The following is a 57,671-nucleotide window of genomic DNA, read 5'->3' as shown; positions in this document are numbered from 1 at the left end:
GCGGGGGTTCTCGTATCCGTTCCTCGTTCGTCTGCTGTGTACGAATCCGGCCCAGACGTTCGGACTTCCGAAAAAAGGGACGCTCGAACCAGGAACCGACGCGGATATCGTGTTATTCGATCCTGATGAGAAATACACGATCTCGGCTCGAGACAACGCTTCAGTCGCCGACTACACGATCTACGAAGGTCGTGAAGTGACTGGGAACGTAAAGCGCACGTATCTCAGGGGAGAGCTCGTCGCGAGTGAAGGCGAAATCGTCGGCAAGCCAGGCTGCGGGGAGTTCGTTCGCCGGAAGCGACCCACTTGGAACACTAGTTAGACGACCCCGATCAGCAGCTACATCTAGATTGGGGTCGCACCGTTCTTTCGATGCTGCATTTAGGGACCATCTAGCGATGTCACACCCGTTGACCGTTGCGGTTCGCGGTCGTGGATTCGAAAGAAATAATTGCGATGGTGTGACAGTATGAGACGGACACACAATCAACAACTATGAGTTCACTAGAATTTGAAATTGAAGAGCGAACGTTTACGGCGGAACTGCACGAGGACGAAGCACCTGAATCAGTTGCTGCGATGCGGGAATTCCTTCCCCTCGAGTCAGAGTTGATGCACGTCCGATGGAGCGGGCATGCGACGTGGATCAATATTGACGAGATCGAACTTCCGGAGATTCCACGAGAGAACCATACGGTGTATCCCTCCTACGGAGACATCCTACTGTACCCGGGATACAGGAACGAACAGGAAATCCTCGTCCCGTGCGGTTCGACTTGCTTCAAGAGTCCAGCAGGCGAACTCGCCGGCAACCATGTTGCGACGCTGGATGCAGAGCGCGAAGAACTCCGTGAAATGGAACGAGAAACACTCCGAACCGGGATGAAGGATGTCACAGTTCGTCTGGAGAAGTAGACCAACGAAGAGATCTCCACCGGTATTCGTGCGGCTTTGCCCTCTCAGTCTCATTCTGTAGCCAGCTCGTAGAGCGCTCCAGTAAGCAACCGCGTCGAAGTGGCACAGTCACTCCAGTCGGTCCATTCCGCTGCGCTGTGGGAATATCCGCCTTCCGAGGGGGCAAAAACGAGTCCTGCATCTGTTGCTTTCGCGATGTGCATCGTATCGTGGCCTGCACCGGAGTGCAGTTCTATGGTACTGATTCCTGCTCGTGTGGCTGCGCTGTGAAGTGTTGCAATACAGCGTTCGCTCATCGAGATGGGCTCGATATCGTACGGGCGGCTGAACGTCGTCTCGACGGCGCGTTCGTCCTCTAACCGGGCTAAGCAGTGACGAATGCTCGAGACGATCCGCTCCATCGATTCGTATTCGATATCACGAATGTCAACCCCGAGATGTACGGAACCGGGGATAACGTTGATCGAGCCTGGTTCAACGTCGAACTGACCGACAGTCCCAACAGCAGTCTCGCTGTGTGTCTCGACGATTTCGTTCGTTACCGACTCGATCTCGAGCGCCAGTTCGCTTGCTGCAGTCAACGCATCGACACGAGATTCCATCGAAGTAGCTCCGGCGTGATCCGCTTCGCCGAGAATATCGATATGACAGCGGATGGTACCGGTGATATGCGTTACTATGCCAGCAGAAACGGAAGCCTCCTCCAGTCGAGTGCCTTGTTCGACGTGGAGCTCGAGCCACGAATTCCACGCGGTTGCGTCCAGGCGCTCTTCGCCTTTAAAGTCAATTTCCTCTAGCGCTTCGCCCAACGTCACACCAGTCTCATCGGTCGTTGCGAGTGCGTCTGCGACGCTGGAGGCGCCAATTGCCACTGAAGAGCCGAGTACGCCATCAGAAAATCGACCACCCTCTTCTTCGGTGAACGCGACGACTTCGAGAGGGAGATCAGGAGAACGTGGAGCGTCCTGCATGGCACGAATCGCTTCGAGACCAGCGTACACACCTAGTACGCCGTCAAATTGCCCTCCGTCAATGACCGAATCGAGATGGCTGCCGGTTGCAACTGAACGAGCGGTTGGGTCGGCGTTCCCAGGGACCCACCGACCAGCGATGTTGCCAACGGCGTCAATGGAAACGTCGAGCCCTCGTTCATCGAGTTTCTTTACGAAATATTCTCGAGCCCGTTTGTTAGCTTCTGTTCCGGTTAAAACCGTTCGGCAGTTACCTTCTTCGACGGGAACGGACCCGAATTCGGCGGTCTGCATGATGTCTTCCCGAAGTCTGTCCTCGTCGACGTATTGGTAGAGGTGCTGATCCATCTGTCTCGCTATGGTATGGTAAAACACGACCTCTTTTGAAGGTATCGGGAGAACGGATCCTCCATGCTTTCAAAACCTTGGCTAATCGCTGTGTGGGGAGCAATCCGTATGTTCGAATCGAGTAGGATATGTCGGCACAGGGTGCCGGGACTGATACTGTTTTGAGGGTCGCTCGTAGAACGGAGAGCTACCTCCGTCGCTTTCGACGGATATTGTTCGAAGAAAGTTTTAAGTGAAGAGTAGTATATAATTGAGATGGGATGACGAGACTCACGGTTGAGGATCTCAACCAAGCTGACAAAGAGCGGTTCGTTGATATTCTCGGTGGCATATACGAGGAATCACCATGGGTAGCTGAGCGAACGTGGTCGGAACGACCGTTTTCTTCTCCCGAAGACGTACGCCAGACCATGGCGGATGCCGTCCGGAACGCGTCACAGAAGAAACAACTAGACCTCTTACGAGCCCATCCCGACCTCGGTAAAAATATTGAAATGACCGATGAGTCGGAGGAAGAACAAGCGTCTGCCGGACTCGATCAATTAAGCGCTGAACAGTACAAAACGTTCCAGCAACTGAATACGACGTACCGGGATACGTTTGGCTTCCCGTTTCTCATGTCGGTGCGAGAGGAGTCAGTTGAGACGATCCAAAACGCCATGGAAGAACGGATTGATCGTACTAAGTCCGAGGAATTCCAGACCGCCTTAGACGAAGTCGACGACATCGCGAAACTTCGACTCGAAGAGCTAGTAGCGACAGATGAGGACCAACGCACTCGAGAATAACTAACTCCCCGAACATGCTGACGAACGTCGAGATACTGAGATACCCAACTTACCACACATGAGCCACAGCAACGAAATCGATACCGACGTGCGGAGTACTGATCGACGAATAATGAACTACGGGAAAGAAAAGATCGCAGTCTACCGGACCTACGCCAATCCACTCGAAGGCGTTCGTACTATTCCGGAATCGTCTTTCGACGGGCGAGATAACATCCTCTTTGGACTGGAAGTCCGCGTACAGTTCGAGGGTGAGGAATTTTTACCGTCCTTTAGCGAGGGGGACAACACCAAGGTAGTGGCGACGGACTCGATGAAGAACTTCGTTCTTCATCAGGCGGGGGAGTACGAGGGGGCGACAGCGGAGGGATTTCTCCACTTCGTCGGGAACGAATTTCTGGAGACGTACTCGCACGTGGAGGCGGTGAAAATGTCGGCGACTGAGTATCCGTTCGACGAGCGGCCCGTTCCCGGAGATGATGGGTTTGAGCCAAGTGACCTCGTTTTCCGGGTCTCCGATGACGAATCGGCGTTCGGAGAAGTATACCTTGAACGGGACGATGGCTCCATTGAGTTCAAAGAGCAGACAAGCGGCGTTACGGGGATCGAACTCATCAAAGTGAAAGAAAACTCGTTCACGGGCTACGTCCAAGATGAGTATACGACGCTCCCAGAGCGGGAGGACCGCGCACTCTATATCTCTCTCGATATCTTCTGGACCTACGGCGAGTCAGCGGATGCACTGGGAGAAGAACCGCGACGATATGTTCCGGCTGAACAGGTCCGTGATATCGCCCAAGTAGTGTTCCACGAGGTCGATTCGAACTCAATCCAAGATCTACTCTATCAGATTGGTCTCCGAGTCTTGGAACGATATCCGGAGCTCAAGGACGTCAGCTTCGAAGCGAACAATCGAACGTGGATTGAGGTGCGTGATGACCTCGAAGGAGACGCGAAGGTATTCAGAGAACCGCCCCGGCCAACCGGCTATCAACAGTTTTCTATGGACCGCAGTGACTTGGAGGAACAATGACCTCAGAACTGACTACACACGTTCTTGATACCAGCCGTGAAGGTCCCGCATCCGGTGTCGACGTGGTGCTCCAGCGAATCGATGATTCGGGCGCTGCAGAAACGATTATCCAGGGAACAACAAACCACGATGGGCGGCTCGATGAGCCACTGTTGACTGAAGACGAGATGGAAACCGGTACGTACCAACTCCTGTTCGACGTCGGGGCCTACTATCGAAAAGCGCAGTCGGAATCGTCGTTCTTAGAGACGGTTCCTGTTCGGTTCGTCATTGATGACGTTGACGAACAGTACCACGTCCCCCTTCTCCTGTCGCCGGGGGGATACACAACCTATCGAGGAAGTTGATCGTCGGGCATCAGATAGCGTACGGAGCTGGTTTTACTAACCAACGAGGGTATTATACAATTCATCTCATACCACGACCTTCGTTCGGCCTGGATTTTCGCCCTGTTTGTAGTTCGTACTGCGACACCACTAGGAGACTCAAATCAAGAGCGATGTCTGCATTCCATCATTATCTACTGGTTTGGTGTCTACTGAGTGGCTTGTCGCCCCTGCCTATCGGATTCCACCCTGGGACGTTCTCCTATACCGCTCGGAAAATCGATATGTGCGAGCTGGGTGTGTTTTCATCGTGGAGCCGACAAGTAAAGTTCTCGAGCGAGACCATCTTTCTCACCCTTCAAATTCATCACAGGAAGGCTCGAGACGGGTCGCGTTGTTAGAAGACGTCGAACACCTCCGGATACACGTCGGGCATCACGTAGACGAAGAGCATCACCCAGAAGCCGACGAATACAGCGTAATAGACGAGCGGAATCAAGTTCAGACGCATGATACGCCCTTCTTCACCGACGAGGCCGACGGTTGCGAGTGCTGCGATGATGTTGTGGATTGCAACCAAGTTGCCGATCGCACCACCGACCGCCTGTGCACCGACGATGATCTGCGTCGGCAGCCCGAGTTCCGATGCTGCCTCGAATTGGAACGCGCCGAAGGTAATGTTCGACGTGGTGTTCGATCCCGTCATCGCCGCTGCGAGCGCACCGATCAATGGCGCGATCGCCGGATAGACCGGACCGAACAGGTTCGCGGTCGCAACGGCGAGCACTTCGATCATACTACCGACATCCGGAGCGTTAGGCGCTTCGCCCGAAAGGAGCATCACTTGAACCATCGCGATAACGAACACGAGTGCTATCAGTGGTGAAATGATCTTTTCTCCAGCTTCGTACCACGCGTCTTTCACTTCGCCACCGTTCATACTAAATAACGGTATGGCGATGATCGCACTCACGAGCAACCACATTCCCGGAGCAAAGCCCCATTCGATACCGGCCCCGTGTGGCGTCCCCAGGATGTTCGACCACTCGAGAACGAACAACGAACTGGTGAGGAACTCCGAAATCGGCTCGATAACGCGGGTGACCACGAGCAACAAGACGAGGAAAAGGTACGGTGACCACGCCTTGAACAGCGACATCGACTGTTCACCGTCGGTCGCTCCTGGGCCGTTGCCGCCGTTGGTCCCTGGCTCGATCGTTCCGACCCAGTGGTCGGGCCACTCTTCGCGCGGCGGGAAATCCCACGTGTCGTCGGGAAGGAAGTACCCTGCTTTGAGCGCCGGAACGACGATAGCGGAACCGACCATCGCGCCGATCAACGATGGGAACTCCGCGGTGAGAAACCACGCCGAAAGCCAGTACGGAATCGCAAACGAAATGCCGGCAAACAGACATAGCGGCCAGACCGCCAGGGCCGGCTTGATCGACCGCTCCCCCTTCGGGCTGAAGAAGTAGGCGACCATTGCCACCGCGAACAGCGGCATGACGAAACCGACCAACGCGTGGTAGGTTGCGGCCCAGGCAGCAACTTCAACGGAGTACTCGGAAACGCTCATTCCCTCGGATTGTATGGCCTCTTCCGTGAACGTGACGCTCGCGAGCGGATCCTGAATACCGACGATTATCGGCGTCCCGACCGCACCGTAGGTCACGGCGATGATGTGACCGATCAGTGCGGCGAGCACGGCTGCAAGCGCCGGGAATCCGAGGGCGAGCAACAGCGGAGCAACGACTGCTGCTGGTGTACCGAACCCTGCTGCACCTTCGATAAACGTCGCGAGCAGAAAGCCGAGGAGGACGATCTGTACGCGCCTATCGTCCGAAATGGTGGTAAACCCCCTGTTGATCCGATCGAAGGCACCCACTTGCATCAACGTATAGAGCAGGACGAGCGCCCCGAAGACGATCCAGAGGATCTCGAGAGCAGTCATCACTCCCACGATCGACGCCGCGGCGAGATACTCCGGCGGATTGTTCCACATGATGTACCCGATGATCAGTGCAGCTATCCAGGCGATCGGCATCGCTCGCGTCGCCGGCCACAAAAACCCGATAATCAGTACTGCAACGATTACGAGCGGTAAGGACGCGGCGATAACATCTACCACCATCCGCGATTCACCCGGTCACGATCTCTCGTTAATTCGGTTATGACAGCTACAGTACGCGAATCCGGCAAATTCGTTCTTTTCTTGGGTAGTGCGACCATCCCGCACCATCATACATTATAATACATAATAAAATCACGGTATTGTGATAATGCATTATATAATCATTCCGGTTACTGGATAGCTCCCGGAACGGATCAGTATAAATAGCCGAATCATTCGTCAGTACAACTCAAAATGTGACCCGTTTCCGAAGAATGTACTTCTCACGACATTGTCTCTATTATTGCCGTTCCGATCCCCGAATGTGTCGCTCGTCCGGGCCTCTGTGGCCTCCTCGAACGAGGGTGTTGGGTTAGAGTGTAACTCGGTCGTTCCAACCGAAAAGAGCGAGTCGAGTCGGCCAGGACTCGACCGTGATCGGCAGACGAAGCTAGCAAAAACACGAATTCGTCTCGATACCGTCTATTATCGCTGGCAGACCGGTTCACGGCGAGCGTGTTACCGATCTCCGTGAGAAAATAATTAACACACGATCGCAGTTGCTAAGTACTAGCTATATTACCGTAGCAGTCAAATCTCCGCTCAATGAAAACGGTTGAACTCTCTACCGAACTCGATGTTCCCCCCGAACGGGTCGAACGAGAGCTCTCGCCAAGGTCGATCGTCGAATACGCCAACACGTACACCATCCAATCGGTAGACGAATCGGATTCGAAGACAGTACTAACCCTCGCTGGGGACACCATTGAACTGACCCTAGCATTCACGAAACTCGAGGACGGCTATCGGTACACGCAGGTCGGAGAGAGTGGACCGTTCGAGGAAATGCGTACGGAAATCACGTTTCAGGGTCGAGACCGGACTCGAGTTACGGTTAGGTCGACGTTCACGTTTGGAGGCACGTTCTCGTTCGTAAAGAACTGGCTCGGCACTAGCAATCGTCGAAGTGAACTGGAACGGCTTCTCACGAATCTGACCGCCGATGTAGAACAACCGAATCCGGAGTCGAAGTAACCCGATCGTGCAAAAATGATTCGGAAAACAAAGACCACGCAGAGTTATCTATCTTGGTTTAAGGCTCTCCCAATATTGTTTATTAAATTATGTGTTCTCACTATTCGATATTGTATTGAATTATTGCACCAATACTCCATTCCCGATTGAAGGGTTTTGGACCGACGAATTACGGAACAGCTATCCCGAATCTCGCGTATAAACTATTCTGTCCGGATTGACCGCGCTGCCGAACTAATTTATTCATCAGGTTTGAAAACTTGGGGAATCAAATAGCGAAACCACAAAGAAATCTCTCAGAAGGGTCTTTTTTCACCAATATACCTGTGATAGTAGTAGTATCTAGTCACATATACTGTTTAAAACTGTTGATAGCAAAAATATACTTGACCCATTCGTATAGCAATATAGTTACAATATCACAATACGAAGGTGGTGGTAGTGGCATGATCGAGGGCGTCATAGAACAGTTCGCATGCCTTCTTCACGACTACGCGACGAACGACAAGTACAGGACAAGCAGTGTGCACTCACCGCGAGCGAACACAGTGAGCGAGCGGGCCGACGACCGACCCGTAGGGGAGGGAGGAGTGCTTTTCATCGAAGTTTTGCCGAGGGCGCGACGGAGTCGCGCCCGCAGAGCAAAAGTTCGGTCTGCATCCGTAGTGAACAGATAGTTCAGCTCAAATAGCTTGAAAGGAACGGCATGTGAATCGTTCTATGACACCCTCGTATGATCTGCTATGATCTCAACGGGGGATAAATAGACTGTGGTGAGCGGTATTCGAAGCAACGCGGGAAAACGTAGTAGAGGAAAAGAGCCGTCCAGAGGGAAACTGCGTCGATCCGTAGTGAATGTCTCACACTGGCGTCGGAGACGCTCCGACAGAGTTGACTCAGTTTCAAACGCGGTTCGGTTCGACTGCCAGCCGAATGGATCGATCGATTTCGCTGAAGAGAAACCGATCATACTCCCCCTCGTACGTCCCCATAAGCGGTTCTCCGCTGGTCGTATCGACCCCAATCGCGTGTGGATCGTCCAGTTCGGCGTGCTCGTCAGCGTCGTCGTTCGGATCGTACGCGGTGAACATTACGCTGTTCTCGCTCGCTTCGTAGTCGTAGAGGAGAACGTAATGACCGTCGAGGACCTCGCTTCCGCTCACCGTCACCCCCGCGGAACCGAACGCGTCGATCGCCGCGCGAATCTCGCGTGCCTGTGACCGGTAGTCGATTAACGCCGGTCGAAGGAGCACCCACCGTTCGCTCCAGGCTTCGGGGTGCAGAAACTGGCTTCGGTGGAAACGCTCGATGTCCGCTCTCACGGGCGAACTGGACTCGCCGAGTGGCTCGTTCACGTCGGTGATCTCGCTTATCGAGTCGTGCTCGACGGGGACGGCCGATGGCTCTTCGAAGTACCACTGCGACGCCATCGCAATCCCGAAGCAGTATCCTCGTGTTCCGAACAACCGGTTAGCGTTCGCGTAGAGTTCGTCGGCGATCGCTCGAGCCGGTTGCTCGAACCCGCGACCCGGCTCTACCGCCATGCGGTTTTGCACGACGGATCCCCCCAACGCGGTCAGGTATTCCTGAATGTCGCGCGCAGAGAGGAGTGTAGTCGGCTCTGGCGGCGCGGGCGGCGTCGAGTAATTGTCGAAGCCGAAGCCGTCGCCTGACGGATCGAACTCGCCCCCTCGAGCCGTAGAACTCGAGTTCGAGTCCGGGTCCGACGTCGAGAGGAGTCCCTCTCTCGCTGCGAAAGAAAGGGACCCTACTCCTGCCGAAAGCGAAAGTCCACAGAGGAACTTGCGACGAGTTATCTTCCTCATCAGTGATTTTTGGGTGCGGGTGATTCAGCGTAGGCGGCACCGAACACAATTATCCCACGGATCGTTCACCGTTCGGCCGACGGTCGCGATCGTTACGACCATCGAAACGAGGGGAACGGGATGGGCACATTTGGTCGAGATTGTCGGAACGGCTCGTCCGATTCGGCGGCTGCACAGTTCGATTACGACCGTTCTCTCACCAGTTAGCGATAAGTACTCGAACCCTGCAGTTGCTGGTCCGAACGGCGCGCGATTGAACTGTTCTACGGACCCAAATTTTCTTCTCCGTTGTAATCAACGTTGAAGAACCGGAGGCCGCTGTAACCCGTTGTCACGAGCAGGTGAACGCAGAGTTCCTCGAACGATCTCGGGCGACAGATTCGAGCGGTCAGTTTGCCGACGACGCAGTTGTGCTCGGTATCGAACTCGAGGTTTTCGAGTCGTCCAAGGAACTCTGCGAGGACATCACTGACAGTGTCGCCACTGACCAGACGACGCACCGCTAGGGTATATCGCTTGTTCCGAACGGTAGACGTGATCACAAGAGGGACGATGAACGCCAAAACAAGGACGGGAGTGCAGGATTGACCAGTGCAAGAGGATTACACAATCACATATGCAATTTGACAAATCACAACTGTCGATTATCGGTCGTACAAAGATGGTCCCTCCTTCTCGAGCCGGCAAACTCAGTCTTCCTAACTCCTCTCAAGCGGGTCTGGGAAAAGTCACGCCCACTCCGGGTCACGGTCTTCCCGAATAGCGGCCATCGCTTCCTCGAAATCGTCGTCATCCATCGCCTCCGCTTGGAGTTCCAAATAGCGATCGAGAAACCCCTCGAAGTTTCTATCGAACGACTCGACAGTCGCTTGTTTGGTTAATCTGGCACCCTTTGAATTAACCATCATGTAGTCTTCGATAATTTCTTCGAAGGCCTGCTGTTTCTCCTCTTCAGTAACCAAGTGATCGACGAGTCCGATCCGTTTCGCTTCTTCTCCGTCAACGTAATTTCCGAGGATGTTCATCTTCTTTGCACGCCCCATCCCCACATACTGTGGCAGTCGCCACGTTCCGAGACCGGGCAGAATGCTTTCTTCGATGGCTGTCAGGCCTAATTCTGCCGAACGGGTACAGACACGAATATCGGAGACTAAGGCAATCTGTAATCCGCCTCCGATGGCGTAGCCGTCGATGAGACAAATCACCAGTTTGTCCATCGTCTCGAACCGGCGGAGCGCTCTCTCCCAGGTTGGGAAGAACCGTTCGTCTATCTCACCCTTCGCAAGCTCCTTGAGATCGATGCCGGAACAAAATGCCCGTCCAGCACCCTGGATTGTAATTAATCGAACATCCCGGTCATCCTCGAGTAGCTGTGACACCGCATCTAAATCACGAGTGATTGGATGATGGACCGCGTTGAGTCGCTCCGGTCGATCAAGCATGATTCTGGCAATCTTTCCTTCTTTTTCGACGGAGAGGTGCTCGAATTCCACGTGCATAGCAATTTTACTGCCACCACAGGTATTTATAACCTTTTGGGTGGGAAAGGTACTGGATTGTATGACCTGTCTCTTCAGGACAGGCCTACTGTCGAAGTGAATTACCATCGATGTTGTTTACTCGCTAAATGGGTTTTCGCTCTTCAAGTTGCGGTAAGGGCTCTTTCGAAGGAAGTACTCGTTCGTCGCATAGGCTTCGGCGTCGAATAATTGGCTTAAAAAATGGTGGATATATTCCGGCACTGATGGGATGAAAGCCTGCTAAGTCCCCACGCATGGATGAACGAATGGGGGGCAACGGCTGACAACTAGACAGCGCATTCAGAAGCGCGTGGCACTGAGTAGGCAAGATGCCAAGGAAGCCATCATGAGGCCAAGCCCAACTGCCCGTAATGAGTATGAATACTTTTGCAAGTAGAGCTTGACTTGGGTAATGGGATCACGCCGAACGGAGATCAAGCGTCACCTACCTGAGGAAGAGATTGTTGAAATACTGCGAGAAGCCGAAGACAAGCACCATATTCGACGAATCGGGTTTGTCAAGAATCTCTATCAGGGTGATACGATTCCAGAGGCTGCCGATCGAGAGGGCCGATCGCCAGCCACCGGGACACGCTGGGCAGAAGACTGGAATGAGGGTGGCTTCGAAGAACTCATGCCGAGTTTCGGGGGCGGTAGATCCCCGAACTCGACGAAGACCAACAAGAAAAACTCGTTGAGATGCTTCGTGAAGACCAGCCCTGGGAGTCACAGGAGATTCAGCATCTCCTTCAGGAAGAATTCGGCGTCGAGTACAGTCCGAATTATCTCGGTACCTTCCTTCGGAATCTCGGGCTCTCGTACGCAAAACCACGGCCAAAGCGTCCACATCAGCCGGAAACCCAGACGAAATCCTTGAAGAGCGCGTCGACGACGCGCTCGACGAGGACGACCAGACACACAACAAACGCGAGGGTGAAACTGATGACGGCTGGGTCGTTGACGATGATGTCTGCACCGATGGCGGCACCGTCCTCGGCTTCTTTGATGCGTCGAAACCACAACCATACGATAATTCGCGTCGGGTTTGGTACGTTGACGATCCTCATGTCGAACGACCGCTAGTCAAGACAGAAGATTCCACTGTCGGGTTCTACGCACTCAGAGGTGAGAGTCTGGTCACGTTCAAAGAAACCGAGGAGAAAGAACGGATTCTGCTCGTCTTGGACAAGCATGGCTCTCGTGTTTGTAAGTACACGCGCAAGCGTACCCATCAACTCGGGATTGACCTGATCTTTCTTCCATCAAGCTCACCGCATCTCAATCCAATCGAGAAGGTTTGGGGCGATCTCAAGTGGACGATGTGTCCGATCATTGTTGACAATGAAGACGGATTTAAAGACCTCGTTCAGGATACGTTCGAACAAATCACAGAACGCATCACCTTCGCAAAGAAGTGGTGCCGGAAGTTCCTTGACTTTCAAAAGTTTTCTTAGTTATTATGGTCCCGCTCGCGGCCTTTTAGCCCTGCGGTGACGTAGACTTCGTCGATTTCGACCGGGGCAACGAGATCGAGAGAAGGCGCATCGAGCGTTCTGGCGAACTGCTCGACGCGCCGGTGAAGTGACCGGTAAGAGACGTCAAGTTCAGCGTCTAACTGGTGGATACTCGTGTTGAACCGGAGCAACGAGTAAAACGCGAACACCAGCTTATCGAGGCCGATCTTCGCGTGCGCGAAGGTCGTGCCGGTCGTGGCGTTGGACGTGCGTCCATAATCCTTACAGCGATACCGCTGATACTCTCGGTAGCTGCCGTACTTGATCACCGATTCAGACCGGTAGCGCGGACACTGGAGGCCATTGCGACACTCGCCTCCGAGCAAAACAGTTTGAATGGGAACATAGTCGGGTGACGCTCACGCGTCACCCTTTCCCGCTCCGCTTCTCAGTATCAGCTCTCTCCGACCAACAATTTGCTTCTGAAGAGCATAGTTCGTCAGTATGTGTAGTGTCGATATTTTGAATACTAACTTACGCTTTCCATTCGTAAAGTGAATAGAATCACTATCATGAGGAGCACCGCTAACATTCCGTATCCCTCGACCAAATATCCATTATCAGCAATTATGCCGAAAAGGACAGGCCCGCCGGCGGCGAAAGTTACCGTAAACGATTTTACTCCACCGAGTCCGGTCCCCTGTACTTCGTCCGCAAAGGAGTCGGTCAAGTACGTTTGCGTGATAACGCCCGACCCAAGCATTACGCTTATTAGAGCAGTGATTACGAATAGAATCCACACGGTATTGACTATTGGGAGGAAAAAGAATCCGACCGTCGGAGGGAGAAGAATGCAGATAAGCGAAATACGCACCCCGATGCGGTCGTACGCCATCCCTGCAATCGGCTTTACAAGCACACCGACGGCGAAAAAGAATCCGAATAAGACACTCGCGACCGATGGTGAAATTCCTTTTATCGATATTAAATACGTCGGGTAGAAAGCCGTGAACGATTGCCAGACGAAAAAATAAAGAAACATAACTAAAATCACGTTCCTCATCGCAGGGGAACGTAACTCCGTAAACACCTCCAGCGTATCACGTAACGATTGGGTGTCTAAGGAACCTCTCTTCTTTCCATTTGTAGGAACAGTAACGAGAATGATTATTCCCGATAAAATTAGAAGTGGTATCATGAAACCTATACCCGCTTGCCAGACGATTCCAACAGCAAGGATGGTTGCAACCGGTGGGATTATCGTTTGTCCGAGGTCTGCTGAAGCCATTGTCACACCGAGAGCACTTCCGAGTCGGTCAGGGTAGAGGTTCGAGAGATACGTTACCCTGGCGATAGAGTACAGCGACGTAGCCAACCCCCATATCGCCGTTCCGACGAACAAGATCAACGCGTTCGGTGCGCTAACGACGAGCGCTAGCGCCGCCGCGACGATTAGTATACTTACGGCCATGAGCGCCCGCTCGTCAAAGGTATCCGCAAGCAACCCACCCGGTAGCTGACCGAACGAATAAAAGAGCCAAAGAGTAGTCACTAGGAGACCGGCGATCGTGAGGCTCAGTCCGTGTGCGGTCTGTAGATACGGGATGATAACTGGATAAATCATCCGAGCTCCGATCAACAGCCCGTATCCGATAGTTACCGTAGTTAGGGGCGTGCCTTTCCCACCTCCCCACAGTGCCTTCACTTCCTGTCCGACGATTGTACGAACGTTCATCAAACACCAGATATTAAACGTCTCAGTATTGACATGGATATCTATGCTCGTTACTAGTATTTTTCTATCCAACCCAAGAATCCATCGATTATCAGAAATAGGACAACGCCTTCCCCGATGTTACCGTCGATTAGCCACCGCCGACATCGAACCGAGTTACAACATCAGTCGGATTGTCTGATCTCCTACCCTAGTTTCTCTGACAGTGTTTGCGAAGAGTAGTGACAATAGCGAATAATGGATTTCGATTATTGGCGATTGTCATCGCTATCAGCGGGAATAGTTTCCCGCTCTACAATTGCACGTCTATCAATGTCACCGATTTCAGGATACCCACTGAGACCCATGATACTCTCAACTTCTGCGAGGCAGTTGAGAACCGACTCCCTGACACCATCCTGGCCGGCAATAGCCAGTCCGAAAATATAGGGGCGTCCGAACAGCACCGCATCCGCACCGAGCGCGAGAGCTTTAAATACGTCCGAGCCACTTCGAACTCCACTATCTAGCAACACCGTCATCCGATCACCAATCGTATCAACGATGCCAGGGAGTTGGTCCAGCGCTCCCACTTCCCCATCGATCTGTCGACCCCCGTGATTCGAAACTACGATTCCCTCGGCCCCCCACTCGCAGGCTCTTTTTGCGTCATCCTGCGAAAGAATTCCCTTCAGAACTATCGGCAGGTCCGTCCATGTTCGAAGCCTGTCCAAATCGTCCCAAGTAATCGAGGGATCGTCATCAACCGCCGGATTCTCGCGAACGAATTCCCGCACCGACTGACCGGCCGCCTCTGCACGAGATTGAACCACCGGATCGCTTTCGTAGATGATATTCGGACAGTTACTGATCCCAGCGTAAGCATTCTGAAGATTTCGTGGTCTCCACTTCGATATTTTCGAATCAACGGTAAGAAATATCGCATCATAGCCTGCGGCTTCGGCCCGACGGATCAAGTTAGCCGCGATGTCCCAATCGTTCGGCCAATAGAGTTGGAAAAACCGTAGCCCGTCGCCGTTAGCCGCCGCTATGTCTTCGATCGAATGTGAGCAGAGATTGCTTACCGTCATGGGAACTCCCAGTTCTCGGGTCGCGCGGGCCGTCGCGAGTTCTCCCTCCTCGTGGTATGTTTTCTGTCCACCGATCGGCGCTAAGGCGATCGGAGCGGCGCTGTCGTGGCCGAATAAACTTGTCTCGAGAGAGCGATCAGACACGTCACGCAGTACGCGACTGACGATCTGATAGCGTCGAAACATGGCTCGGTTCTCTTGCATTGTCCCTTCAGAACCGGCACCACCCGCTAAATAGTCGTACGGACCCTTCGGGAGACATTCTTGAGCTTGCTCCTTCAACTCGTGGTGAGATGCCGGAACAGTATGCTCGTTAGTTAACAGTTCAGTCCGCCGACGTTCCAAAAACGAATTGGATACACCGGTCATACTGATTACCGTTTTCGATAGCATATAAAACTACGTTAGTGGATTCGGATTTTGGCATATAGTATATTCCAGATAGTATGGCGACATTTTCGAGATCAGACCCGCGACTGCTAGCTTAGACAGGGCCCTAACTATTCTATTTCGAGTGATATTCCTCCGATGGGGTTTTGATATAAAGCCGGTCGCTATAAAGGAGACCGATTGAAGAGAGTGCTAAAAAGCTGAAAAAGGCCAGAATGCCGAAACTATGACGGAGTCCAACTGTATCCGCGATATATCCAATGATCGTCGGAATGACCGCTCCCGTAAGGTGAGAGGCAGTCCAGAGGTAACCAAAACTCCGGCCCTCGCGCGCTGCTGGGGTTATTTCGCTAATGAGTAAGTCGCGTGCCGGGTTCAGACCCCATTGGCCAATTCCGATAAGAAGCAGGACGATCAGTAATGCATTCGGCGATAGTCCGAGATATGCCAGACAAAGTATTCCGATCGATGTTAATCCAGTAAACGTGATTATTACCGTACGTGGATCCACTCGCCCTAAGAAATAGCCGACCGCTATTTGCGTGAATCCTGCGATAATCAGCAACGTTGAAAAGTAAAAGTTTGCCACGGATTCGGCTTCGAAGCTCGTTCCGAATAGCTCCAATGAATAGCCGTATACACCAACAATGAACGCGGGAATGAACGTCCGCAGTCCTCTACCGGAGAACCCTCTCGTGATAAAAAATGCCAGAATAATACCCATTGGGTAGAGGTATTTCCGTCGGTCGCCGTCCCATATCGAACCATCCCCATTGTCATCACCGCTCGGATTGCTCTGACTTTCAGCAGGACTGGTGTCAAAGTCCCGTAATAGGAAGAATAACAGGATGGCGAAAAGTACCCCGAAAACACCAAGTAACGTAACGATCGATTCCCAGACGAAAACGAGGATAAGTAAGCCGATTACGATAGGGGCGAGCGAGTCTCCAAACTTTGCCGCGCTACCGAAGATACCCATGACCTTCCCCTTATTTTTCTCTCGGACGTTTGCGGTGATCATTGGATAAATCGTCGGGTGGACAACGCTATTTCCCAGTCCGCACATCAGCATCGAAAAACACATAATAATAAATGTACCGTCGAAGGGAATAACCGAGAGATTTGGAAGGATATATCCGATTTGAGGAGCGAGGGCAAAAAACAAATACGATGCGCCTGCGACAAATACGCCGGTCGGAAGAATATACTTCCGGTCGTACCTATCCGCAAGATGACCGACCGGCGCCTGACCCATTCCCGATCCAAGCGAGAACAGGGAAACCAACAGTCCCAATTGCCATAGTGGATACTCTAGTGCGACGGATAAAATCGGAATGAGGGGCGGAATAAGCGAAGAGAGGGCGTTTCGAGCAATGCGTGTCGTCCATATCAGGGCAGTAAACTTAATTTCGGACGTATTCATTAGTGATCGGTATTCGGGTGTTGGTTCGGCGGTGCCTTAACACTCAAGTCGAGACCACTTATGGATACTGAAGAAAGAAATAGAAACATCAATTCCAAAGAATTTCAAAGTATATTACTGTCGGGTCGCAGTGTCTTCTTTCCCCACCGGCTACGGGAAAACGGCGTCAATTATTGCTTCCGGAATTCGATTACCGAGCGTCGAATGGGGAAATGTGGTTACGAACGCTAATATTCGGTAAAGTATTCTTGTATTTCAGCTTCGTCACTCGTGTGCATCAAGCTAACACTGAGTAAGATTCGAGCTTTCTGCGGCGTCAGCGTATCTCCCCAAATATAAGACTCCTCCTTGTAGGGCCACCCGTCGAAACCCCTGTGGGACAAGGCTACGGGGATGGCCTGAGCTAAGGCATCCTCGAGGGCCCCCTCCTGCGTGCTTGAATCGACCGGTTTAGCCGGTGTCCCAGTTGGGAGTGCGCTGACGACCAATCCATCTGGATCGGTATCAATCGCGGCGTGAAGTAACGATCCATCCATCCCCGCCGCCGACGGGATTATTTGAACTCGAGGAAACTCTTTCGAAGATTTCCCCACTAAATCAAATCTCGTACTCGTCGTGTGCTGGCGGTCGGTCGAACGGTAGTATTCCAGGCCGCCTCTTTTATCTAACAGCCCCAAAACGCCGAGATTTCCAGAACTCCAGGCATCGGGTCTACTGCTAACCACTTTCGTTACGGCTCTTGCGCTGTGAATCTCATCGTTTACAACGACAAGCACGCCCCGACCTCGAGACTGAGGGGCGCCGGCGACCCGAACCGCATCCAACAAGTTTCGGTCACCATCGTTCCCGATAAGACGATGATTACGTTGGGCCGCCGTGAGCACGATAGGGATATCGACGTTCACTGTTAACTGTAAGAAATAGGCAGTTTCCTCAAGCGTATTCGATCCGTGCGTGATGACGATTCCGTCCGGTTTCGAAGCACCCTCAGCGAGTTCGGTGATCGATTCGTGAAGAGCCCACCATATCTTCGGTGAAATACCGCTACTGCCTGTGCTCGCGACATCCGTGACGGATACATTCGCGACTTCTCCCACTTCGGGCACTTCGTTCAGGAGTTCTTCGCCAGTTAGGTACCCCTCGATATCTCTCGGGTTTGCGATGGTTCCGCCGGTCGCGAGCACATGTATCTTAGGATGTCGTTCTGACATAGGTGTGTGATTGTGTTTTGTACGGCATAAACCCATCTATAAGAATCATTCTAATCGAGATAGTGTAAACCCGGCCTCGAAAACGAGAATCAGGGGTGCGGAATTCGCTCGCGGCACGCCGTAGCTGATTCGGCCCAACTCAAGCGGGAAATATTGGAGTTGGGAGAATTGAAAGACGACACTATTCCGAGTCTCGCTTGTTTGGAAAGTCGGTTGCGAATTGGAAACCGAAACATAGGCGTCCGTGACGTAACTCGCCCCATTTCTACGGCCACGAGGAGTTCCGATGCATCGCGAGGCCACGACGGTTACGCTCCACTTTGCTGGAACCAGTCCAACGGGAGTTTCATCCCCAAATTAGCATCAACCGCCTTCTCGTAGATCACATTACAGACCGCTGGGAATTGGATACTGACGGCTCTATTCTCGAAGAAAATTGCCTGGTCATCGTTCTCTCTTCCCACCTGCGATCCCGCGATAACCTCCGCCAGCGTCTCATACTCGGTTTCGGTTAAAGCGGTCATCCCGATCGTATTGTCAGTATCACCAACGAAATCTTCCCGGTACGGGTCGTTCGTGCTCGTTATAACGGTATCAGCAGATCGTCTAGCGCTGTCGGGAATTTCCTTTGCTTCGACGTTGGAGACGAACTGGCCTGGTTCCATCCACTCTGCTTTGTAGACCGGATTTTCCGAGTTAGTGCACGTGGAAACGATATCCGCTCCGGAAACCGCAGTTTCTGGGTTCGATACCGCATCGACGGCAATTCCGAGCGAAGAACTCATCTCTTCGGCGTACCGTTCTCGGTTCTCCATCGTCGGACTGTACACCTTCGCAGTTTCAATGTCGCGCACAGCCGCGTACGATTGCAAGTGTGTACGTGCGAGGTTTCCCGAACCAATTATTCCAATAGTGTTCGCGTTTTCTTTCGAGAGATAATCGCACGCCAAACCGGCGGTTGCGCCGACGCGTAATCGCTGTAACTCTCGATCGTTCATAATTGAGAGGAGTTCACCATCTTTTCCGTCGAAAAGCAACACGAATCTCATGTTCTTTCCTTGTTCCACATTGTACCTAATTTCTCTCTCTTCTAGTCGTTTTCGTAGATCGGATTTTATGCGAAGAGCGAGGCGCGGCGGCTCAAGGATCGCTCCCAGTTGGTCGCCGAACCGATACGACTCTGTGGCATCGTCGGACTCGAACCAAACGTTCGACATTTGACGGGAGGTCGCGTTACCTTCGCTGAGCTGGATAAACGCGTCTTCCAACGAATCTAACGTCTCTTCGACGGACAGAAGTCGGTCCGAAACGTCATTAGTAATGAATAGCACCATTGGGTCTGAATCCCCTTCTACTACAATAAGAATTTCTATGTTATTTTATTTAGTTATTATATTTATATAATTTATATTCTAAAAAAATCTTCACTAATATTATTGTATCACTTCCATCACTGATTCTCAGATATGGTTACTCAAGGTCAACTAAAATTGTAGTACAACGGGCTATTCTTTATTGCCTTTCACACAAACAGCCTACCGTTCAAGAACCGGGAACTGAACGACGGCACTGTCTAAATGAAAGTTTGAGGAATGAGCAGATGATGGCGAGAAGTGTCCATGCAACTTGCCAACCTGCTCAGAGAGACCTTAAATGTGGATTGTGATAAGGTTTGGGAGAATGAGCGCACCCCGACATCCGTCAGGGTATTCGGAGTGGGCTACATTTGATGGGTTTGTCGGTTCGGGAGGTCGTTGCAGTCCTCGAATTACTCGGCTTTGACAGTTCTCACGGCGCAATTTGGAACTGGACGAACAAACTTTCAGAGGCACAGAGCGGTCCGCAGACGTCCACGAGTACGGAGTTCTTGTACGGCCCATCAGAACGCAAAGCGTCCTGAGGACGGCGACGCCGTCGCGCGTCGAGGTCGACGGTGAAAAAAGTGGTTGTACGCTGCGATCCACACGAAATCGAAGTTGTTGCTCGAAATCGACGTATTCAGCTACCGTGGGACTGAACCCGCAGCGGCGTTCTTACACCGTATTACTGAGAAACACAATATCGACGATACGAAGTTTTTCGTGGATGCTGAGGGCTATCTGACTGCCCTCGTTCGCTACGAATTGAGCGGTCAGCTCAACCATAGCGACCGAAACCACGTCGCAAAGTTGTTTCAGACCGTCTCAATGTGGATCGACCGCTTTCACTCGTTCTGGCGGGGCAGTCCAGCCAGCGCACGCCGCTGGCTCAGACGCTTCAGACACCACTACAACCACGATCGACCGAGTCCAGCGCTCGATGGCCGATCACCAGTCGAGGAGGTGCTGAACTAGACTGTGGCCTTTCAGTGGAAATATGCTATTGGCTAGAAATGTACGAATGAATAAGACGTAATGCTTCATCTTTATCGATTGGTCCATTTTTTTCGAGTAACGTTAATAGCTGTTGACAGTGGTTGTCGGACACTGTCACGCTCGCCTCTTCTAGGAGCATTTTCGCGGCACCGTGCCCGGTTTGAACACCAAACACGAGTTGTCGTTCTCCACCAAAACGGGTAGGGTCAAATGGTTCAAACGAAGCAGGATCTGAAAGCATAGCCGCAGTGTGGAGTCCCGATTCATGTTCGAATACGCGTGAACCGAGGACTGGCTTGTTATCCGAGACAGATTCCCCTAACAGATCCAGAACAGATTGGCAGACGGGTATAAGTTTTGGAAGGTCCACATCAAACGTAATCTCCTGGTCGGTGGTACCCGCGACGATTATCTCCTCTAGTGCTGCGTTCCCTGCGCGTTCACCGACCGATGCGATGCTGGCGTCAATCTTCTCGACACCCGCAGCTATCGCTGCCAACGTATTCGATGTGCCAACACCGAGGTCATCGTGAAAATGAACTCCGATACGAGACGGGTCTACAGAATCGGTAACCGTTTCGAGAACTTGCGTAATAGAGGGTGGCACTCTTGCCCCAGCTGAATCTGCAAGCGTAATATAAGCAACGTTAGAATATCTATCAAAACCTTCAACCAACACATCCGGTTCTGTGCGGAACGCATCGGTGAGACTTAGATGGACCTCCAACCCGTGGCTGCGAGCAAGCGATATCGCCTCCTCAGTCATCTTGTGAATATTTTCGCGTGGTTTCCCGATCATGTGGTCGACGTGAGCGTCAGACGCCGGAACGATAATGTCGACCGCGTCTGCTTCTGCTACCGCCACAGCCTCGATATCAGCGGGTTTCGCCCGGGCAAGCCCCACCACATTCGCTGATACTTCCTCTGAAAGGGTCGAGATTACCTGTTGATCCTTGCTCCCTGTTGCCGGAAATCCCGGCTGTATATAGTCGAGTCCAAGCTGGTCAATCTGTTTTCCCGCTTTGATTTTTTGTGTCGCTGTGTACGATGTCCCAGACTGTTGTTCACCTTCTCGTAATGTGACATCACTCAATATCACGCTAGATCACCTCCTCTTCCACAAGTCGGTCGAACTCCTCTTTGTTGACCTGCAGCTCACCCATATACACGTCCTCGTTGTGGTGTCCAGCTGGTACACCCATGTGATTGATAGACCCAGGTGTTCGAGAGAACTTCGGGATCGGAGCCGCCGTTTTCAGTGAACCAAAGACGTCGTCGTCGACCTCGACGATATCGTTTCGGGCTTTGTAATGCTCATCGTCGTATATATCAGATATATCGTACACCGGACCGACGATTGCACCGTTCTCCTCCATCGTTGTGATCGCGTCTTCTGTCGAGTGCTGCGAGGTCCACTCCTCAATAATCTGGTCGAGTTCGTTAGCGTTCTCGACACGCAGTTCGTTGGTTTTGAAACGATCGTCATCGATGAGCTCTGGCCGGCCTATCGCCTGGGCGACGTTCTCAAATATTCGCTGTGACGACGCCGACAAGGTCATATATCCATCCTTCGTCTCGTATGTGCCACGAGGAGAAGTGTTCTCGTGTCGGTTTCCGGTTCGCTCGGGAACTCTGCCGAGTTGGTCATATGACTCTACCATACTTACAAACAGGCGGAACAACGGTTCGTACAGGCTTACATCGATGACCTGTCCCATCCCATCGCCAGATCCCAGATCACGTTCGTAGAGTGCGAACATCGCACCGTGAACGGCAAATTGGGCAGCAGTCAGATCTGCGAGGCTAATCGGCGGAAGAAGTGGCTCTCGATCTGAGAAACCGTTCATCTGTGCCCATCCGGAGATTCCCTCTGCAACTGTACCGAATCCAGGTTTATCCGACTGAGGGCCCGTTTGTCCGTATCCTGACAACCGGACAAGGATAAGAGAGGGGTTGTGTTCGTGTAACTCCTCGGGTCCAAGACCCCACCGCTCCATCGTCCCCGGTCTAAAATTCTCGAACGCGATATCCGCATCCTTGATCAAATCCAGAGCAAGCGTCTGTCCCTTATCCGTACTCAGATCAAGTGTGATACACCGTTTGTTCCTGGCAATGGACTTCCACCACAGTGATTTACCTTCATCGAAGGGGGGCCACTCACGTAATGGGTCCGTCTTGCGAGGGTGTTCAATAGTGACAACATCGGCACCAAAATCAGCTAGTTGCGCCGTTGCGAACCCACCACTTATAATTCCTGAGAAGTCTATAACCCGTAGGCCTGCTAATGGCTCCTTTTCCGTATCCATGTCCAGTACATATATAATTCTCCGATATTAGCCTTGTCTTTTCAGCAATGCTTACGAGAACCCTTGGCCTTGAAATACTCGTCGTAAGAGGATGTCATACAATAGTTCTCACGCAAAACATTCGGAGACTCAGGTAAAAAACCCTCGCGATGGCGTTTGCAGGTAGTGAGGTCCAGAACAAGACCCACATAATCACTAGATAGGGGGTGTGAGACGTATTCTATGACACCCTGAACTCCTAGTAATGATCGAGAGAAGTATTGGGAACAGCTGTACAAGTAGTACCACTACAGCCACCAGCTGTCGGCAGGTGGAGTAGGACTATTCCCAGAACTAATTTATTAGAGCAGGTTCGCGGCGCTCGCCTCTGAACGAAACACATCAACTGGGAACATAGTCGGGTGGTGCTCACGCGTCACCCTTGCCCGCTCCGCTTCTCAGCGTCAGCTCTCCCCGACCAACAATCTGCTTCTGAAGAGCGGTATTCGAAATGTTCGCTCCGTTAGCGTGAAAAAGACAGCTTTTTCGTTCGGTGTAACCGAATCGATTCTATATTTATTATCTACTCACCTACATTTTTAATTGAGTAAAACATTGGAATTTACTTCTTGTGCCGTATAAAGCTTCAAAACACGGCTTATTGGCAGTACAGACGGAACGGAGATTTTTACATATGTACTATAGTAAACATCCATTCGGGCGTTTTGTGATACCGAATGACATTGATAACACTACATCGAAAATAGACGCGAATTCGCTCCGACAGACTAAGCGAATCAAGTACTCACTCGGTTGAGTGCGCCCCGAGTCGGCCGAGACGAGCGGAACGAGAAACACCAGGCGGGAGGCCGAATATTTCAAAGAAACTCCGAACCTTCTCGGACAGAACAAGATTTGCACATATACCGACGAAATCGACCGTATTCAGCGACCGATCGAGCCGCCCGCGTCCTGAAGTACCATCCCCGCTTCGCTACGGAGGTTGCTGCATCGGTGACGAGCACGCCAATCATAGGAGGCGTTTTAGATAGATTATTACTTCTAGAATGAATTTGATAACTCGATGGTTATCGAATCCGCCCATTTATTAGCATCATTTCTCGCTATCGGTGCTGCAATTTCAAATGCGCTTTCCCAGCTATTCCTCCGAATCGGGACCGAGAACGGAAAAACGTCCGACGCGATATTTATCGTTATGGTTATAAATTTGATTGTTTTGGCACCGCCGATTTTACTACTATACTATCCCACGTACAACCTTACCAGCGTATCTCTAGTCTCATTTATCGCGGCGGGCGTGCTCGGAACGCTACTCGGACGAGCGTTTATGTATACTAGTATAAGCAAAATAGGTGCGAGTCGGACGTCTCCGATCGTCGCGACGCAAGCGATGGTCGCAACCGTACTGGGCGTGTTGCTCCTAAGCGAAACGCTGTCGGTCGCCCATTTTCTGGGAATTACATTAACCGTAATAGGCGTCGCGGCTATCGCTTGGGAAACTAGTCACGATAATCCGGGCAACCTTTCGCCTCGAGAGTTGGCGATTGGACTGCTCATACCGTTTGGGGCCGCAGTCGCCTACGGTGCGGAACCGATCTACGCGTCTTTCGGCTTCGAAGAAGGAACGGCTGCCCCAGTCGGACTCGTGATAAAGACGGTAGCCGCGACGCTAGGCTTTGGGCTATACCTTCGGTTTCGAAACATCCTCCCGCGACCGTCGACGATACGTACGAATAACGTACAGTTGTTCGTTCTCGCCGGCATATTCAACACGCTGTTTCTGTTAGGATATTATGTAGCACTCGAGATCGCACCGGTGAGCGTGGTAGTCCCGCTCCACATCACCAGTTCGTTGTTCGTAATCGTGTTCTCGTATCTATTCATGCCAGAGCGGCTCGAACATATCACGTGGAAACTCGCAGCGTCTGCAGTAGTCGTCGTCGGCGGCGTCGCGTTAATTATCGTCTTCGGAAACGGCACCGTATAATTGAGCGGCTAGCGGCTTTATGATGAGTGCGCGACGCGCTGGACGTACGAACGAGACCATCATAGCCAAGTGATGAGCGGAGTATCACTCTCATAATCCGGGCCACCAATTGACTAAAACGTTCCACGAGACTGGTCGGGAAACGGCATAGCTTTTGTTCCGACGAGTACGATCTCAGTTACGGGACCGCCTAAAAGTGGCTGGTCATCACAAACACTAGTCGACAGCAAGAGCGGGACAGAAGAAACGGTGCGACGGGAGCGGATTTCCTTGGATAGGGTCGTCAAATGGAAGTGACTGCGAAGCGTGAATACAGCGGATAGTGAGTACTCACAGCCCGTTCACTTCCCAGACCGTTTGCAGAGACAGTTACGAGTTCTGTAACATATCAATTTGGTCATGGAAATGTTTATTAAATGGCACTCCCCATATGGGATCATATGCCAAACACAAATGTTAGCAGGCGACAACTACTACAGGCAACTGGGGGTGCCGCTGCAGTTGGACTTGCAGGGTGTGTAGGGGATGATGGGGGAGATGACGATTTCCCATCCGGTGAGATGACTCATATCGTCACGTACGGTCCCGGTGGTGGGTACGACACGTACGCTCGTTTGGTGAATCCGTACCTCGAAGATGAGTTAGACACCACAATTACGGTACAGAACATTGATGGTGGAGGTGGCCAAGTTGGGACGGTCGAAGCATACACTGCTGATCCGGATGGATACACGTTTAGTATCATAAACGTTGAACAAATGGCGACTCAGCAAACAGTTGAAGACGAAAACTACGATTTGGGTGAAATGACGTGGTACGGTACAGTTGCAGAGGACATTACCGCAATAAGCGTCGCCCCTGATCGTGGCGTCGAAAACTGGGAAGATTACGTCGACCTCGTTCAGGATGACGAACTCAATTTCGGTCATCAAGGGTTGACCTCGAGTTCAGCACTTGGCCCCATCTTAGCTGGTGAACTCGGTGGGGACTACGAAGCTGATCGGGTCGTTGATAACAGCGTCGTTTACGACGGACGAGGGGACATGATCCCTGGACTGGAACGTGGTGATATCGACATCATGGCAGGAACCTACGAATCGATCCTACCGTACCACGAATCCGGAGATGTCGAAATTTTCATGGTGCTGATCACAGACGACGAGCCGCCGGAGCAGACGCCCGACGCTCAAACGCTCGCTGACGTTGACGTTGATGATCCAGAAGGGATCCAGAACACCGTTTCCTCTATTCGGTCGTTCGGTGGTCCGCCAGACGTGCCAGACGAAGAAGCCGAAATAATCGCGGATGCGTTCGAAGGAGCGCTCAATAACGACGAATTCCTGGACGAAGCTGAAGAGTCAGATCGACCCGTAAACTATGCGGGTGCATCTGAAACGACGGAAATCGTTCAGGGCTCGCTCGATTCGTGGGACGAAAACCGAGACCTGCTCGAAGAGCTAGTACAAGATTAATAGCCGATTGTATATTTCCAGAATCAATAGCTTTGAGGATCACCGAACACCAGTTCAATCACCGCACCACTTGAATTCAGGCTATGCCACTATATAGTGCATTTTCGTTCTATGATCAGTTATTGAGATTGATATCGGGTTAAGCCGTCCTATAGACACTTCTATTCAATTGGAAATAGTATAACAATAATCAGAAATTCCTTCAACCTCTACTCTCTGCTCTACAAGCATACAATATGAGTATCAACAAGGCTATCAGCAAATACGCTCATTCCTCGGTAACGGCAGGGCAAAACTTAAGATGGATACATGGGAATTTTGCAGTGATGCAAGAAAGAGAGCTCCGTACACTTTCAGGTCGTACCCGTACACTTCCAATCGAGGATCGAATGTATATCGATGGGTCGTTCGTCGAGGGGGCCGATACGTTTCAAACAGAACACCCAGTAACACACGAAGTTCTCGCAGATATTCCGATTGCTTCGGCTGAACAGGTAAACGAGGCAGTGCAAGCGACTATGCGTGCAAGCGAATCATGGAAGGAACTGAGTGTCTTTGAACGACGGAAGAGAGTCGAACAAATCGCAGATGCCATCGAAAACGCTAGCGAAGAGATTACTGCTCTTGACGTCGCCGATAACGGGAGTTGTATTTCCAAAATGCAAGATGATGCAAGAAAAGGAGCCAAGACACTTCGATACTTTGCCGGATTAGCTCCTGAGCTAAAGGGCCAGACAATCCCCACGGACGATCAAACCATTGACTTCACCGTACGCGAACCGTACGGCGCAATTGCCGGCATTATCCCGTTCAACCACCCGGCATCATTCATCGCGAAAAAAATCGCGCCCGCTCTCGTCGCAGGTAACGGAATCGTCCTCAAACCGTCAGAATTCACCCCGTTATCCGCATTGTACATCGCACACATAATCGACGATATCGATTCGATTCCAGACGGGTTGGTAAACGTCGTCACCGGAGCTGGCGAGGTCGGAGCGAATTTGGTGCAAAACCCAGATGTCGGTCTCGTAACAATGGTCGGGAGCGCTGAAACGGGGAAGGCCGTTATGCGGGGCGCGGCAGATCATCTTTCCCCCGTATTGCTTGAGTTAGGTGGAAAGAATCCGAACATCGTGTTTCCCGACGCGGATATCGAAGAAGCAGCAGCCGGTGCAGTCGGCGGGATGAGTCTACAATGGCAAGGGCAGTCCTGTGGAAGTGGCTCTCGGCTCTTGGTACACGAGAACGTATTTGATGACGTCGTCGACCGCGTCATCAGCGGGTTCGAAGCCATCGAACCCGGAGATCCGTTCGATCCAAACTCGACGATGGGATCGATAGTTTCTGAACCGCAATACGAAAAGGTACTCGGGTATATCGAAACCGCCAAAGAGGAAGGGGCAGAACTCCTCACCGGCGGAGAAGTTATCGATGAGTACGAAACGGGGTACTTCGTCGAACCCACGATATTTGAAGTCGAACCCGATATGACCATAGCGAACGAAGAAATATTCGGTCCGGTTCTGTCCATCATGCGATGGGACGACTACAGCGAGATGATCGACATAGCCAATGGGTTGGACTTTGGACTCACAGCGAGCGTGTGGACTGAAGACTTAAAGACCGCACATCAGACTGTCAAAAAGCTTGAGGCCGGATACGTGTGGGTGAACCAACACGGACCGCACTATCTCGGTGCACCATTCGGCGGATACAAGCAAAGTGGCATCGGAGATAACGAAGGGATTTCCGAATTGCTCGAGCACACTAGAGTGAAGAACGTTAATATAAATGCAAGTGGAGAATTGGATATCTGAGGAACGGAAAGGCTCCCAACTGCATCCAAATTGGGCGACGAATTCGGGTACGTAGCGATTTAGGCCATAATACCGAAACCGGTACAATTCGTTTCTGCTTAAACTCGGGATTCTGAAAGAGCATCGCGGTTTGAATCCAGTTCGAAGCAGCCACGAACGCTTGCTTATTCACTCTCCCGGAACCAAACTTGTCTCCGAAACGGGTGACCGGCATATAACGATGGTGCCCTTGAGCTGAATCGGTGGCCCTAGCTCGCGACTGCTCTTAACCGGTAGAGGGCCACCAGAATTTTCCGAAGGTTGAACTCACGATTGAATTACTCGAAAGAACACATCAGCCATCACAAAATTGAGAAAGGTAGCGTTCGTCTCGGGTAGTCAAATCACTCGGGACGAGACCCAAATACGAGCGATTTAACGATAACGGGTACGGCGTTTGATTCCTGTAACGGTTCACCGATATCAATGTACTCGAGTTGGCCAGCACTCACATTATCGATAGTGATTACTCCCTCGTCCCGTTCGTCCGAAAGTGATTGCTGTATCTGGTAACCGACGTTCTGTGCGATGTCTTTATCGAAGATTGCGATTATCGGATCGGTCTGATCGTATTCTTCGTGAGTCGTGAGTATCGCTTTCGCAATTCTCTCGTAGTTCTTGTACGTCGGAACAGTCCCAGAAACGGTAAACGCCAGTGCGATATCTTTCTGCAACGCCCGAATATCGAAGCTATCCAGTGATGTTTGAATAGCTTGGTAAATTTCCTCAAAATTATCGGTGAGCCCAATTTCGACTGGAACAATCTGGTAATTGCGAATCGGAAGCAGATTCTGTTCAGAAAGGTGGATCGTGTTCCCGCTAACCTGAACGCTGTACTGTGTTGACCCGAGAACGGTCGCTCGTATTCCGCTCTTTGGTTGCTCGATCCTCTCAGCGGTCGCCTCAGCCTGTTCTCTGACGTTCTCTCCAAGAGTGGGGCCGAGATCGCCAAAATCGGACGTTTCATCCTTGTAGATATACTCCGAACAACCGCCCGAAAACGTGAGGATATCCGCATCGAAAATCGTGAAATCCGGTTGCTGGATCGTTATTTCATCGGTCAGTTCGGAATGTCCCGGCGGTTCGTGTGTGAGGAATTCGAATAGCGTATCCGCTAATGCCTCTCCAATTTCGTTTTTCTCTTCCCGAGTGAAATGGTCTCCCAACTCGGGGTTACAATTCGAGTCGGCCAACCTAGCGACAGTCTTTGCTGTGGGTTCGACGCGTTCGAGAATTCCATCTTCATCGGTCGCAAGCAGTCTTGCGCCGACATTGATACACGAAATATCGGATATTTCTCCGCTCTCAATCATCGTGATTTTCGTCGTTCCACCGCCGATATCGACGTTCATTACTCGGGAATCGGTCCGTTCCGAAAGTTCCACTGCACCAGAGCCGTGGGCGGCCATAATGGATTCGAGCGTCGGTCCAGCGCTCGCCGTAACGAACTTGCCCGCCCATTCTGAAAATATGTTGGCGATCCGTTCTGCATTTTTTTTCTTTGCTGCTTCCCCCGTCACAATGACAGCACCCGTATCTATATCTTCCACTGTCAGCCCAGCATCATCGTACGCAGTATCGAACATATCCTGCAGGGAGTCGACATCGATCGTTGTACCCTTCTCATAAGGTGTTAATTGAATATCACTTTGGTGGACGATTTCCTTGTTGCTAATTTCGTAGTTCGACGAGTATTTCGTTCCGTATCGACGAGCCGTTAATTCTGAGAAGGTCAGATGAGATGTTGACGAACCAATATCAATGCCGACACTGGTTAATATTAATTTCTCTACACCTTCGATTTCCGTGGGATTCTCTGGGAGTGTTTCAAACATGGTGAGTAATAATAACGGTATGAGTGAGTCAGTAACTAGTCGTCAGACTCGGTGCCAGTCATGTTTTCGTAATTCTGCGAGAACGTGAAGTCCGGATCCTCGTACGCCTCCTCAGGCATCTGGAACTCGACCTCCTTATCCTCGAGCGCTTCTTCGAACGTCGCTCGAATTTCGGATTCTTCTTCCGGATACTGTATGTTGTTGTACTCTTTAACCGGATCGAAGACACTGTCACGACCCGAGAAAACGAGACTCGAGGGATGCAATGCGAGATATCGTGATGGGGTCGTTGCAGTGTTGAAGTGCTGGTGATACCATAAGGCGGGAGGAACGAACAGCGTACCCGGTTGCCAATCGATCCGCATTTTGTCGTTGAAGTCATCCTGTGGCCACATCAGACTGTGTCCCTCGCCCTCGAGAATAATGACGTTCGCCCCAGGGTGATGGCGGTGTGCCTTCTTGTACGTGCCCACAGGGAACTGGCTGATATGGGACCACAGTGACGTATCCGGATGATTGAATTGGATACTGGCTCCACCTGCACCTCTCTCGCGCCAGTGCTGAATCTTCTCGAACGTGTGGATATCCGGTATGAAGTTCGATTGCCACACGACGGGGAACTTCGTCCCCTCGTACATCGTTCCATCGGTGCTGTAGTAGTCCGACTCGCTTGCGCGTGCGAAGCTGTGGTCGGTCTCGAAGATGAACGATTCGTCCTCAAATTGTTCGAAGAGAGATGGAAGATCCGTTTCAACGATGATCCGTACGGGTTCGTCACCACTCGCGTTGATGTGTTGATACCGTGTATTTCTCGGAATCGCAAAAAGGGCGTTTTGGTCCCATTCGAACGTCGTTTCTTCGCCCTCCGGACCAACAGCAGTAGCGCCTTGCCCGCTAACTACGTAACCGATTTGTTCGTGAAGGTGTTTCTGCGGCTTCATCGTCTCGCCGGGGGGAATCTCGTGAACGTGAACGTCACACATCCCCTCATGACCGACGAGATTGATTAGCGCCCCTTCGACACCTGTTTGTTCCCAATGACCTACTTCACAGTTTCGGACATCCTGCACGTAGTAACCTGTGTGTTGAGGAATTCCTTGCTCTTCGGCGTATTCTTCGTATGCTTGGCCGACTTTCCAGTACTCTGGGCTATCATTTTTTGACCCCATATTTATACAAATACCATTGTTACTATTATACTCTTCGTTCCTTGGTAGCAGATACACAGCTAGTGTAGAGGGATCAGTTCTAGTAACCACGAACCAAATAATGGCGATTACCCACGTGAGGAAGCGCGATTCCGCCAAGTATCCAAAGGCAATAAGTGGATTGACGTGGAATAGGATAATCCGTTTACATAATATGCATTCGGTCGCCACTAGTAACGTTGTGTCCAACGAAGCACGGTCAAATTCCTCTCTTTTGAGGGGATGATCGACGCGATTCTCGCGGAAATAGAACCAAAAAGTTGATGATTGTAGTTAACATTCGGAAATGGCGAACGCTGTTCGCGTTAAATACAGACGTATTATATTCAAATTCGACTCAGACTGGCTTTCCGGAGTTATACAGACAATGAGGGCATTTTTATACAACCATACGAGCGTAAATGATCTATAGCCACTGATTCGGTAACTCCGAATCCCCTAATTCATTATCCGATAGAAACATTGACTATCTCGCGTCTTATGTGGTGGATCGAAGGAAGCCACCAAATTCTGTTCCTTGTTGACTTGGAATCCTATCCAATAAAATACTATTTAGGTGACTTTTTAGACTGGCCGGTTAATATCTCTCCAATACTGTATGATATAATCCAAATGTTATAATACCAAGCGGACCAATTCTTTTACTGCTATGTCGGTTCGTAAATTCCAACCGAACGAAAATACAGGGATCCCAGATGCGGTTCACGATGAATTTATCATCGATACAGATGTCCATTTGGACCTCTCGATGCTGGAAGACCTGTATCCGTATATGGACGATCGCATCGTCGACAAACTAGACCGGCCCCTCGGTCACTACCAATTCGAAGCGATCGATTGGCTACCTACGTGGGGGAACGAAGGAGGCGGCGTCGGTGTCGACTCGAACGGAGCGGCAAAAGACGGCGACGACATCCTCGAGATGATGGAAGACATGGGGACAGACGTGCCGCTAGTAACGCCAGGTATGGGAAGCATCCCTCAAGTGAACTATCCGCGGATGAAAGAGGAGGTTTGCCGAGCCTATAATGACTATCTTCTCGACAACGTAACTAACGTCCACGAAAACATCCGTGGGCAGGCGATGATGCCGCTTTGGGACCCCGAAGCGACTGTCGAGGAACTCGAGCGGATCGGTCACGAACAAGATATTGCGGGTGCTTACTCGTGGTTCGGAAAATTTTGGCGACTCGGTAACCCAGAGTACGATCAGGTATTCGAGAAACTGGTCGAGCTAGATCTACCCCTAACCATGCATCTAGACGTCGCGTCCTACCCAGATCCGTCGACTCCGATGGGCGGATCGATTCGGACGTGGATCGAAGCGATCGGCTTCGCTCCGTGCATGCACACGATCATGAACACGGTAAACATGATCGTGACCGGCGTCTTTGATAAATATCCTGACCTCAACGTCGTCTATCAGGAGGGCGGGTACCATTGGCTCCCGTTTGTCGCGTACCGCCTCGACGAGTTCTATCAGCACACCCCCGAAGACATTCAGCTAGCAGAGCGGATGTACGACGCGGGCGAAAAGTACCTTGATCGGATGCCGAGCGAATACCTATTCGATAACTTTTACTTCTCGACTCAGCCAGTTTGCATCCCCGAAAATTCGAAACACTACGAGTGGCTGCTCGAAATCGAACAGGCAGAAAAGACGATGATGTTCGCAACAGATTGGCCGCACAGCACGAACGATCCACCGACGTGGATAATCGATAATCCGGCTATCGACGAGGATCTGAAAGAGAGCATGTTCCGAGGAAACGCGGAGGAAGTCTACCGGCTATAAAACTCATCTGAGAGTACCTACACGAATCTAATTATGACAACTCACACAATCGCATCCGTTGACGAAATACCCGAAGGAGATGTACTCGGTGTCGAAATCGATGGAATAGAAATCGCCGTCGTGAATATTGACGGTGATTTCTACGCAATTCAGAACGTCTGCATCCACCGCCGACAGCGCCTTCACACAGCTACCCAGGAGCGTATCAATGAGGATCACTGTGTCACTGATGGACCAGGCGTTATCAACCAAGAAGAATGCTGGATGACGTGCCCGGGCCACGACTGGAAATTCGACCTCAAAACTGGAGAAAATCCGGCGACCGGAAAGAAGATGCGGACGTTCGATGTAAGCGTCGACGGTGACGAAGTAAAGGTAGACATTTAGTCTTCTTTGAAGGCGGCTTCCGATTTCTTTTCTCGTGCTAATTCCCATCGGATAGTGTGGATTAACACTCAATAAGAAATGAGTTCTGGTACTCCGAGCGAGTTACATTGAGACGCCATTTTAGCATGTTGTTTTCCACTAGTACAAGCGACTCTTTAGGGTGTAAATCGAATGTCCTCTCCGCGCCGAAAAGCAAGGAGATCTGTGTATATATGAGTTGTTTGACAGTCTAAATCGAGTGTAGAGCGGTACCCGTCTCACGAAGGCGAACGATGTATAGGCACGTGAAGGCTGGAAAACTGCTGCGAAGTCGGTATTATCGATACGATCGGGCACGGAAGTCAACTTCTCACGAGTATCGACAGCCTTCACACCTAAACCGTCACCGGGGCACCCGAGTTACGCGTCGATGTTGAGAACGCTGGCGCTAACTACACTGCAGACCTTGTCACGGTCGATGTAGCGCTTGCCACGGCTTGAGACTCTTGTTATCCCCCCTTCTTCGTCCCATCACGTTGAACAACTCGTTGATCCCGCAGGATCTCCACCAGCGAAGCCAAGGAACGACCGGACTGGGAGTCGACGTAAGTACACAAGGAGTGGGGCGCCATTCGACGAGTTTGAACCCGAAGTAGCAGGGAAAACATGGGGCAACTTCCTAATGTCTCGGAACCCGAAAAGATCTGCTCACCTGTGGTGGTCCATCCCTGTTAACAACTTTGAAGGTAGTGAGTTCTGATCGCGTCGCGGTTTTCACGGAACGAACTGACCGCTTTCCGCTGGGTTTTTTCGTCGGTACAGTGTTCGGTAATGATCGTCACACCGGTATTGATGTGAAACTCTTCTTCGGGGACGATACCGTTTCGATAGATTTCGGCCGTCTGCTCGTCGAAATACTCGAGTTCCGCCGTAGCCCGTCGGCGAGCGAGCCGTTCACAACAGCAGTGGAGCACTACCGCCATCTCGATGACATCCAATCCTTCGAACTGTTGGCACCGTTCTTTTGACGAGTCAGATACGGTTTCGAAAACGCGTTGGGGAGCACCACCTATCCTCCAGAGACGCTGAGAAAGCATTCTAGCGTGTCTAGCTTCGTCCTCGACCTGTTTTAACAACCGCGTGAATAACTGCTGATCTCCCGTGCGTTCGACATCGGGGAGCATCGACCGAGTGAGGTCGAGGGTAACGATTTCGTCGTAGATTCGCGGAATCAGCACCTCGCGCATTTGCTCCTCGGTCCGCTCCGTCGTAAATCGTGGCGCGTCCAGTTCGTGTTCATCGATGTACGCGTCAATTTCACTGACCAAGCGATCGGCGAATTCCTCGGGAGCAAGCGGAAGATGATCTTCTGAAAGTCCTCTAATGTGCATGTGTACAAATTCAGGTATAGGCTAATAAATGGACTGCTATAGGGATCAGGAGTCTAATTCATAGCCTCAGGGCGCATATAGACTGATATGACGAAGTACGGCGAAAAGTTGATCGATGTCGATGAGGCGCAGTTGCGCGAGCAACTGCGCACGGTGCGTGATCCGAAAGCGATCAAGCGCCTCATTGTGGCGATAGAATACAAATCGGGCCTTTCACCCGCTAAGATCCAACAGAAATACGGCTGACACGAGCAGACTGTGTACGATTGGCTCGACATCGTCGCCGAGCGCGACGCCTTCGCACTCGGCGATCTCCCCCGTGGCGGAAGTCCTTCTCGCCTCACTGACGACCAGTGGGATGAACTGACGGCGACGCCGCGAGCGTCGCCGTCGGAAGCGGGAGTCGACGCACCAGCCTGGAGACCGCCACTCGTCCGCGAATATATCGCTGAGCACTTCGACGTTGAGTACTCCCTCGCGCACATGTATCGCGTGATGAAGAAGGCCGGGCTGTCGGTCCAGACAGCCCGGCTGATCCACTACGAGGTCGACCCAAAAGAACAGCAACGCTGGCGTGCGGAGTTCAAAAAAAGTGGCCGGCGCTGAAGGCTGAGGACTACCGGATCGTCACGATCGATCAACATACGCAGAAAGTCTCGACCGAGCAAAAGCCCGACTGGTTCCCGGTGAACTCACGCCCGAGACTGCCGGTCTCGGGCGTTCGTGAGAAGATGAACATGCTGGGTGCAGTCACCGACGATGGCGAGCGGTTCGTCGCTCTCACACCTGACCGATTCAACGCAACGGTAGCGAAGTACTTCCTTCAAGCGGTTCAGCACAAGTCCGGGGAGAAGCTTGCAATTGTGCTGGATAACGCGAGCTACTTCATCGCAAAAACGCTGAAGAAGCAGGCCGCCGCCGACGGCCTGCTTCTGGAGACCTGCCGTCGCATTCGCCGGAAATGAACCCGCTCGAAAACTGCTAGCGGCAACTCAGAGACGGTCGAGCCAACCGGCTGTTTCGAACGCTCAACGAGGTCAACGAGTACCTCTCGACAGCGCTGCCAACGCTCAACTCACCACGAATCTATGAGTATCTCTGCTAATCCCTATAGCAGTGCCGAATTTGCTGATGTTCGCTACCGACTACCCCACTGGGACTTCGACAACCCGGAGGCGGTCGACAAGTACCTCCGACGGACGTTCTCCAAGGAAGGGCGCAATAAAGTGCTGCACGGCAACGCAGAGGAAATCTTCGATGTGTAATTACCATGGGTGAAATAACCGTCGCCGACGAGACTGAATTTGAGGACACCGATCGAAAAGTTGTAGACGTGGATGGGAAAGCGATCGCTGTATTCAACGTCGAAGGCGACTATTACGCGTACCTGAGCTATTGTCCGCATCAGGGGGCGGACATCTGCAACGGAAAGTTGACCGGGACGGTCGAAGATGAGTGGGAGAAGAATGATCTTGAGCTCAAACGGGAGTGGGCGAAGGAGGGGAAGATTCTCACCTGCCCGCGTCACGCATGGGAGTTCGATATCACGACTGGCGAGTCCTGATCCCGCCAAAACGCGGATCTCATCTCCTATCCCATACACGTCGACGACGGGGAGATGAAGATTTCCCTCGGATAGCGTTCGAGCCAATATTCTCCCGGCGTAATCGTTTTGCGACGCAGAGCAGGTTCGTTCGCGCGACGCGCCGCGGTCGCCTAGTGACGACGAATGGACTAGAACTCGTCGAGAATCCCCCTCCCCGCGGACTATCGATGTTCCCGAACGGTGTTTGAGAGAGACCCGACGCCCTCAATCGTGATGTCGATCCGGTCGCCGTCCTTGAGCGCAATATCGTTGAACGCGCCGACCCCTTCCGGAGTTCCGGTCGCGATCACGTCGCCGGGTCGGAGTGTAACCCGACTCGACAGGAACGAAATCTGCTCATCGACGCCTCGAATCATGGATGCCGTGCTTCCATTCTGCATCAATTGTCCGTTCACTTCCGACCTGATGGATAGGTCGTGCGGATTGCCGACCTCATCCGCAGGAGCGACGTACGGACCGAGGGGAGTCGTGTCCTCCATTGACTTCGCAGACAGCCAGTCGATCCACGTCACGTCTCCAACCGACACGTTCTGAACGTCGTAGGCTGCCGTATCGTTCAGGATAGTGTATCCGGCGACATACTCAAGCGCCTCGTCGGCCGATACGTTTTGAGCTGGACGTCCGATAACGGCCGCGAGTTCCGCTGCATAGTCGAGTTGTTGGGTAAAGCGGCTGTTGTACCGTATCGGCTGCTCGTGGCCGATGAGTGCCCGTTGTAGCTTCATGAAGAAGTACGGGGTTTCCGGGATGTCGCGATCCTCCGTGTCAATGGCATCGCTTTCGGACTTTTCGGTGATATGAGAGCCGTAGTTCAGCGCAATCGCGAAGGTTGTATTCTTCTGGATTGTTGGTGGCAGGAGTTGTACCTCGGTAAGGCGGTGCTCGCGACCGCTGTCCAGAAGGCCCTCCCCGGTTGTCACCCGTTCGAGCGCCGCATCGAACGACGATACTTCGGACGAAACGTCAACAATCGAGTCTCCCGTCACTCTTCCTACACGGACCTCGTCAGTCGCATCGATGGTAAACAACCCGAGATGCATGTATGGTAGTCTCCTCTCCTAGAAAATAAAGGGCACTGCTAGATTGAGGTTGAACTGAACGGAATTCTTCGAGGAAAGTGGGATGATCTTCGAAGAATTTCAAGTTGATGTAACGAGCTCTTCTGCCGTAGAGTTTTTGGATAGTGACCGGACGTGCACGCCAGCCTGGCTGATCAGGCTGGCGTGCGCTTCCCGTGCCGGAGCTGCCTCGTTAGCGGAGTGTCGAGACCTCTGTGGTTGGTTCGGCGTCGAAAGACGCCGAGCCACGATCCACCACTGGTACCAATCCTACGCTGCTCACTACGAGCAAGACTTCACCGCTGAACCAGAACGTGTTGCCGTCGATGAGAAACAGATTCAACTCTAGAACGAACAGAAAGTGTGGCTCTATGCGGCGATTGACGTAGACTTGAAAGTCGTGCTCCACGCACGACTTTCGAAGCATAGAGGCCGAAATCCCGCTGAACAGTTCTTAGAGGAGCTCAAAGAGAGACACCGTGTCGGAGACGCGAAGTTTCTCGTCGATGGCATGGGGTATCTCACTTCCCTTACACGGGTCGATCTCGGTGGTGACCTCAACTACACTGACCGTAACATCGTTGAGAAGGTCTTTTAGACCTATACAATGCGAATTAACCGCTTCCACGAAACCTGGAACGGCAGTCAGGCCAGCGCCGAGCGCTGGCTGACTGCCTATACCGTAGTATAATCACCATCGCAGCCACCAAGCACTTGACAACCAACCGCCAGTCGAGGCACTCAACCAGCAGGGTTCAATCTAGCAGTGCCAAATTTGGCTATACATGGCTCTGGTGAATCGCTATATAGCGCCGACTTGATCCGTCAGAACTAGGGAGTTGAAGCGGGAAACGGCGAATACTCTATGTCCAAATTTCCCGCTTCACTGGGAAAGTGGTGACGTTGGCTAAAAGTGCTGTTGGTGGTCGAGGCGAATCCGCCGCCACCCTCCGGGGCGGCGGATTCGCCGACTACACCGTCGTTTCGCTGCATTGTCTGCGGGTATACTTGGAGAAACCCTACCGCGAAGCGCTCGATCTTTTGAGCGAGATGCCACAAATACTGGCGGAGATCGGCCTTGAGAGGGTCGATCTCCCTGATCACTCGACGCTAGTAAAGGCATTTGACAGGATCAAGATGGCAGTCTGGCGAGTGGTGCTGCGTCTATCGGCGTAGCTCCACGAGCCATCTGGTCATGCTGCGATGGATGCGACGTTTTTCGATTGTGAAAACGCGAGCAAACACTACTGCCGTCGCACGAATTATCGCGTGCAGACGCTCAAAACAACCGCTCTCGTCGATACAGCGTCACAAGCTATTCTAGACGTTCACTGCACGACAGAGAAACGCCACGACACGCAGATCGGCTGGCAACTCGCCCGCCGACAAAGGCTATGACTGGCAACGGTTACGCGGGAAACTCAGGGAAGAGAGCGTGAGACCGTTGATTAAACATCGTGAGTTCCACCCCATCGATCACGCGCATAACGCGCGGATCGATGGGACTCTCTATGGCCAGAGAGCGCTGTCTGAAACCGTCTTCTCGGTGATCAAGCGCACGCGCGGCGACGCCGTGCGTGCGGGAAGCTGGTATCGAGAGTTCCGTGAAATTGTCCTGATGTGTGTCGTCTACAACATCAAACGTGCCGTGAGCTAGGCGAATCCAACGTCGTATGGCGATTTACACGGCCCTGTACATCAGTGAAGGTACGATTTTTTATGTCGGAGGGGGCCTCCTCCGACCGCTTTTAGCAGACATCAAAATACGGCTGTTATTGCGTGGTATAATCTGCTGCGTTACCCTCGTTGTGAGATGCCAACACGCTTAGAACGGCCCGAACCTGATCAAGCGCAGTCCGTTGGGCGTCTTTCGTGTTACAATTTCGAAGAATATTTGCCCCGATCTTCGCGTGAAATTGTTCTTCGGGAACAATCACGTTTTCGTAAACCTCTGCGGTTTCCTCGTCGTAGTATTTGAGTTCGTTTGGATGACGAGCTTTCGCCATGCGTTCTCCCGCCGCCTGGAGTGTTGCCGCCTGTTCCACGATATTCTTTTCTCGATATCCGTCCCACAGTGATGAAACACTCGCCTCAGTAAAGCAGTGCGACGGATCGCCGTCGAGATCGGAAAGGCGCTGTGAAAGGAGTCGTGCGTGCTTCGACTCGTCCTCGATTTGCTTCAATAAATGAACGAATATTTGCGGATCGTCGAATTGATCGGCTCCGTTAAGCATATCGCGAGGCACGTCCATGGCCATAATTTCGTTAAATACTCGGGTGTACAGTCCGTCTCGCATTTTCGATTTCGATAGCTGCTTGTCGAAACGCGACTCTCCAAGATTGTGGTCTTCGATAAAGTCGTCAACCGCACGTATTACATTATCCGAAAATTTATCTGATTTAATTGGTAGGTCTTCCTCGAGGAATTCATCAGCCTCGGTCATAGGGAAATACAGGTTCGGAACCATGATAAATCTACGGGCAACTATCCGGGCGGTGTTCAGATCAGGATCAGTACCTCACAAGGCATCCGCAGTTAACTAACGTTGTGCTTCGCCATATCTGCCTATACGTGCCCTGAAACTATAAAATAGACTCCAGATCCCTATAGTTCTAACATCACGCTATGAGATTCATCTGCACCCCGTCTCACCAATGTACATCCTATGAGCATATAGTTACGAATTGAAGGCATTTTGTAGGGTGTCTTTGAGAGGATCAGACTCCCACGTATCGAACTGTTGGTCGATCTGTTCTTCGATCTGTTCAGCCGAACCAGGATTGACCACTGGGCGTCCGCTTTCTTCCGCATCGTCGAGGAAGTTTTCATCAGCAACGATTTGATCGAGGGTTTCACGTTGAATCTCCAGAATAGATTGATCGACATCTGGGGGGGCGGCGAAAAAGCGCCTGAAGACGGTTAGATCAGCATATTCGTCGAGGCCTGGTTCATCTACATCAGATGATACGTGGGTGGCTTCATCAATGAACAACGATCTTGTTTCATCCATCGCTTCTGGAGGAACAAATGTCATGAATAGTTCTGCGTCGTCAAGGGATTCAACAGTGCGCATCGCCGACGTGACGTCTCCGACGAGAAATGCGTCTGCTTCCCCCTGCTCCAAGCCTGTAAGTGCCTCACCAGTACCTTCATAATGGACGAACTGAACGTCGTTCTCCGAAAAGCGCCCAGTAAGCTCCCCGAGCAAGGGCACACCAGTGTGACCGATCTGACCGATACCATTCGTCGCAAAATTGAATTCATCGATTCGTTCGATAAAATCTGACCAACCCGAGACATCGGCTGGCTCCATTATGACCAGGGCGTTTGGGGCTTGAGTTAAAGCCCCAGTATGGTTCATCTCTGCAATGTTGAAATCGACATCAGTTGCGATTTGGCGGGTTACCGTGCCGTAAACGTTTGTTAGCATCAGATGATGTCCATTTCCCGCATCATTATACACGTTAGTTATACCAGTTGCGCCTCCGCCTCCAGTGACGTTTTCGACCAATAGATCCGGATCGTCTGGCAGGTGATTTCGCCAGTATTCCTCTGATATGCGCGCGTAGGCGTCATGCCCTCCCCCTGACGCGTGCGGTACCGTGATCTGTATATCGTCGCTCGGATATTCTTCCCCCCCATTGCTTCCTACGATGTCCCCAAGACACCCACTGAGAACACCCATTCCCGCGACTCCAACTCCAGTTTTTATTAGCGTTCGTCGATCTATCTGTTTCGTTGTAACTGGGTCCTCCATATTTCTACTAAACACATTAGACATAATCACATATAAGTTTGGTATAGACACACATGCACACACGCTGCTCTTAGTACTCCGAATGATTTACCATGGATCGTCACTCCACCAAGTTGATTTTTCGCTAATATGAACGGCTCTTTACAGTGTACTAAGTATAAGTCGAATATCTCCTCACACCCAAAAGCAAGGACAAATGAGGATAATGCGTACTTTGATAGGATAACCAAGTGTTAAATGGTGTCCCTATGACGGGGAATAGCATTCGACGAAAACGTGGAAGGTTTTTGATCTCGGAGCAGGATTGTTCATTATGGCTCGAGGTCTAGTACTAGCTTCGGACGGGGTTGACGCTTCGCAGTTGGAGTATATCTCTCACAGATTGCGAGAAGATGCCGTTCTCGTAACGGTCGCCACCCCCGGCGGATCTCCCGTCGAAGCGGCAGGTGGTCGTACATGGTCCAATACTGAACCGATCGCCGAACTTTCAAACGACTACGATTTGGGTTTCGTTCCCGGTGGCTCCGTTGCCGAACGACTCCGGTTGAACGACGAGGCGCTCAAGTGGCTGCGAGAACACTATCGCAAAGACGGTATTATCGGAACAATTGGACACGGCATTCAACTTCTCACGAGTATCGACGGCCTCCACAACCGAACAGTCACCGGACCACCCGAGTTACAAATCGATATCGAGAATTCTGGCGCTAAATACACTGCAGACCTCGTCACGGTAGATGGAACGCTTGTCACGGCTCGAGACTCTTGCTCTCTCCCCTTCTTTGTCCCGGCAACGTTGAACAACTCGTTGATCCCACAGGATCCAGCCAGCGAAGCCCAAGAACGACCGCACTGGGAGTCCACGTAAGTACACAAAGAGTAAGTTGCCATTCGATGAATCCGAACTCGAACTAGTCGGGCCGGGGGAACACGGAACAACCTCTCGATATCTCGGAACCCGAAGACACCTGTTCACCTACAGTGGTTACTTCCGATCAATAACTTTGAAGATAATGGGACCTGATTCGCGTCACGGTTTTCACGGAACGACCTAATCGTCTTCCGCTGGGTTTTTCGTAGGTACAGTGTTCGGTAATGATCGTCACACCGGCGTTGATGTGAAACCCTTCATCGGGGACGATACCGTTTCGATAAACGCTCGTCGAAACGCGACTCTCCGAGATTGTAGTCTTCGATAAAGTTGTCAATCGCCCGTATTATGTTATCCACAAATCCACCCAGCTTATTAGCGATCTAATAAAAATTAATTAGTTTTAGTTATAGAAGAATATAGGTACAGGACCATGATGAACCTACGGGCAACTACCCGCCACTCATATGTGATCTAATCAGAACACATATCACCCAATGTATCCATGTTTGTTTATATGGGTCACGTACCGTGGCATCCGGAAGAAGCGACGAAAGAGATACAGAAAGGCGATTCCGTCCGCGAGATGCACGGGATCGAATCTATCAAGTTGATATCAGTAGGTATCGATATTGGAACGACAACCTCGCATCTGATGTTCTCTCGGTTAATTGCTCGACGAAAGGGCGAACAAGATACAAGCTCCTTTCAAATTGACGAACGGGAACTCATCTACCAGAGTTCAATCTCACTCACACCTTACGAAAATTCAACTTCCATAGATACGCAAAATCTCAACGAATTCATCGAACAAGCCTTTGCAGAGGCGGGCTACACGAAAGAAGAGGTCGACACGGGCGCAGTAATCATTACCGGCGAGGCGTCTCGGAAGGAGAATGCCGAGAAAATCGTAGAACTGTTTGCTGAGCAGGCGGGACAATTTGTCTGTGCAACCGCCGGGGCGAGTCTCGAGACCTTAATGTCCGCCCACGGCTCCGGAGCTGTAGACTACTCGGTTGACGAAAAAAAGAATGTCATCCATATCGATATCGGTGGCGGTACGACGAAAATTGCGTCCATTTCCGAAGGATTTGTCGAGGAAACCGCTTCGATAAACGTCGGGGCCCGGCTCGTTGCCGTCGATGGTACCGACCGCATCACGCGCCTAGAAGACAGCGCAGTTCGCGTCGCCGAGGATCTCGGAATCACTCTCTCAAAGGGAGAGAAACTCGATCAATCTTACCGACGATTACTTGGTGAACGGTTCTCGGAGCTCATTTTCGAGCTTATCACGGGAGAACTCTCTCCGCTCGCTCGAGAGCTTATGGTTACGGAGGAGCCCTCCTTCGAAGATTTCGATTGTGACGTTCTCACGTTCGCTGGTGGCGGTTCAGAGTACGTGTACGAGCGCAATGCTGGATACTATAACGATCTGGGCCCCGAACTCGGTAGCGGCGTTCGGGAGGAGATTGAGCGGTCCGGAATCGACGTATTCGAATTAGAAACGGGAATCCGCGCTACTGCTATCGGATCGACACAACACAGTATGCAAGTTAGCGGTAATACGATCACCGTAACCGATACTGACTATCTACCGATTCAGAACGTTCCGATGGTTCCGTTTGTCGCCAACCACCACGAGGCCACTGCGTCGCTCGTCCAAACCATTCACAAGAAGCTCGACCTCTATAACATATCTGATGTGTATGGGCCGTTCGCTTTCGGGTTCCACACTCACGGAAAACCCACCGCAGATTTTATCGAGATGATCGGGGATGCCGTCATCGAAGGATGGAAAGAAGTCCATACCACTGACGACGAACCGTTGATCCTCATGTTCGAATCCGATATTGCGATGAATACTGGCAAACACGTCGCATCCCGCATTGAACAGCCGGTCATCGCCGTCGATGGAGTAGAGCTTGACCAATTCGGATATGTTGATATCGGCGAACAACTAGACGACACGAATGCGGTACCACTTACCGTAAAATCGCTCATCTTCGAGGGATAAAGGTTCACTGAGACAGTCTTCGTTTGAGGTTTGCGGACAGTATCAGCGCCGGTACCGGAGTAAAGTGCACGTATCACGGTTGCTACTGACGGGTACCAGAAGTGAACGTCAGTGTGCGATATTCGCGTTACAGTAAATAGGCTATCACCTAGGAGATGATCGATTCCCTCGATTGGTAGATGGGAATCGCAATCATGATGACCGTGATCAGAATGAGGACGATAGACAGCGGTTGAGTGAACAAAATACTGTAATCGCCCCCCGAAATTTGAATCGAACGGTGGAAGTTTTGCTCGGCGAGTGGGCCGAGGACAAGCGCGATTATCACCGCAACTCGAGACATTCCGTATTTCATCATCAGGAACCCGATTATACCGAATCCAACAGCAAGGAACACGTCGCCGATATTATTCCGAATTCCGAATGCACCGAGTAAAGAGACAGCAATAACCAACGGGGCCACCGTCGTAATTTGTACCTTGGTAATTCTCGTCAGCGAGTTCGCAGTGAGCACACCAACTGCGGAGGTGAGTAGGTTTGCGATGAGCAACGAGAAGATAACGATGAAGACGAGCTGAAGGTTCTCTTGGAACAAGAGCGGTCCCGGCGTTACTCCGTGCACGATGAACGCACCGAGCAGTACGGCCGTCGAAGCGGAACCCGGAATACCCAACCCCAGAGTCGGAATCATGGATCCCCCATCTTTCGAATCGTTCGCCGCTTCGCTTGCGATTACTCCCCTGATATCACCTTTTCCGAAACTGCTCGAATCGGCGGATCGCTGTTGAGCTGTGATATACGAGATGAAGTTCGCGACCGTCCCCCCGGCGCCCGGGATAAGCCCGATAATCCAGCCGATAGACGAACTTTGAATCACGAGCTTCCAGTTATGTACAACGGATCGCGCGCCTTCTACTATGCCGCCACTGACCTTCGCGTCACCGGCGATAGATTGCTTTTGACCCATCAGTTTAATCATTTCAGCGATCGCGAATAAACCGATAATAAGCGGGATAAGCTGTATTCCATCGAAAAGGTAGGTCGTTCCGTACGTAAACCGCGGTGTCCCGGTAACGGGATTTAATCCATGGAACGCGAGCATCAAACCGAACGCTCCGGCGATCAAATCCGTGAGGACTGACCCGCGCGTCGCTAAAGCAACCGTCGTGAGTCCGGCAATCGCCAACCAGAACATTTCGGGCGAGCCGAATGCTAGCGTGAGCGAGCGCACGAAGGGGATGGATATCAACAGCAACAGGAGACCGAGAATCGCCCCACTCGCAGAGGAAACCGCACTCGCAGCGAGCGCCTCGCCACCTCGGCCCTGCCGAGTCATGGGGTAGCCGTCTAACAACGTCGCCGCGTTCGGAGCGTCTCCCGGCGTATTGAGAAGAATCGCCGTGATTGAGCCGCCGAAGGCGGTTGCACCGAGCGTCGAGGCGAGAATCATCACTGCGACGTTTCCGTCGAATTGAAACGTGACGGGGATGAGCAACGCGAGCGCGATGGGTCCGCCGAGACCCGGAAGGACCCCGACTGTGAGACCCAAACCCACGGCGAGGATCAGCAAGAGGAGGTTGTAGGGATCGGACACAACGTCGAGTGCGATCAGAATCGCCTCTGTCGTATCGCCCGTCTGATCCAGGAGTATCGGTTCGATGGCCGCCTCGATCATTCGTCACACCCCGTTTGCACCGGCCGCAAAAGTGCGACGCTACTGAAAACGACTCCCTCCCAGAGCGAAAGAGAAAGGATATTGATGAAAAATATTTCTATGAATACTATTGAGAGAACCGTTATTACCGCCGCTCGAAGCAGTTCTTGTTCGTTAATATATAAGAATGAAAATATAAACAGAGCCAATGCATTGAGGAATCCGATAGTATAGACAAGTATCAAAACCGCCACCGTCCAGAGCGCCATTTTCACTTCCCGCTGCAACTTTGCTATCGGATCGACTATTCCGGTGCTGTCCTCGTCCGATTGGGCGTCCTGCATTGTTTCGTCCGAAATACTATCGAACAGTCCACCCGACCCCCCCGAAAATCTCGAAGAGAACATGGTACCGATATAGAGTACGCTCATCGCGACGAGAGGTACGCCGATTAATACCGGGAAGAGCTGCGCATCGTGCGAATAAGACCACGCTTGAACTAACAAGATACCCGTGTACAGTAACAGCAAGCTGTAAAATATTGCCTCCCAATATTTCGTTGAAATCGTTCCCATTCGTGCCACGACCACGTCGACTGGCTTCACAATAGCATTTGCCGTTTCGAATAAATAATTCTCCGCGATAGACTTTTTGTATAACAGCACTTCCCATAGTTCTCTCAGATACTGCACACTGATAGTCAATACCATATTTATGCTTTTTTTCACTCCGTGTTAAGTCTTATCATGTTGTACAGGTTCGCCCGCAACCGGCACTTCGGGATAACCGATTTATGGGGTACCACGGGCGGCAATCGGAACGTAAAAACGTTAATCGTTACTCGACTCTTGCGATCCGCTCGAGCGTATCCCAGACCGGCTGTGATTGACTAGAACGGCATCGGGAGTGGTTTACTAGTCCACTTCGGATACGATTGCGAAGAATGGGCCGTCTAGCGGTGAGTTCGATTACGCTAATTTGTGGACTAGAGTCCCCACTCCGAATAAAACGGCGAGATCTGGTCAATCGGGAAAATCGGTCGAATCGGGTCTAGGGCACTAGGTACGAAGAAACGAATACACGCTAGAGTCACTCGGGTTGAGAAACGGTCTAAGTTGTCTCTAGCGTGGGAAACTCCACTAATAAATGGCACCGAGCACCGAAGGTTCGTTTGAAGAATCGTTTACGACATGTAATCTTCGAGGATCTCTTGGTGATCGTCCTGACTCATAACGTCGTCGGCGTTGGAGATGTACTCTTCGACTTCAGCTGCTCCGCCGGGATTGATAATCGGTCGTCCCGCATTCCCTAATTCCTCGACGAATTCGTCGTCGTCGATGAACGAGTCGAACGCGTCTCGCTGGATTTCCAAAATTTCCTCCGGAACGTCCGGTGGGCCGAGGAAGAACCGGCGATCGTAGGCAAAATCGTTGAAGTTTTCGACATCGTTGATCTCCACTTCAGTGGAGTAGTAATCCGTCTCAACCCCTTGTTCATCCAAGAACCAACCGATTTCATCTTCGTCGTCGAACACTGTGAAAAGCGATGCCTCCTCGATCGACTGAACGGTGTCTACGCCGGAGGTGATGGTCGAAATGTAGAAGATGTTCGCTTCTCCTCGCTCTAGACCGGCCATGACTTCGCCAGTTCCATCGAAGTGGACAAAATTGAAATCGTCCTGATCGATCCCGTCGATGTAAAGGCTGAGGAGCCCCACTGCCGTGTGTCCGTACGATCCCTGCCCCTGCGTAGCAAAGTTAAATTCGTCAATTCTATTTATGAAATCGTCCCAATCATCGATATCTGCGTCCTCGGTGACGACGAAAGCGCCGGGTGTATTGGTTATTGCGCCGATGTAACTCATCTCTGTGATATCGTACTGTACGTCCTGTCCGTACATCTGAGACACGCCTTGATAGCTGTCGTAAATGCCGAACGTGTGCCCGTCAGGGTCGGAATTGTACACTTGGGTCGTTCCAGTGATCCCGCCACCGCCCTCAATGTTATCGACGACGACGCTCCCATCTAGGGCATCTTCCCAATACGATTCACTGAGACGTGTATATTCGTCGAATCCTCCCCCACTCGAGAAGGGAACGATGATCTGAACATCCCCAGTTGGGTAATCTTCTGGATCATCTCCCCCTCCGTTTCCCCCCAAACAACCGGCTAGTCCGATGACGGAGCCAGCAGTAGCTACCGAAGCCGATGTTCGAAGGATAGATCGCCGGTCAACCAAGTTACGGTCCTCCATACGATTTCTATTTAAGTGCCTCCATAAATAGTTTTCTCTAAATATTGGAATGGATTAGAAATACAACCATATCCTATCATATTCCACACCCTATTGCACGTTCAATCTTAGTTCGCCAGAGGGGGAGCGACTGCCCTCAGACCCAGTTTCCCCACCTGAACTGGCTCACTGAAGGGCGGATTCTTGACATATCACGAGTACACAGCCGGTTGATTCCCCCGATTGATCAGGTCTCAGTCAAGAAATACAGCCGCCTGAGAGCGACCTCTCAGGCGGTGAACCTTGATTTTCGGACAGCTGGGTTGCCGGTCAAATGAGCCGTCCTGGTGAGCGTATCACTCCCGTTTTTCCTTGCTGCTTTGCGGTGAGAGACGCCGCGACGAGTGCGACTGCTGAAAGAACGACGTGCGTCTCAACGTTGTCTTCCTTGCGTGCCCGCACGCGATCAAGACCGGTGAACGACTTCAGCCGCGAGAATACTCGCTCGACACCTGCCCGCAGGTGTCGATGCATCCGCTCTTTGATCGCCTGGAAAATATAGGTCTCCTCGACGCTACCGGCCTCAACGCCGTACTCCGAGAGTTTCTCTTGCGAAGTCGCTTCAGAGCGTCGTAAGGACTGTCGATCTCTTCGCCGTGTTTCTCGAAGAGCTTTTTGATTTCTTCCTTGATCGTCGCTAACGGCGACGATCTGCGGGAATTAATCGACGTCAGGAACAGACAGTCAAGATGATCTTGACAGAACTCACGGTTGTCCTGACTGTCGAAGCCGGCATTAGCCAGTGCAGCCTGGAGTTTGTCAGTGCCGTACCGCTCATCGAACTCCTCGATGAGCGGTTCAAACGCTGTAGTATCGTTTCGCTTGCCGGTCTCCATCGTGATGGCGACCGGCAACTCGGTTGCGGCGTCGACGACAAGAAACACCTTGTACCCGTAGAACGAGCCTTCGTGTTTGCCCCAGCTCGCTCCTTCAACGTCACCGTTTTCGATCTCTTCGCGTGTGTTTGCCCAGGCGGCAATGTGGGTGCCGTCGATGATAATGAACTCTCCAGCGTGGTCGTGATCATCGAGCAACTCGCCACACATCGACTGGAGGCAGTCACGGGGTTCGTCCGGTTGGAGATCGTCGAAGGCTCGCCAGAGGGATGTCCCGTCGGGGACATCCTCTGGCTCGACATAGTCCAGTGCCTCCCTGAAGGAGTGATTACGATGAATACGGCGTTCGAGGGCGTCGAAGGAGTCGCCCTCGAACTGCCGAAGAACGAGTGCAGCCGCTCGTTCGGGAGGAATGGACTGGATCTGTGAGACAGCGACCGAGAGGAAAGTAGCGACGAGTTCGTCACGGTAGAGGTAGCCGTCTTCGGTTGGTTCTTCGGGCGTGACATCGGTCGGTTGGTCGGTCTGACGTTGTGACAGCTGGTCGTCCCGTCGGGACGGCCAGCTGTGGAGGTAGAGAGTCGTGTTTTGCCAGTCAACGGCGTGGATCTCTTGTTGTTCAGCGAGCTTTCGGAGCGGACGATAGCAGCGACGACCGAGGAGATCGTTTGCTTCAGGTGGAGTAAGTCCAGAGGAGCGATTGAATATGAGGTGTTTGAGCGTCGATTTGATGTCTTCTTTCTGGTGGAAGACGGCGACGCCGTCATCCACCTCGGGTCGCCAGAAGCCGTCGTGGGTTGACCGGTGGCCGACAACGTGTTTGCTGGCGATATATCTGCCGTGAGAGTTCAGCGAGGTGTAGAAGGAATCTTCGGAAGCAATCTGATTGATATACCACGCTGGCACCTCGGTGCCAGCGCGGAGTTGATCCTTCGAGGCGACCTCACCATGGGTGCGAAGGAACTCACGAACAGCAGTCTTATGAGAAGTGGTTGTGTTTTCACTCGTGTCGGATCTAGTAGTGAACATACTATCGATCCGACTTCTAGTCTAGTTAAACTGACTATTTTAGATGGCAGTGATTGGCTTGTGAGATACCGAAGCTAATTTTGAAACCGTACAACGGGCTAATATTCCACGAAAGCGAACCGGAGTGTCTCACTTACCACGCATCCTTAAAGCATCTACTAATTAGGTCGGATAACCTGGCGAATCCCAGATCCGGTCTCGAGTTCATGCATCGCCTCGTTCAGTCCTGACAGCGGCTTCGTATCCGAGATCATCGGGTTCAGACGAAGGTCGCCCGCCGCCGCTTTGTTTGCGAGTTTCGGAATCGCCAACGGTAACGTATACGAACCGTTGAACGAACCGATGATGTCTTTCTCACTGGTTACCATGTCGTAGAGATTCAAATCCAGTTCTTGCTCTCCCGCGGGAGGTGTGCCGACGAGAACCGCCTGACCGGTTGGAGCGAGCGACCGAACCGCTTGTTCAACGACGCCCGGATGTCCGACGACGTCAAAGCTGTAGTCGACACCGCCGGTTAGTTCCTGGATTTGTTCGACGGGGTCCTTCCGAGAGGAATTAACCATGTGAGTTGCACCGACTTCCTCGGCGATATCGAGTTTTTCGGGAACGATATCGACTGCGATTATAGTATCCGCATTTGCTAACCGCGCACCCTGAATAGTACTAAGTCCCACGCCACCGACACCGAAGACTGCAACCGACGAAGCGATGTCCATGTCGACGGTATTGAGCGCAGCACCAACTCCAGTAAAGACACCACAACCGAGCAAGGTCGCTTCTTCTGGCGGTAACTCGTCGGTCACTGGAATGGCTACCTCCTCGCTGACAACCGTATGACTACTAAAAGCCGAAACCCCGTGACAGTGGTGAATGGTTTCTCCCTCCGGACTCGAAAATTTGGTTGCACCCGTTCTGAGCGTCCCCTCTCGGTGGATTCTACTTCGGTGAGCACAATGTTGTCCGTGACCGCTGCGACATAATTCACACCGGCCACAGGTCGTCCGTCCGAGAACGACGGTGTCCCCGGGTCGCACCGATTCGACATCGGGGCCGATGTCCTTAACCACACCAGTTCCTTCGTGGCCCATTACCATCGGTGTCGGCCGATCAACTTCCCCGTGAGTTATCGAAATGTCGGTGTGACAAAGACTTGCCGCGGTAATTTCTATGAGAACTTCCTCAGGGCCAGGATCCGCTATTTTGATCGATTCAATGGATGCAGGAGCTTCTTCGCGGAGGTTTTCACTATCCGTGTGACTGCGCAATACAGCCGCGGTTGCTTTCATGACAACTCGATTGTGACACGGTAACAAAATCTTAACTCATCAATTCTCCCCATCCTGCCTTATAATAAGTGTATTACGTGGCAGTTCATTGTACGGCGATAGAATTCTGTAGAGGAATATGGCCAGAGTAAGCCCCGAACTGTTGGTGTTTGCTCCTGCAGTGCGACCGTGTTGGTTCAACACCACGAGGGATACCACTCGACAACCACCAGAAGGTTGTTTTTCGATTAGCGAAGCCGGGTGGGAAAACGTGTTCTCAAGTATCCTCTTTGCAATCCGCTGGATATTACTTGCCGGTATTGAACTTGTCAGTTATAATAACTGTTCACCTCAACAAAAGTTTTAATACCCCGTACAGAGATTTCGAGTTGGAATCAATGCTATGGAGTACGTACCACTAGGACAAACGGGAGTCAAGGTATCTCAGCTTTGTTTCGGAACGTGGCGATTCGGGAGAGAAAGCAGTGGTGTCGTAGAGACAGACCGAACGGAAGCCCACAAACTGCTCGATGCCGCCTGGGACGCTGGCATCAACTTTATCGATACTGCAAATCTCTACGGAGAAGTCGCTGGAACGAGCGAAACGTACATCGGGGACTGGCTAGAGTCGTACGACAGGGAAGATTTCGTCATTGCCTCGAAAGTGTACTATCCGTTCAACGGACGAGGAGAACCCGGACCGAACGACAGCGGTCTCGGCCGCAAGCACATCCGTTCTCAAATCAACGGGACTCTCGAACGGCTTGGTACTGATTACATCGATATCTACTATATCCATCGGTGGGACCAATCAACACCAATTACCGAGACGCTGCGCACGCTCGACAATCTGGTCCGAGAGGGGAAGGTCAATTATCTCGGTGCATCAACGATGGCCGCTTGGAAGCTGATGAAAGCGTTGGGAACAAGCGAGGCTCGCGGATTAGAACGGTTCAAAGTCACCCAACCCCCCTTTGACGCCACGTACAATAACATGAAACGATACGAAGGGTTTAATTTGCAATCATATCTAGATCTATGTGCGGATCAAGAACTTGCTGTCTGCCCCTACTCACCACTGGCTGGCGGGTTCTTGACGGGAAAATACTCTCGGGACGGTAACTGGCCAGAGGATTCTAGAGGAGTACTCGCATCGGACGATTTCAATACGAAATACGTCTCCGAAACGGTATGGGCCGTCTACGACGCCATCTGTGATATTAGCGAAGAAATAGACGCTACACCCGCGCAAGTGGCGATCAGATGGCTAATCGAACAGAACCAATTTTCGACCGTCGTTCCAATTATCGGAGCGCGAACCGTCGAACAATTAACGGAGAACGTACGGGCGTGTAAAATATCGCTCACTGCTGATCATCTCGATCGAGTCGAACAGGCAAGAGTTGATGCTGACCGTGAGTGACAATTCCCCTGATTGAACCTCCTTCCCGAACGCGTCGGTTTCCGAGCCAATCGAATCCTGTGGACGAACGTTCGTACTCGCACCATCGGAACAACGAACGTTCTCGAGAATCTACGAGTCGATTACGAGTAGACGGCACCCTTACAGACACTCAAAACGTCCGTCACGGCGATAAGATTCAGATCCGACAAACGTTCGTGAACAATTCGCCGACGGCTACCCGCTTGGCACTTACTTTCTCCGGGTAATGAAAGCAACTGGAATCCAACCTAGATAACTTTCCACATCCATTAGAAGGGTGTTGAGATCGCACCCACAGAAAGCGATCCTCAATCCGTCTCGGAACCGGTTTCGCCCAAATTGTCCGCAAGGTTGAGCAGTAGTAGTTCAAGTTCTTGGCGCCTAGGTGCGACCGCGAACCAATCCTTGATAAACGCAAATATTCCGCCGAACGTGAAACGGGATCGAACGGTCACCCGTGTCTGCTCATTTTCAGTGATCAATATCTCAGTGTGCATGACTTCAAACAGTCCTTTATCTATCTGCCGGTATTCGTATCCAAATTGAGTTTCGGAAAATTCTAGCGTCATTTTCGGGTTCTGTTCGATTTGGTCGTTTACTACCGTGAGAAGGCGCCCACCCGCTGTCTCCTCGGAAGATTCAACACGAAATGTCCCTTCATATTCGATGATGGATTTCGGAGAGAGTATTTGTCGTATCCGATCCGGTTCGGATTCGAACGTTCCAGACACTTCGATCTCTTTCATTTGTCCATAATTACTCTTGAGATCCTAAATACCCAACTATACATCATCACAGTTATCAGAATCCTGTGTGTGGATGAAAGGGAATACATATGTGTCACAATGTGGTACGTTCTCAACATGGGTGAACAAATTCTACCCGATGTGTACGATATTACGGTAAAGGAAGCTGATGGGAGGCGTAACCGTGCCTACGCGCTGGATGGCGACGTCCCGACACTCATCGATACTGGATACGAAGATACAACTGAAAGATTGTTCGACAAACTTGAGACCATCGGAATCACTCCTGAGAGATTGATAATAACTCACGGTGACCCAGATCACATAGGTGGCTTCGATGCAGTGGTCGAACGATTTGACATCGAAACGTGGGTGCCGGAACAGACGATTGTCGAAGACCTACCAACCCCCGATAATCGGTTCAATCACGAGGAAACAATAGGGCCGCTCGAAGCTATTCATACACCAGGTCACGAACCCGACAACTACTCACTTGTCGACGAGTATGCAGGTATACTGATCGCTGGCGATGCACTGTTCGGCGCAGACCTTCGAGGATTTCCGAGAGAATATCTCATACCGCCGCCAGCATTATACTCCGAAAACATAAACCAAGCGGAAAAAAGCATGGAGAAATTGCTTGAATACGATTTCGATAGCGTGTTGGTTTTTCACGGTTCATCGGTCACGAGCGGCGCATACGACAAAATCGAGGAATTTGTTAATTTTCCCGGGAAGCCCGGGTGGGCGACATACGTGTAAGTAACCTCGAGAATAGGTAATTAGCACTGCTTCTGCCGAGGTGAATGGATCGGCTGTCGATCCTTTCCCTACAAGCGGTTTTCGAAGTAGTCCCACACACGATCAACAGTACGGGGACGTAAGATAACCTCCTCTACGGTCCGTTTAGCTTCCTCGCCATCGTGAAGATATTCCGGGGACCCCAACAGTTCGGTCCACAGTTGATGTTGTGCGTTATTTACGAAATGCATCGTGACAACCACCGCTTCCCGTATTGACCGCCCGACAACGTTGGCACCGTGGTTCGCGAGAAACATCGCTCGCTTATCCCCCAGTGTTGCCGCCATTCGTTCGCCCTCCTTTTCTCCGACCACCATTCTTCCGCGTTCGTTGCTATAACTACGAAAGGTCGGTGTCTCACCATGAAATAGAGCACCGACGTGAGTTACCGATCGAAATTTCACTCCTGAGGACGTAAATGGGATAATTGACGGGGCATGATGGTGAACGACCGCGTTCACGTCCCCGCGGGCGCGGTAAATAGCACTATGAATTACGGTTTCGCTATATGTATCTCGGTCGTCTAGAATTTCTCCATCAAATGTCATCTCGAGAATGTCGTTGGGTTCGACAAGTGCTGGACTCTGATAGGAGGATACCAGCATACTGTCGTTTTCGGGATGACGAACGGAGACGTGTCCGAGGGCATCCAAAACACCTTCGTTTGCCAGTATTTGATTGGCTGTGACGAGATCTTCGCAAAGATTCTGGATTTCGACCATACGCAGGTGAGGAAGGACCCTGCAACTATAACATTCACGGCTGGCTCCGTTCACACAGCCATAGAAGCGCTATTTTGCGATTTGATACGATGACGGAGCATGAATTGCAGGAATGGAGAAAGCGACGAGTGGCCCCCGCGAAACTTTAGGAACCAAAATCGGTTTAGTACAACTCGAATAGTTATAGGGTAATGCTAAATCTACGCGTTCGGGTTATTGGCTCGGGTGGAATACATTAAAATGGCTGTATGATAAGTACTGTATATGGTAATCATAGCAGCAGTAGACAGGACAAAACGAGCTGAGGAGGTCGTAAATCAAGCGGAGCCTCTGGCCCAGACGTTCGATGATACTGTTCACGTTGTCCACGTGTTAACTAATTCGGAGTTCGTCGACTTGGAACGAACAAGTGTAGAGGAGACAGGTACTGCACTCGATATGGATCGGGTTCGTGAGGTAGCATCTGACATCGCAGACAATGCAGCCGCCGGTCTCGATTGCCCGTACGAAGCGATTGGTTTGGTGGGTGACCCAGCGGAACGTATCGTCGAGTACGGAAACGAACAGGATGCACGGTATATCGTAGTGGCTGGACGGAAACGGTCTCCGACGGGGAAGATTATCTTCGGAAGCGTCGCTCAGTCCATCCTCCTCAACAGTAACCGGCCCGTTTTGACAACCATGGAGCAATAACTAGGTAAATTCGTTCAAAACGCCCAACTAAGCACAGAGAGCGTGATCTCCGGGTTACTTCGTCCAGCAGAGCGTCGCAACTGAACAGAGAACCAGCGGTATCGGATACAAGATAGACTCTATATTCATTCCGCATCCAAATCGTCAACCCAGTTCTCTCTTTCAACTGTTTGGAATCTAAAAGACATTGTAATTACGGTATGTACCCTGCAAAATTGATTGGTCGTACCCCTGATGCTCACGGGATGTCGTTTTCAGTTATAATGAATTACAACTGGAGGCATGCTTGTGTGTAGAAAGCTAGGGCAAGCGGCGCCCAGGAATTTAATACGGAAGTTTTTCTAATAGACTGAATTGGACATGGTACGATGACTAAAGAAGACTCAGTTGATTACGTTGCTCTCTTTACAGACGTGCGCCTTATTACAATTACTCTGATTAGCTTTACCGCCACGTTGGGCACTTATCTCGTTTCTCCGACGTTCCCCGTGATGGTTTCAGAATTGGATGGCGTGACATCAGGGAACGTCGGGCTGGTCATCACGGCGTATGCCATTCCCGGAATTATATTGATGCCAGTTTTCGCCGTCGGAACAGACCTGATCGGGCGACGAGCCGTTCTGTTGCCTGCGTTGACTTTGTTTGGAATCGGGGGTACGGCTATCGCATTTGTGGATACCTTTAGTGCCATTCTCGTCCTGCGCGTTATCCAGGGCATGGGAGGCGGTGCACTAATCGGTACAGCGATCACGTTAATTGGAGATCTGTACTCCGGACAAACCTCTTCCAGTGCACAAGGGTTACGTCTTAGTGCAAACGGATTAAGTGCCGCACTTACTCCTGCCCTCGCCGGATTGCTTGCTGGGCTTGCATGGCACTTCCCGTTTCTCGTCTTCGCGATCGCCTTCGTTCCACTTCTGTTAGCAATCGTGTTCATTCCCGAACCCGTAGAGCGTGCAGAAGACACTTCGATATGGGATAAAACACGAGCTGCAAAAGGGGAAGTTCGTTCCTACGCTAGAGGTCTGAAAGCGGAGATAATTGATACGAAACTTGCGCTGATCCTCTTAGGGGGGTTTATTCAGGGATTTAGTTATTATGCAATTCTAACGTTTGCTCCGCTATTTGCCGTCGAAAGCCTCCAGACAACCGCATTCGTGGGAGGAGCAGTGCTGTCAGCACGCGGGCTTGCTCGTATCGTGATCGGACCATTCGCGGGCTCATTCCTCACGTATTTATCCAGAAAACGGATGCTCGTCGTAACCTCGGCAGTGATGGCAGTGAGTACGGGCATAATTGGAGTTGCTCCGAGTGTATTCTGGCTCGTATTCGCCATCGGGATCTTCGGCATCGGAGACGCACTGTTTACACCGGTACACAGGGATTCTCTCACTCAATTATCGAACCAGAAAAATCGCGCCGGCGTAGTCAACGGAAACTCATTACTACGCAACATAGCTACGATGACGTCACCAGCGTTCTTCGGCTTCGTTCTCGTTTTCGGCGGGTACAGCACCCTTTTTCTCGTAGCAGCCACTATCTTTGTCATATACTCGGTTATACTACATTTTCTTTACAAATAGGAGATCCGTGAATTCTGCTTATCGGAGCTCACTTGCTCGGTTCTACAACGTAGTCATACGACCGTGCCATGAGAAGAACGACGCAGTAAGAGTTTAAAAGAGCGGCACGGAATCATTTTCTCACATATACAATCCCGTCCATTTCATAGGCGATATACGTCTGAACGGTGATCTCGTCATCACCACAATGGTTTCCGGTTCGCAAATCAAATTCCCAACCGTGCCAGGGACAGGTAACTGATGGGGCACCTTTGTATTCTTCGTGAATGCGTTCACCGGGTCCGGGCCATTCCCCGACGAGAGTGTCGATTGCATCACCCTCACAGATTGGGCCGCCGCGGTGCGGACAGCGATTCACTATTGCGAAGTACTCACCATCGACGTTGAACACACCCACTTCCTTCCCATCGATTTCCACGATACGTCGTTCTCCCGGATTTAAGTCCTCGGCCGCCCCGACGGCAACCCCGTCCTCAGTCGATTCGGCCGTCATAGATCGAACACCTTCTGTGCATTTTCACCAAGAATCTTTGATTGTTCGGATTCGGATAAAAAGGGGATTTCAGTGACGGA

Annotated in this window: 49 protein-coding genes and 7 pseudogenes (2 of these 56 cut by a window edge); 27 read left to right on the top strand and 29 right to left on the bottom strand. The window is 51.6% G+C overall.

Features of this window, described 5'->3' with window-relative positions:
* Nucleotides 1-322 carry the 3' portion of a dihydroorotase gene (locus ACZ5C7_RS04395; RefSeq protein WP_464374886.1) on the top strand. The gene continues 1,061 nt to the left of window position 1, outside the view, so only the last 322 of its 1,383 coding nucleotides appear in the window; its start codon lies off the left edge, out of view; the stop codon is at nt 320-322.
* A gap of 173 nt (nt 323-495) precedes the next feature.
* A complete protein-coding gene (locus ACZ5C7_RS04390) occupies nt 496-915 on the top strand; it encodes a DUF3830 family protein (RefSeq protein WP_464374885.1) in 420 nt (139 codons plus the stop codon).
* 50 nt (nt 916-965) lie between these two features.
* On the opposite strand, the gene ACZ5C7_RS04385 is transcribed toward ACZ5C7_RS04390, so the two are convergent.
* A complete protein-coding gene (locus ACZ5C7_RS04385) occupies nt 966-2,234 on the bottom strand; it encodes a M20 family metallo-hydrolase (protein WP_464374884.1) in 1,269 nt (422 codons plus the stop codon).
* Nucleotides 2,235-2,494: 260 nt separating this feature from the next.
* On the opposite strand from ACZ5C7_RS04385, the gene uraD reads away from it, so the two are divergent.
* The 3 genes from uraD to uraH are packed head-to-tail and all read left to right on the top strand — an operon-like array spanning nt 2,495 to nt 4,402.
* Nucleotides 2,495-3,022: a 2-oxo-4-hydroxy-4-carboxy-5-ureidoimidazoline decarboxylase gene (gene uraD, locus ACZ5C7_RS04380; RefSeq protein WP_464374883.1), complete on the top strand. Its 528-nt coding sequence runs from the start codon at nt 2,495-2,497 to the stop codon at nt 3,020-3,022.
* A 58-nt stretch (nt 3,023-3,080) separates the two neighbouring features.
* Nucleotides 3,081-4,055 (top strand): factor-independent urate hydroxylase, encoded by a 975-nt coding sequence (pucL, locus tag ACZ5C7_RS04375; RefSeq protein WP_464374882.1) that lies wholly within the window; start codon nt 3,081-3,083, stop codon nt 4,053-4,055.
* Nucleotides 4,052-4,402, top strand: coding sequence for a hydroxyisourate hydrolase (uraH, locus tag ACZ5C7_RS04370; protein WP_464374881.1), 351 nt, complete (start codon nt 4,052-4,054; stop codon nt 4,400-4,402). Before pucL ends, uraH begins: the two co-directional genes overlap by 4 nt.
* Nucleotides 4,403-4,778: 376 nt before the next feature.
* Here uraH and ACZ5C7_RS04365 read toward each other — a convergent pair whose 3' ends face one another.
* Nucleotides 4,779-6,512: an L-lactate permease gene (locus ACZ5C7_RS04365; protein ID WP_464374880.1), complete on the bottom strand. Its 1,734-nt coding sequence runs from the start codon at nt 6,510-6,512 to the stop codon at nt 4,779-4,781.
* Nucleotides 6,513-7,097: 585 nt separating this feature from the next.
* On the opposite strand from ACZ5C7_RS04365, the gene ACZ5C7_RS04360 reads away from it, so the two are divergent.
* Nucleotides 7,098-7,526 (top strand): SRPBCC family protein, encoded by a 429-nt coding sequence (locus ACZ5C7_RS04360; RefSeq protein WP_464374879.1) that lies wholly within the window; start codon nt 7,098-7,100, stop codon nt 7,524-7,526.
* 902 nt (nt 7,527-8,428) lie between these two features.
* On the opposite strand, the gene ACZ5C7_RS04355 is transcribed toward ACZ5C7_RS04360, so the two are convergent.
* Nucleotides 8,429-9,352 (bottom strand): hypothetical protein, encoded by a 924-nt coding sequence (locus tag ACZ5C7_RS04355; RefSeq protein ID WP_464374878.1) that lies wholly within the window; start codon nt 9,350-9,352, stop codon nt 8,429-8,431.
* A 341-nt stretch (nt 9,353-9,693) separates the two neighbouring features.
* Here ACZ5C7_RS04355 and ACZ5C7_RS04350 point away from each other — a divergent pair, with 341 nt between their 5' ends.
* On the top strand, nt 9,694-9,858 hold the full coding sequence (locus ACZ5C7_RS04350) for a hypothetical protein (protein ID WP_464375263.1): 165 nt from the start codon (nt 9,694-9,696) through the stop codon (nt 9,856-9,858).
* 222 nt (nt 9,859-10,080) lie between these two features.
* On the opposite strand, the gene ACZ5C7_RS04345 is transcribed toward ACZ5C7_RS04350, so the two are convergent.
* Nucleotides 10,081-10,851, bottom strand: coding sequence for an enoyl-CoA hydratase/isomerase family protein (locus ACZ5C7_RS04345; RefSeq protein WP_464374877.1), 771 nt, complete (start codon nt 10,849-10,851; stop codon nt 10,081-10,083).
* A gap of 433 nt (nt 10,852-11,284) precedes the next feature.
* On the opposite strand from ACZ5C7_RS04345, the pseudogene ACZ5C7_RS04340 reads away from it, so the two are divergent.
* Nucleotides 11,285-12,326: pseudogene (locus ACZ5C7_RS04340) on the top strand (IS630 family transposase).
* On the opposite strand, the pseudogene ACZ5C7_RS04335 reads toward ACZ5C7_RS04340, so the two are convergent.
* From ACZ5C7_RS04335 to ACZ5C7_RS04310, 6 genes and pseudogenes are all read right to left on the bottom strand, one after another.
* Nucleotides 12,326-12,732, bottom strand: a pseudogene (locus ACZ5C7_RS04335) (transposase); the annotation flags it as partial. The pseudogenes ACZ5C7_RS04340 and ACZ5C7_RS04335 sit on opposite strands and share 1 nt — an antisense overlap.
* Nucleotides 12,733-12,855: 123 nt before the next feature.
* On the bottom strand, nt 12,856-14,061 hold the full coding sequence (locus ACZ5C7_RS04330) for an MFS transporter (protein ID WP_464374876.1): 1,206 nt from the start codon (nt 14,059-14,061) through the stop codon (nt 12,856-12,858).
* A 248-nt stretch (nt 14,062-14,309) separates the two neighbouring features.
* Nucleotides 14,310-15,500, bottom strand: a complete 1,191-nt coding sequence (locus ACZ5C7_RS04325; RefSeq protein ID WP_464374875.1) for an alpha-hydroxy-acid oxidizing protein — start codon at nt 15,498-15,500, stop codon at nt 14,310-14,312.
* A 136-nt stretch (nt 15,501-15,636) separates the two neighbouring features.
* Nucleotides 15,637-16,944, bottom strand: a complete 1,308-nt coding sequence (locus ACZ5C7_RS04320) for an MFS transporter (RefSeq protein ID WP_464374874.1) — start codon at nt 16,942-16,944, stop codon at nt 15,637-15,639.
* Between the two features lie 227 nt (nt 16,945-17,171).
* A complete protein-coding gene (locus tag ACZ5C7_RS04315) occupies nt 17,172-18,155 on the bottom strand; it encodes an asparaginase (protein WP_464374873.1) in 984 nt (327 codons plus the stop codon).
* 308 nt (nt 18,156-18,463) lie between these two features.
* Nucleotides 18,464-19,489 carry an ornithine cyclodeaminase family protein gene (locus ACZ5C7_RS04310; protein ID WP_464374872.1) on the bottom strand — a complete coding sequence of 342 codons (1,026 nt, stop codon included), beginning with the start codon at nt 19,487-19,489 and terminating at the stop codon, nt 18,464-18,466.
* Between the two features lie 285 nt (nt 19,490-19,774).
* Here ACZ5C7_RS04310 and ACZ5C7_RS04305 point away from each other — a divergent pair.
* A pseudogene (locus tag ACZ5C7_RS04305) lies at nt 19,775-20,488 on the top strand (IS6 family transposase).
* A gap of 25 nt (nt 20,489-20,513) precedes the next feature.
* Here ACZ5C7_RS04305 and ACZ5C7_RS04300 read toward each other — a convergent pair.
* Both ACZ5C7_RS04300 and ACZ5C7_RS04295 read right to left on the bottom strand, forming a co-directional pair.
* Nucleotides 20,514-21,608 carry a LeuA family protein gene (locus ACZ5C7_RS04300; protein ID WP_464374871.1) on the bottom strand — a complete coding sequence of 365 codons (1,095 nt, stop codon included), beginning with the start codon at nt 21,606-21,608 and terminating at the stop codon, nt 20,514-20,516.
* A 1-nt stretch (nt 21,609) separates the two neighbouring features.
* The gene (locus tag ACZ5C7_RS04295) at nt 21,610-22,815 is read right to left on the bottom strand and encodes a CaiB/BaiF CoA transferase family protein (RefSeq protein ID WP_464374870.1); all 1,206 of its coding nucleotides are present in this window, start codon (nt 22,813-22,815) and stop codon (nt 21,610-21,612) included.
* Between the two features lie 1,063 nt (nt 22,816-23,878).
* Between ACZ5C7_RS04295 and ACZ5C7_RS04290 the strand changes: the two genes are divergently transcribed.
* From ACZ5C7_RS04290 to ACZ5C7_RS04280, 3 genes are all read left to right on the top strand, one after another.
* Complete coding sequence (locus ACZ5C7_RS04290) at nt 23,879-24,802, top strand: DMT family transporter (protein ID WP_464374869.1); 924 nt, start codon at nt 23,879-23,881, stop codon at nt 24,800-24,802.
* A gap of 440 nt (nt 24,803-25,242) precedes the next feature.
* A complete protein-coding gene (locus ACZ5C7_RS04285) occupies nt 25,243-26,274 on the top strand; it encodes a Bug family tripartite tricarboxylate transporter substrate binding protein (RefSeq protein ID WP_464374868.1) in 1,032 nt (343 codons plus the stop codon).
* A gap of 236 nt (nt 26,275-26,510) precedes the next feature.
* Nucleotides 26,511-28,091, top strand: coding sequence for an aldehyde dehydrogenase family protein (locus ACZ5C7_RS04280; RefSeq protein ID WP_464374867.1), 1,581 nt, complete (start codon nt 26,511-26,513; stop codon nt 28,089-28,091).
* Between the two features lie 383 nt (nt 28,092-28,474).
* Here ACZ5C7_RS04280 and ACZ5C7_RS04275 read toward each other — a convergent pair whose 3' ends face one another.
* Together ACZ5C7_RS04275 and ACZ5C7_RS04270 are read right to left on the bottom strand one after the other, a co-directional pair.
* The gene (locus ACZ5C7_RS04275) at nt 28,475-29,965 is read right to left on the bottom strand and encodes an ethanolamine ammonia-lyase reactivating factor EutA (protein WP_464374866.1); all 1,491 of its coding nucleotides are present in this window, start codon (nt 29,963-29,965) and stop codon (nt 28,475-28,477) included.
* A gap of 35 nt (nt 29,966-30,000) precedes the next feature.
* Nucleotides 30,001-31,134 (bottom strand): cupin domain-containing protein, encoded by a 1,134-nt coding sequence (locus tag ACZ5C7_RS04270; protein WP_464374865.1) that lies wholly within the window; start codon nt 31,132-31,134, stop codon nt 30,001-30,003.
* Nucleotides 31,135-31,822: 688 nt separating this feature from the next.
* Here ACZ5C7_RS04270 and ACZ5C7_RS04265 point away from each other — a divergent pair.
* On the top strand, nt 31,823-32,968 hold the full coding sequence (locus ACZ5C7_RS04265; protein ID WP_464374864.1) for an amidohydrolase family protein: 1,146 nt from the start codon (nt 31,823-31,825) through the stop codon (nt 32,966-32,968).
* 33 nt (nt 32,969-33,001) lie between these two features.
* Nucleotides 33,002-33,355, top strand: coding sequence for a Rieske (2Fe-2S) protein (locus tag ACZ5C7_RS04260; protein WP_464374863.1), 354 nt, complete (start codon nt 33,002-33,004; stop codon nt 33,353-33,355).
* A gap of 710 nt (nt 33,356-34,065) precedes the next feature.
* Here the strand turns inward: ACZ5C7_RS04260 and ACZ5C7_RS04255 are convergent.
* Entirely contained in the window at nt 34,066-34,725 is a 660-nt protein-coding gene (locus ACZ5C7_RS04255; protein WP_464374862.1) for a hypothetical protein, read from the bottom strand.
* Between the two features lie 87 nt (nt 34,726-34,812).
* Here ACZ5C7_RS04255 and ACZ5C7_RS04250 point away from each other — a divergent pair, with 87 nt between their 5' ends.
* From ACZ5C7_RS04250 to ACZ5C7_RS04230, 5 genes are all read left to right on the top strand, one after another.
* Nucleotides 34,813-34,971 (top strand): hypothetical protein, encoded by a 159-nt coding sequence (locus ACZ5C7_RS04250; RefSeq protein WP_464374861.1) that lies wholly within the window; start codon nt 34,813-34,815, stop codon nt 34,969-34,971.
* 12 nt (nt 34,972-34,983) lie between these two features.
* Nucleotides 34,984-35,331, top strand: a complete 348-nt coding sequence (locus ACZ5C7_RS04245) for a winged helix-turn-helix domain-containing protein (RefSeq protein WP_464374860.1) — start codon at nt 34,984-34,986, stop codon at nt 35,329-35,331.
* Entirely contained in the window at nt 35,295-35,690 is a 396-nt protein-coding gene (locus tag ACZ5C7_RS04240; RefSeq protein WP_464375258.1) for a transposase, read from the top strand. The genes ACZ5C7_RS04245 and ACZ5C7_RS04240 overlap by 37 nt, the downstream gene beginning before the upstream one ends.
* A 123-nt stretch (nt 35,691-35,813) precedes the next feature.
* Nucleotides 35,814-35,990, top strand: coding sequence for a hypothetical protein (locus tag ACZ5C7_RS04235; RefSeq protein ID WP_464374859.1), 177 nt, complete (start codon nt 35,814-35,816; stop codon nt 35,988-35,990).
* A gap of 5 nt (nt 35,991-35,995) precedes the next feature.
* Complete coding sequence (locus ACZ5C7_RS04230) at nt 35,996-36,289, top strand: Rieske (2Fe-2S) protein (protein WP_464374858.1); 294 nt, start codon at nt 35,996-35,998, stop codon at nt 36,287-36,289.
* A gap of 203 nt (nt 36,290-36,492) precedes the next feature.
* Here ACZ5C7_RS04230 and ACZ5C7_RS04225 read toward each other — a convergent pair whose 3' ends face one another.
* Nucleotides 36,493-37,317, bottom strand: a complete 825-nt coding sequence (locus ACZ5C7_RS04225; RefSeq protein ID WP_464374857.1) for a fumarylacetoacetate hydrolase family protein — start codon at nt 37,315-37,317, stop codon at nt 36,493-36,495.
* A gap of 139 nt (nt 37,318-37,456) precedes the next feature.
* Between ACZ5C7_RS04225 and ACZ5C7_RS04220 the strand changes: the two are divergent.
* A pseudogene (locus ACZ5C7_RS04220) lies at nt 37,457-38,153 on the top strand (IS6 family transposase).
* 94 nt (nt 38,154-38,247) lie between these two features.
* Nucleotides 38,248-39,046 (top strand): annotated as a pseudogene (locus ACZ5C7_RS04215) (IS5 family transposase).
* A gap of 115 nt (nt 39,047-39,161) precedes the next feature.
* Here ACZ5C7_RS04215 and ACZ5C7_RS04210 read toward each other — a convergent pair.
* Together ACZ5C7_RS04210 and ACZ5C7_RS04205 are read right to left on the bottom strand one after the other, a co-directional pair.
* On the bottom strand, nt 39,162-39,833 hold the full coding sequence (locus tag ACZ5C7_RS04210; protein WP_464374856.1) for a ferritin-like domain-containing protein: 672 nt from the start codon (nt 39,831-39,833) through the stop codon (nt 39,162-39,164).
* Between the two features lie 234 nt (nt 39,834-40,067).
* Nucleotides 40,068-41,075: a type 2 periplasmic-binding domain-containing protein gene (locus ACZ5C7_RS04205; protein ID WP_464374855.1), complete on the bottom strand. Its 1,008-nt coding sequence runs from the start codon at nt 41,073-41,075 to the stop codon at nt 40,068-40,070.
* A 385-nt stretch (nt 41,076-41,460) separates the two neighbouring features.
* Here ACZ5C7_RS04205 and ACZ5C7_RS04200 point away from each other — a divergent pair, with 385 nt between their 5' ends.
* Both ACZ5C7_RS04200 and ACZ5C7_RS04195 read left to right on the top strand, forming a co-directional pair.
* Nucleotides 41,461-42,015 carry a DJ-1/PfpI family protein gene (locus ACZ5C7_RS04200; protein WP_464374854.1) on the top strand — a complete coding sequence of 185 codons (555 nt, stop codon included), beginning with the start codon at nt 41,461-41,463 and terminating at the stop codon, nt 42,013-42,015.
* 520 nt (nt 42,016-42,535) lie between these two features.
* Nucleotides 42,536-44,032: an ethanolamine ammonia-lyase reactivating factor EutA gene (locus ACZ5C7_RS04195; protein ID WP_464374853.1), complete on the top strand. Its 1,497-nt coding sequence runs from the start codon at nt 42,536-42,538 to the stop codon at nt 44,030-44,032.
* Nucleotides 44,033-44,180: 148 nt separating this feature from the next.
* Here ACZ5C7_RS04195 and ACZ5C7_RS04190 read toward each other — a convergent pair whose 3' ends face one another.
* The 7 genes and pseudogenes from ACZ5C7_RS04190 to ACZ5C7_RS04160 form a co-directional block, all read right to left on the bottom strand.
* Complete coding sequence (locus tag ACZ5C7_RS04190; protein WP_464374852.1) at nt 44,181-45,707, bottom strand: tripartite tricarboxylate transporter permease; 1,527 nt, start codon at nt 45,705-45,707, stop codon at nt 44,181-44,183.
* Nucleotides 45,704-46,396 carry a tripartite tricarboxylate transporter TctB family protein gene (locus ACZ5C7_RS04185; RefSeq protein ID WP_464374851.1) on the bottom strand — a complete coding sequence of 231 codons (693 nt, stop codon included), beginning with the start codon at nt 46,394-46,396 and terminating at the stop codon, nt 45,704-45,706. Before ACZ5C7_RS04185 ends, ACZ5C7_RS04190 begins: the two co-directional genes overlap by 4 nt.
* 473 nt (nt 46,397-46,869) lie before the next feature.
* Nucleotides 46,870-47,940, bottom strand: a complete 1,071-nt coding sequence (locus ACZ5C7_RS04180) for a Bug family tripartite tricarboxylate transporter substrate binding protein (RefSeq protein WP_464374850.1) — start codon at nt 47,938-47,940, stop codon at nt 46,870-46,872.
* A gap of 309 nt (nt 47,941-48,249) precedes the next feature.
* Entirely contained in the window at nt 48,250-48,630 is a 381-nt protein-coding gene (locus tag ACZ5C7_RS04175) for a transposase (protein ID WP_464375257.1), read from the bottom strand.
* A 71-nt stretch (nt 48,631-48,701) separates the two neighbouring features.
* Nucleotides 48,702-49,025, bottom strand: a pseudogene (locus tag ACZ5C7_RS04170) (transposase); the annotation flags it as partial.
* Nucleotides 49,026-50,002: 977 nt separating this feature from the next.
* A complete protein-coding gene (locus tag ACZ5C7_RS04165; RefSeq protein WP_464375256.1) occupies nt 50,003-50,647 on the bottom strand; it encodes a zinc-binding dehydrogenase in 645 nt (214 codons plus the stop codon).
* Between the two features lie 120 nt (nt 50,648-50,767).
* Nucleotides 50,768-51,130: pseudogene (locus ACZ5C7_RS04160) on the bottom strand (alcohol dehydrogenase catalytic domain-containing protein); the annotation flags it as partial.
* Nucleotides 51,131-51,512: 382 nt separating this feature from the next.
* Between ACZ5C7_RS04160 and ACZ5C7_RS04155 the strand changes: the two are divergent.
* Complete coding sequence (locus ACZ5C7_RS04155; RefSeq protein WP_464374849.1) at nt 51,513-52,532, top strand: aldo/keto reductase; 1,020 nt, start codon at nt 51,513-51,515, stop codon at nt 52,530-52,532.
* Nucleotides 52,533-52,861: 329 nt separating this feature from the next.
* On the opposite strand, the gene ACZ5C7_RS04150 is transcribed toward ACZ5C7_RS04155, so the two are convergent.
* A complete protein-coding gene (locus ACZ5C7_RS04150; protein ID WP_464374848.1) occupies nt 52,862-53,299 on the bottom strand; it encodes a hypothetical protein in 438 nt (145 codons plus the stop codon).
* 117 nt (nt 53,300-53,416) lie between these two features.
* On the opposite strand from ACZ5C7_RS04150, the gene ACZ5C7_RS04145 reads away from it, so the two are divergent.
* The gene (locus ACZ5C7_RS04145; protein ID WP_464374847.1) at nt 53,417-54,061 is read left to right on the top strand and encodes an MBL fold metallo-hydrolase; all 645 of its coding nucleotides are present in this window, start codon (nt 53,417-53,419) and stop codon (nt 54,059-54,061) included.
* A 68-nt stretch (nt 54,062-54,129) separates the two neighbouring features.
* Here the strand turns inward: ACZ5C7_RS04145 and ACZ5C7_RS04140 are convergent, their stop codons facing one another.
* Nucleotides 54,130-54,822 (bottom strand): class II aldolase/adducin family protein, encoded by a 693-nt coding sequence (locus ACZ5C7_RS04140; RefSeq protein ID WP_464374846.1) that lies wholly within the window; start codon nt 54,820-54,822, stop codon nt 54,130-54,132.
* 264 nt (nt 54,823-55,086) lie between these two features.
* Here ACZ5C7_RS04140 and ACZ5C7_RS04135 point away from each other — a divergent pair, with 264 nt between their 5' ends.
* On the top strand, nt 55,087-55,515 hold the full coding sequence (locus ACZ5C7_RS04135) for a universal stress protein (RefSeq protein ID WP_464374845.1): 429 nt from the start codon (nt 55,087-55,089) through the stop codon (nt 55,513-55,515).
* Between the two features lie 368 nt (nt 55,516-55,883).
* Entirely contained in the window at nt 55,884-57,098 is a 1,215-nt protein-coding gene (locus ACZ5C7_RS04130) for an MFS transporter (protein ID WP_464374844.1), read from the top strand.
* 112 nt (nt 57,099-57,210) lie between these two features.
* Here the strand turns inward: ACZ5C7_RS04130 and ACZ5C7_RS04125 are convergent, their stop codons facing one another.
* Complete coding sequence (locus ACZ5C7_RS04125; protein ID WP_464374843.1) at nt 57,211-57,591, bottom strand: Rieske (2Fe-2S) protein; 381 nt, start codon at nt 57,589-57,591, stop codon at nt 57,211-57,213.
* On the bottom strand, nt 57,588-57,671 hold the 3' end of the coding sequence (locus ACZ5C7_RS04120; RefSeq protein ID WP_464374842.1) for an amidohydrolase family protein. Its footprint extends 969 nt past the window's final position; the window shows 84 of its 1,053 coding nt (coding positions 970-1,053); its start codon lies beyond the right edge, outside the window — the gene reads right to left on this strand; the stop codon is at nt 57,588-57,590. The genes ACZ5C7_RS04125 and ACZ5C7_RS04120 overlap by 4 nt, the downstream gene beginning before the upstream one ends.

The organism is Halostagnicola alkaliphila (genome assembly GCF_055379965.1).
Note: the sequence above shows the minus strand (reverse complement) of the source record. Positions and strands in the feature narration are given on the sequence as shown.

Excerpts from the sequence above, each read along its gene's own strand:
- ACZ5C7_RS04365 (WP_464374880.1), bottom strand. The coding sequence starts at position 6,512 with ATGGTGGTAGATGTTATCGCCGCGTCCTTACCGCTCGTAATCGTTGCA.
- ACZ5C7_RS04130 (WP_464374844.1), top strand. The coding sequence starts at position 55,884 with ATGACTAAAGAAGACTCAGTTGATTACGTTGCTCTCTTTACAGACGTG.
- ACZ5C7_RS04145 (WP_464374847.1), top strand. The coding sequence starts at position 53,417 with ATGGGTGAACAAATTCTACCCGATGTGTACGATATTACGGTAAAGGAA.
- ACZ5C7_RS04360 (WP_464374879.1), top strand. The coding sequence starts at position 7,098 with ATGAAAACGGTTGAACTCTCTACCGAACTCGATGTTCCCCCCGAACGG.
- ACZ5C7_RS04200 (WP_464374854.1), top strand. The coding sequence starts at position 41,461 with ATGGCTCGAGGTCTAGTACTAGCTTCGGACGGGGTTGACGCTTCGCAG.
- ACZ5C7_RS04275 (WP_464374866.1), bottom strand. The coding sequence starts at position 29,965 with ATGTTTGAAACACTCCCAGAGAATCCCACGGAAATCGAAGGTGTAGAG.
- ACZ5C7_RS04125 (WP_464374843.1), bottom strand. The coding sequence starts at position 57,591 with ATGACGGCCGAATCGACTGAGGACGGGGTTGCCGTCGGGGCGGCCGAG.
- ACZ5C7_RS04265 (WP_464374864.1), top strand. The coding sequence starts at position 31,823 with ATGTCGGTTCGTAAATTCCAACCGAACGAAAATACAGGGATCCCAGAT.
- ACZ5C7_RS04345 (WP_464374877.1), bottom strand. The coding sequence starts at position 10,851 with ATGCACGTGGAATTCGAGCACCTCTCCGTCGAAAAAGAAGGAAAGATT.
- ACZ5C7_RS04230 (WP_464374858.1), top strand. The coding sequence starts at position 35,996 with ATGGGTGAAATAACCGTCGCCGACGAGACTGAATTTGAGGACACCGAT.
- ACZ5C7_RS04285 (WP_464374868.1), top strand. The coding sequence starts at position 25,243 with ATGCCAAACACAAATGTTAGCAGGCGACAACTACTACAGGCAACTGGG.
- ACZ5C7_RS04320 (WP_464374874.1), bottom strand. The coding sequence starts at position 16,944 with ATGAATACGTCCGAAATTAAGTTTACTGCCCTGATATGGACGACACGC.
- ACZ5C7_RS04310 (WP_464374872.1), bottom strand. The coding sequence starts at position 19,489 with ATGGTGCTATTCATTACTAATGACGTTTCGGACCGACTTCTGTCCGTC.
- ACZ5C7_RS04295 (WP_464374870.1), bottom strand. The coding sequence starts at position 22,815 with ATGGATACGGAAAAGGAGCCATTAGCAGGCCTACGGGTTATAGACTTC.
- ACZ5C7_RS04390 (WP_464374885.1), top strand. The coding sequence starts at position 496 with ATGAGTTCACTAGAATTTGAAATTGAAGAGCGAACGTTTACGGCGGAA.
- ACZ5C7_RS04355 (WP_464374878.1), bottom strand. The coding sequence starts at position 9,352 with ATGAGGAAGATAACTCGTCGCAAGTTCCTCTGTGGACTTTCGCTTTCG.
- ACZ5C7_RS04185 (WP_464374851.1), bottom strand. The coding sequence starts at position 46,396 with ATGGTATTGACTATCAGTGTGCAGTATCTGAGAGAACTATGGGAAGTG.
- ACZ5C7_RS04150 (WP_464374848.1), bottom strand. The coding sequence starts at position 53,299 with ATGAAAGAGATCGAAGTGTCTGGAACGTTCGAATCCGAACCGGATCGG.
- ACZ5C7_RS04270 (WP_464374865.1), bottom strand. The coding sequence starts at position 31,134 with ATGGGGTCAAAAAATGATAGCCCAGAGTACTGGAAAGTCGGCCAAGCA.
- ACZ5C7_RS04330 (WP_464374876.1), bottom strand. The coding sequence starts at position 14,061 with ATGAACGTTCGTACAATCGTCGGACAGGAAGTGAAGGCACTGTGGGGA.
- ACZ5C7_RS04195 (WP_464374853.1), top strand. The coding sequence starts at position 42,536 with ATGGGTCACGTACCGTGGCATCCGGAAGAAGCGACGAAAGAGATACAG.
- ACZ5C7_RS04235 (WP_464374859.1), top strand. The coding sequence starts at position 35,814 with ATGAGTATCTCTGCTAATCCCTATAGCAGTGCCGAATTTGCTGATGTT.
- ACZ5C7_RS04180 (WP_464374850.1), bottom strand. The coding sequence starts at position 47,940 with ATGGAGGACCGTAACTTGGTTGACCGGCGATCTATCCTTCGAACATCG.
- ACZ5C7_RS04140 (WP_464374846.1), bottom strand. The coding sequence starts at position 54,822 with ATGGTCGAAATCCAGAATCTTTGCGAAGATCTCGTCACAGCCAATCAA.
- pucL (WP_464374882.1), top strand. The coding sequence starts at position 3,081 with ATGAGCCACAGCAACGAAATCGATACCGACGTGCGGAGTACTGATCGA.
- ACZ5C7_RS04155 (WP_464374849.1), top strand. The coding sequence starts at position 51,513 with ATGGAGTACGTACCACTAGGACAAACGGGAGTCAAGGTATCTCAGCTT.
- ACZ5C7_RS04135 (WP_464374845.1), top strand. The coding sequence starts at position 55,087 with ATGGTAATCATAGCAGCAGTAGACAGGACAAAACGAGCTGAGGAGGTC.
- ACZ5C7_RS04280 (WP_464374867.1), top strand. The coding sequence starts at position 26,511 with ATGAGTATCAACAAGGCTATCAGCAAATACGCTCATTCCTCGGTAACG.
- ACZ5C7_RS04325 (WP_464374875.1), bottom strand. The coding sequence starts at position 15,500 with ATGACCGGTGTATCCAATTCGTTTTTGGAACGTCGGCGGACTGAACTG.
- uraH (WP_464374881.1), top strand. The coding sequence starts at position 4,052 with ATGACCTCAGAACTGACTACACACGTTCTTGATACCAGCCGTGAAGGT.
- ACZ5C7_RS04315 (WP_464374873.1), bottom strand. The coding sequence starts at position 18,155 with ATGTCAGAACGACATCCTAAGATACATGTGCTCGCGACCGGCGGAACC.
- ACZ5C7_RS04190 (WP_464374852.1), bottom strand. The coding sequence starts at position 45,707 with ATGATCGAGGCGGCCATCGAACCGATACTCCTGGATCAGACGGGCGAT.
- ACZ5C7_RS04255 (WP_464374862.1), bottom strand. The coding sequence starts at position 34,725 with ATGCACATTAGAGGACTTTCAGAAGATCATCTTCCGCTTGCTCCCGAG.
- ACZ5C7_RS04210 (WP_464374856.1), bottom strand. The coding sequence starts at position 39,833 with ATGACCGAGGCTGATGAATTCCTCGAGGAAGACCTACCAATTAAATCA.
- uraD (WP_464374883.1), top strand. The coding sequence starts at position 2,495 with ATGACGAGACTCACGGTTGAGGATCTCAACCAAGCTGACAAAGAGCGG.
- ACZ5C7_RS04290 (WP_464374869.1), top strand. The coding sequence starts at position 23,879 with ATGGTTATCGAATCCGCCCATTTATTAGCATCATTTCTCGCTATCGGT.
- ACZ5C7_RS04205 (WP_464374855.1), bottom strand. The coding sequence starts at position 41,075 with ATGGGTGTTCTCAGTGGGTGTCTTGGGGACATCGTAGGAAGCAATGGG.
- ACZ5C7_RS04385 (WP_464374884.1), bottom strand. The coding sequence starts at position 2,234 with ATGGATCAGCACCTCTACCAATACGTCGACGAGGACAGACTTCGGGAA.
- ACZ5C7_RS04260 (WP_464374863.1), top strand. The coding sequence starts at position 33,002 with ATGACAACTCACACAATCGCATCCGTTGACGAAATACCCGAAGGAGAT.
- ACZ5C7_RS04250 (WP_464374861.1), top strand. The coding sequence starts at position 34,813 with ATGACGAAGTACGGCGAAAAGTTGATCGATGTCGATGAGGCGCAGTTG.